The 57,671-nt window shown below is 69.4% G+C and carries 50 protein-coding genes (2 of these 50 running past the window's edge); 31 read left to right on the top strand and 19 right to left on the bottom strand.

All coding sequences use genetic code 11. The features are described 5' to 3' along the window. The 5 genes from LSF15_RS16745 to LSF15_RS16725 form a co-directional block, all read right to left on the bottom strand. Positions 1–344 carry the 5' portion of a GbsR/MarR family transcriptional regulator gene (locus tag LSF15_RS16745; RefSeq protein ID WP_232499699.1) on the bottom strand. The gene continues 124 nt to the left of window position 1, outside the view, so the window shows 344 of its 468 coding nt (coding positions 1–344); its start codon is at positions 342–344; the stop codon falls past the left edge of the window. 12 nt (positions 345–356) lie between these two features. Next, positions 357–1,979 carry an ABC transporter permease gene (locus LSF15_RS16740; protein ID WP_232499698.1) on the bottom strand — a complete coding sequence of 541 codons (1,623 nt, stop codon included), beginning with the start codon at positions 1,977–1,979 and terminating at the stop codon, positions 357–359. Beyond that, positions 1,976–2,908: an ABC transporter ATP-binding protein gene (locus LSF15_RS16735; RefSeq protein ID WP_232499697.1), complete on the bottom strand. Its 933-nt coding sequence runs from the start codon at positions 2,906–2,908 to the stop codon at positions 1,976–1,978. The genes LSF15_RS16740 and LSF15_RS16735 overlap by 4 nt, the downstream gene beginning before the upstream one ends. A gap of 63 nt (positions 2,909–2,971) precedes the next feature. Further along, positions 2,972–3,640 carry a potassium channel family protein gene (locus tag LSF15_RS16730; protein ID WP_232499696.1) on the bottom strand — a complete coding sequence of 223 codons (669 nt, stop codon included), beginning with the start codon at positions 3,638–3,640 and terminating at the stop codon, positions 2,972–2,974. Further along, a complete protein-coding gene (locus tag LSF15_RS16725; RefSeq protein WP_232499695.1) occupies positions 3,633–5,078 on the bottom strand; it encodes a TrkH family potassium uptake protein in 1,446 nt (481 codons plus the stop codon). The genes LSF15_RS16730 and LSF15_RS16725 overlap by 8 nt, the downstream gene beginning before the upstream one ends. 71 nt (positions 5,079–5,149) lie before the next feature. Between LSF15_RS16725 and LSF15_RS16720 the strand changes: the two genes are divergently transcribed. Next, positions 5,150–5,590: an ArsR/SmtB family transcription factor gene (locus LSF15_RS16720; RefSeq protein ID WP_232499694.1), complete on the top strand. Its 441-nt coding sequence runs from the start codon at positions 5,150–5,152 to the stop codon at positions 5,588–5,590. Positions 5,591–5,721: 131 nt separating this feature from the next. On the opposite strand, the gene LSF15_RS16715 is transcribed toward LSF15_RS16720, so the two are convergent. After that, on the bottom strand, positions 5,722–6,204 hold the full coding sequence (locus LSF15_RS16715; RefSeq protein WP_232499693.1) for an anthrone oxygenase family protein: 483 nt from the start codon (positions 6,202–6,204) through the stop codon (positions 5,722–5,724). Between the two features lie 166 nt (positions 6,205–6,370). Then, a complete protein-coding gene (locus tag LSF15_RS16710; RefSeq protein WP_232499692.1) occupies positions 6,371–6,880 on the bottom strand; it encodes a GNAT family N-acetyltransferase in 510 nt (169 codons plus the stop codon). Between the two features lie 118 nt (positions 6,881–6,998). Here LSF15_RS16710 and LSF15_RS16705 point away from each other — a divergent pair, with 118 nt between their 5' ends. Beyond that, positions 6,999–7,097 carry a 30S ribosomal protein bS22 gene (locus LSF15_RS16705; protein WP_003792170.1) on the top strand — a complete coding sequence of 33 codons (99 nt, stop codon included), beginning with the start codon at positions 6,999–7,001 and terminating at the stop codon, positions 7,095–7,097. A 177-nt stretch (positions 7,098–7,274) separates the two neighbouring features. Then, a complete protein-coding gene (locus LSF15_RS16700) occupies positions 7,275–7,544 on the top strand; it encodes a glutaredoxin family protein (protein ID WP_232499691.1) in 270 nt (89 codons plus the stop codon). A 145-nt stretch (positions 7,545–7,689) separates the two neighbouring features. On the opposite strand, the gene LSF15_RS16695 is transcribed toward LSF15_RS16700, so the two are convergent. Together LSF15_RS16695 and aspS are read right to left on the bottom strand one after the other, a co-directional pair. Then, entirely contained in the window at positions 7,690–8,592 is a 903-nt protein-coding gene (locus tag LSF15_RS16695; protein ID WP_232499721.1) for a formylglycine-generating enzyme family protein, read from the bottom strand. Positions 8,593–9,179: 587 nt separating this feature from the next. After that, on the bottom strand, positions 9,180–10,523 hold the full coding sequence (gene aspS, locus LSF15_RS16690) for an aspartate--tRNA(Asn) ligase (protein WP_232499690.1): 1,344 nt from the start codon (positions 10,521–10,523) through the stop codon (positions 9,180–9,182). 137 nt (positions 10,524–10,660) lie between these two features. Between aspS and LSF15_RS16685 the strand changes: the two genes are divergently transcribed. The 8 genes from LSF15_RS16685 (at position 10,661) to pulA (ending at position 24,436) form a co-directional block, all read left to right on the top strand. Next, positions 10,661–11,326 (top strand): histidine phosphatase family protein, encoded by a 666-nt coding sequence (locus tag LSF15_RS16685; RefSeq protein WP_232499689.1) that lies wholly within the window; start codon positions 10,661–10,663, stop codon positions 11,324–11,326. Positions 11,327–11,394: 68 nt separating this feature from the next. Further along, a complete protein-coding gene (locus tag LSF15_RS16680; protein WP_232499688.1) occupies positions 11,395–11,961 on the top strand; it encodes a TlpA family protein disulfide reductase in 567 nt (188 codons plus the stop codon). 33 nt (positions 11,962–11,994) lie between these two features. Further along, entirely contained in the window at positions 11,995–12,747 is a 753-nt protein-coding gene (locus LSF15_RS16675) for a cytochrome c biogenesis CcdA family protein (protein ID WP_232499687.1), read from the top strand. Then, complete coding sequence (gene resB, locus LSF15_RS16670) at positions 12,731–14,548, top strand: cytochrome c biogenesis protein ResB (RefSeq protein WP_269756568.1); 1,818 nt, start codon at positions 12,731–12,733, stop codon at positions 14,546–14,548. The genes LSF15_RS16675 and resB overlap by 17 nt, the downstream gene beginning before the upstream one ends. Positions 14,549–14,639: 91 nt before the next feature. Beyond that, the gene (gene ccsB, locus LSF15_RS16665; protein ID WP_232499686.1) at positions 14,640–15,641 is read left to right on the top strand and encodes a c-type cytochrome biogenesis protein CcsB; all 1,002 of its coding nucleotides are present in this window, start codon (positions 14,640–14,642) and stop codon (positions 15,639–15,641) included. A gap of 215 nt (positions 15,642–15,856) precedes the next feature. Beyond that, a complete protein-coding gene (locus tag LSF15_RS16660) occupies positions 15,857–16,912 on the top strand; it encodes a multicopper oxidase domain-containing protein (RefSeq protein WP_232499685.1) in 1,056 nt (351 codons plus the stop codon). Continuing rightward, a complete protein-coding gene (locus LSF15_RS19110; protein ID WP_232499684.1) occupies positions 16,909–18,126 on the top strand; it encodes a ZIP family metal transporter in 1,218 nt (405 codons plus the stop codon). Before LSF15_RS16660 ends, LSF15_RS19110 begins: the two co-directional genes overlap by 4 nt. Before the next feature lie 232 nt (positions 18,127–18,358). Continuing rightward, positions 18,359–24,436, top strand: coding sequence for a pullulanase-type alpha-1,6-glucosidase (pulA, locus tag LSF15_RS16650; RefSeq protein ID WP_232499683.1), 6,078 nt, complete (start codon positions 18,359–18,361; stop codon positions 24,434–24,436). Positions 24,437–24,641: 205 nt separating this feature from the next. Here pulA and LSF15_RS16645 read toward each other — a convergent pair whose 3' ends face one another. Further along, a complete protein-coding gene (locus tag LSF15_RS16645) occupies positions 24,642–25,061 on the bottom strand; it encodes a hypothetical protein (RefSeq protein ID WP_232499682.1) in 420 nt (139 codons plus the stop codon). Positions 25,062–25,564: 503 nt separating this feature from the next. On the opposite strand from LSF15_RS16645, the gene LSF15_RS16640 reads away from it, so the two are divergent. Further along, positions 25,565–26,407 (top strand): CPBP family intramembrane glutamic endopeptidase, encoded by an 843-nt coding sequence (locus LSF15_RS16640; protein ID WP_232499681.1) that lies wholly within the window; start codon positions 25,565–25,567, stop codon positions 26,405–26,407. On the opposite strand, the gene LSF15_RS16635 is transcribed toward LSF15_RS16640, so the two are convergent. Next, positions 26,356–27,408, bottom strand: coding sequence for an o-succinylbenzoate synthase (locus LSF15_RS16635; protein WP_232499680.1), 1,053 nt, complete (start codon positions 27,406–27,408; stop codon positions 26,356–26,358). The genes LSF15_RS16640 and LSF15_RS16635 overlap by 52 nt on opposite strands. Positions 27,409–27,481: 73 nt before the next feature. Between LSF15_RS16635 and LSF15_RS16630 the strand changes: the two genes are divergently transcribed. Both LSF15_RS16630 and LSF15_RS16625 read left to right on the top strand, forming a co-directional pair. Beyond that, positions 27,482–28,435 (top strand): 1,4-dihydroxy-2-naphthoyl-CoA synthase, encoded by a 954-nt coding sequence (locus tag LSF15_RS16630; protein WP_232499679.1) that lies wholly within the window; start codon positions 27,482–27,484, stop codon positions 28,433–28,435. 352 nt (positions 28,436–28,787) lie between these two features. Beyond that, positions 28,788–29,828, top strand: coding sequence for an AMP-binding protein (locus tag LSF15_RS16625; RefSeq protein WP_232499678.1), 1,041 nt, complete (start codon positions 28,788–28,790; stop codon positions 29,826–29,828). Between the two features lie 111 nt (positions 29,829–29,939). Here LSF15_RS16625 and LSF15_RS16620 read toward each other — a convergent pair whose 3' ends face one another. Then, positions 29,940–31,433, bottom strand: a complete 1,494-nt coding sequence (locus LSF15_RS16620; RefSeq protein ID WP_232499677.1) for an MFS transporter — start codon at positions 31,431–31,433, stop codon at positions 29,940–29,942. Positions 31,434–31,530: 97 nt separating this feature from the next. On the opposite strand from LSF15_RS16620, the gene LSF15_RS16615 reads away from it, so the two are divergent. Both LSF15_RS16615 and LSF15_RS16610 read left to right on the top strand, forming a co-directional pair. Then, the gene (locus LSF15_RS16615; RefSeq protein ID WP_232499676.1) at positions 31,531–31,980 is read left to right on the top strand and encodes a MarR family winged helix-turn-helix transcriptional regulator; all 450 of its coding nucleotides are present in this window, start codon (positions 31,531–31,533) and stop codon (positions 31,978–31,980) included. Between the two features lie 166 nt (positions 31,981–32,146). Further along, positions 32,147–33,145, top strand: coding sequence for a 1,4-dihydroxy-2-naphthoate polyprenyltransferase (locus LSF15_RS16610; RefSeq protein ID WP_372460051.1), 999 nt, complete (start codon positions 32,147–32,149; stop codon positions 33,143–33,145). Positions 33,146–33,199: 54 nt separating this feature from the next. Here the strand turns inward: LSF15_RS16610 and LSF15_RS16605 are convergent, their stop codons facing one another. Further along, positions 33,200–33,484, bottom strand: coding sequence for a DUF4229 domain-containing protein (locus tag LSF15_RS16605; protein WP_232499675.1), 285 nt, complete (start codon positions 33,482–33,484; stop codon positions 33,200–33,202). A gap of 73 nt (positions 33,485–33,557) precedes the next feature. On the opposite strand from LSF15_RS16605, the gene LSF15_RS16600 reads away from it, so the two are divergent. The 3 genes from LSF15_RS16600 (at position 33,558) to LSF15_RS16590 (ending at position 37,254) form a co-directional block, all read left to right on the top strand. Beyond that, positions 33,558–33,998 carry a PLDc N-terminal domain-containing protein gene (locus LSF15_RS16600; RefSeq protein ID WP_232499674.1) on the top strand — a complete coding sequence of 147 codons (441 nt, stop codon included), beginning with the start codon at positions 33,558–33,560 and terminating at the stop codon, positions 33,996–33,998. Further along, positions 33,991–35,991, top strand: a complete 2,001-nt coding sequence (locus LSF15_RS16595; protein WP_232499673.1) for a thiamine pyrophosphate-binding protein — start codon at positions 33,991–33,993, stop codon at positions 35,989–35,991. Before LSF15_RS16600 ends, LSF15_RS16595 begins: the two co-directional genes overlap by 8 nt. 405 nt (positions 35,992–36,396) lie before the next feature. Further along, positions 36,397–37,254, top strand: a complete 858-nt coding sequence (locus tag LSF15_RS16590) for a polyphosphate kinase 2 family protein (RefSeq protein WP_232499672.1) — start codon at positions 36,397–36,399, stop codon at positions 37,252–37,254. 106 nt (positions 37,255–37,360) lie between these two features. On the opposite strand, the gene LSF15_RS16585 is transcribed toward LSF15_RS16590, so the two are convergent. Next, a complete protein-coding gene (locus tag LSF15_RS16585; protein WP_232499671.1) occupies positions 37,361–38,653 on the bottom strand; it encodes an isochorismate synthase in 1,293 nt (430 codons plus the stop codon). Between the two features lie 233 nt (positions 38,654–38,886). Next, on the bottom strand, positions 38,887–39,171 hold the full coding sequence (locus LSF15_RS16580; RefSeq protein WP_232499670.1) for a DUF427 domain-containing protein: 285 nt from the start codon (positions 39,169–39,171) through the stop codon (positions 38,887–38,889). 99 nt (positions 39,172–39,270) lie between these two features. Here LSF15_RS16580 and LSF15_RS16575 point away from each other — a divergent pair, with 99 nt between their 5' ends. After that, positions 39,271–39,987: a class I SAM-dependent methyltransferase gene (locus LSF15_RS16575; RefSeq protein WP_232499669.1), complete on the top strand. Its 717-nt coding sequence runs from the start codon at positions 39,271–39,273 to the stop codon at positions 39,985–39,987. A gap of 170 nt (positions 39,988–40,157) precedes the next feature. Here LSF15_RS16575 and LSF15_RS16570 read toward each other — a convergent pair whose 3' ends face one another. Genes LSF15_RS16570 through LSF15_RS16560 form a run of 3 tightly spaced genes read right to left on the bottom strand, consistent with a single transcriptional unit; the run spans position 40,158 to position 43,487 of the window. Continuing rightward, a complete protein-coding gene (locus tag LSF15_RS16570; RefSeq protein ID WP_232499668.1) occupies positions 40,158–41,825 on the bottom strand; it encodes an ABC transporter permease in 1,668 nt (555 codons plus the stop codon). Beyond that, complete coding sequence (locus LSF15_RS16565; RefSeq protein WP_232499667.1) at positions 41,822–42,769, bottom strand: ABC transporter ATP-binding protein; 948 nt, start codon at positions 42,767–42,769, stop codon at positions 41,822–41,824. Before LSF15_RS16565 ends, LSF15_RS16570 begins: the two co-directional genes overlap by 4 nt. Before the next feature lie 40 nt (positions 42,770–42,809). Then, on the bottom strand, positions 42,810–43,487 hold the full coding sequence (locus LSF15_RS16560; RefSeq protein WP_232499666.1) for a TetR/AcrR family transcriptional regulator: 678 nt from the start codon (positions 43,485–43,487) through the stop codon (positions 42,810–42,812). Positions 43,488–43,626: 139 nt separating this feature from the next. On the opposite strand from LSF15_RS16560, the gene LSF15_RS16555 reads away from it, so the two are divergent. Next, positions 43,627–44,754, top strand: coding sequence for a polyprenyl synthetase family protein (locus LSF15_RS16555; protein ID WP_232499665.1), 1,128 nt, complete (start codon positions 43,627–43,629; stop codon positions 44,752–44,754). Positions 44,755–44,813: 59 nt separating this feature from the next. Further along, entirely contained in the window at positions 44,814–46,193 is a 1,380-nt protein-coding gene (locus tag LSF15_RS16550; protein ID WP_232499664.1) for an FAD-dependent oxidoreductase, read from the top strand. A 159-nt stretch (positions 46,194–46,352) separates the two neighbouring features. On the opposite strand, the gene LSF15_RS16545 is transcribed toward LSF15_RS16550, so the two are convergent. Further along, positions 46,353–49,418, bottom strand: coding sequence for a cell wall-binding repeat-containing protein (locus LSF15_RS16545; protein WP_232499663.1), 3,066 nt, complete (start codon positions 49,416–49,418; stop codon positions 46,353–46,355). A 339-nt stretch (positions 49,419–49,757) separates the two neighbouring features. On the opposite strand from LSF15_RS16545, the gene LSF15_RS16540 reads away from it, so the two are divergent. The 9 genes from LSF15_RS16540 to LSF15_RS16500 form a co-directional block, all read left to right on the top strand. Continuing rightward, positions 49,758–50,408: a prepilin peptidase gene (locus tag LSF15_RS16540; RefSeq protein ID WP_232499662.1), complete on the top strand. Its 651-nt coding sequence runs from the start codon at positions 49,758–49,760 to the stop codon at positions 50,406–50,408. A 226-nt stretch (positions 50,409–50,634) separates the two neighbouring features. After that, positions 50,635–50,844 (top strand): Flp family type IVb pilin, encoded by a 210-nt coding sequence (locus tag LSF15_RS16535; RefSeq protein WP_232499661.1) that lies wholly within the window; start codon positions 50,635–50,637, stop codon positions 50,842–50,844. A 70-nt stretch (positions 50,845–50,914) separates the two neighbouring features. Continuing rightward, entirely contained in the window at positions 50,915–51,301 is a 387-nt protein-coding gene (locus tag LSF15_RS16530) for a TadE/TadG family type IV pilus assembly protein (protein WP_232499660.1), read from the top strand. A gap of 41 nt (positions 51,302–51,342) precedes the next feature. Further along, complete coding sequence (locus tag LSF15_RS16525; RefSeq protein WP_232499659.1) at positions 51,343–52,320, top strand: Tad domain-containing protein; 978 nt, start codon at positions 51,343–51,345, stop codon at positions 52,318–52,320. A 37-nt stretch (positions 52,321–52,357) separates the two neighbouring features. Further along, positions 52,358–53,110, top strand: coding sequence for a Flp pilus assembly protein CpaB (gene cpaB / locus LSF15_RS16520; protein WP_232499658.1), 753 nt, complete (start codon positions 52,358–52,360; stop codon positions 53,108–53,110). A gap of 68 nt (positions 53,111–53,178) precedes the next feature. After that, entirely contained in the window at positions 53,179–54,450 is a 1,272-nt protein-coding gene (locus tag LSF15_RS16515) for a CpaE/TadZ family protein (protein WP_232499657.1), read from the top strand. Beyond that, complete coding sequence (locus LSF15_RS16510; RefSeq protein WP_232499656.1) at positions 54,437–55,921, top strand: TadA family conjugal transfer-associated ATPase; 1,485 nt, start codon at positions 54,437–54,439, stop codon at positions 55,919–55,921. Before LSF15_RS16515 ends, LSF15_RS16510 begins: the two co-directional genes overlap by 14 nt. Next, the gene (locus tag LSF15_RS16505) at positions 55,918–56,874 is read left to right on the top strand and encodes a type II secretion system F family protein (protein ID WP_232499655.1); all 957 of its coding nucleotides are present in this window, start codon (positions 55,918–55,920) and stop codon (positions 56,872–56,874) included. Before LSF15_RS16510 ends, LSF15_RS16505 begins: the two co-directional genes overlap by 4 nt. 1 nt (position 56,875) lies before the next feature. Further along, positions 56,876–57,671 carry the 5' portion of a type II secretion system F family protein gene (locus LSF15_RS16500; RefSeq protein ID WP_232499654.1) on the top strand. It continues 80 nt past the right edge of the window, so 796 of the gene's 876 nt are visible here — the first part of the coding sequence; the start codon lies at positions 56,876–56,878; its stop codon lies beyond the right edge, outside the window.

Raw genomic sequence — 57,671 nt, 5'->3', positions numbered from 1 at the left:
TCGGCGGCGCGGTCGCCGAGTTCGGCGATCACGCCGTAGACGGGGCTCTTCGCCATGAGTGCCGTGTACCAGGCGTCGTCGAGGAACTCCCAACGGTCGCGTCGGCTGCCCGCCTGAGGCACGCGATGGAGGATGCCGATCTGCTCGAGGTAGCGCACCGCGCCCGAGATCGCCGCGGCGCTGACGCCCAGTTGATCGCCGAGCTCGCTCGCCGTCAGGCCGCCCTGCTCGGCGACGAGCAGGGCCATGAGCACGCGCGCCGGCATCCGGGGGAATCCGGCGGCGGTGAGGACCGCGGCCGACTGCTCGACCGTTGCCCTCAGGGCCTGCTCGTCGCGTGGCATCCGGTCAGCCTCTCATCCGCCGCTCGTGACCTCTCGCCGACGCATCGCGACCACCGCCGCCGCACCCGCGGCGAGGCCGACGGCGAGCATCCACACGCCGCCCGACCAATCGGTGCCGTCGCCCGAGGGGACCGGCGAGTGCGCGAACGGCGACAGGTTGTTCAGCCATTCCGGCAGCTGCAGGATCGGGCCGAAGGTGCCGAGGATGGCCGCGACCCCGACGATCGTCCAGCCGAGCGGAATCGTCGCACGCGGCAGGAATGCGAACACGAGCAGCGTCACTCCCAGGAAGACGAGGCACGCGGGGATCTGCGCCGCCGCTGCCTCGAGGACGTTCGGGATGAGGGTCTCGGGGTCCTGGGCTCGACTGGCGCCCAGCACGCCTGCGAGACCCGCCGCCGTGAGCACCACGACGATCACGACGACGCCGACGATCCAGTACTCGAGCAGCCAGCGCACTCGCGGCACGCGGGTCGCGAGCACGAGCTCGGCGGTGCCGTGGACCTCCTCCTGCCGCGCCCGGATCCCGACCTGCACAGCGCAGCATGCGGCGAGGATTCCGACGACACCGTAGAACGTGGCCACGAACGCCTGCTCGATGGAGGCGTCGTCGCCGATCGCCCGCCGCAGCATCTCGATCACCTGGGGGTTGCTGCCCGCGACGTCGCCGACGATCGATGACAGCGACGTGGCGAGCAGGCCCGTCGCGATTGCGCCCGCCGTCCACGAGAGCAGGATCGAGAGATTGAGACGCCACACGAGCCCGAACGAACTGGACAGCACGGGGCCGGCCGAGGCGCGGCCGGCGCGGCCCGGAAGCAGGCTGGCCCCTTGGTCGCGCACCGACTGCAGCAGGTACACGAACGCGACGACCACTGCCGCGAAGCCGAGCGGAACGAGCAACGGACGCAGGTCGTTCTCGACGAAGGCCCCGGTGAACTGGCCGAAGCCGATCGGCGACAGCCAGCTGGGCCATGCAGGGGTCACGTGCAGCAGGTCGTCCGACGGCGTACCCGCAGCGTCGCCGAGGCCGCGAAGCAGGTAGGCGGCGAGCACGAAGGCCACCGAGATCCCGTTCGCGCCGCGCGAGGTGCGGAACAGCTGCGCGGCGAACAGGCCGAACGCGAGGAATGCGATGCCCGACGCCGCCATGGCTGCGCCCGCTACGAATGATCCGCTCGCGTCGAGACCCGTTCCGATGAATGCCAGTGCCACGAACAGGCCGAGCGCCACGTTCGCCAGCACGCCGTGCGCGACGGTCGCCGTCAGCGGCGAGATCCGGCCCGCCGGAGTCGAGGCGATGAACTCGGCGCGCCCCTGCTCCTCCTCCATGCGGGTGTGCCGCACGGCGAGGAAGGTGCTCATCAGGCCGCCCATCAGCGCGAGCCATGCGAAGAGCAGGAAGAACGCGAAGGCACCGTCGTCGGTGCCGTTCGGCGTGCCGCGGAACACGAGGATGGTTCGCGTGGCGATGGCGATGCCGAGGATCTCGCGCCGGTCGCCCTCGTCGCCGAAGGTGTCGAACACCGCGCTCACCGCAGCGTAGGCGAGCAACGCGGTGCCGACGATCCAGAGCATGAGCTGCAGGCGGTCGCGGCGCAGCCGCTGACGCAGCAGCACGAGGAATCGGGTCATGATCGCGGTGCCTGTCCGAGCGTGGCCAGTTCGTCGCCGTAGTGGCGCAGGAAGAGCTCCTCGAGCGACGGCGGCGAGACCGTGAGACCCTGCACGTCGAGGTCGGCGAGCATCGGAAGCACTCCTGCCACGCGGTCGCTGTCGACCGTGAACCGCACACGGCCGCTGTCGATCACGAGGTCATGGGTTCCCGTGATCGCGTCGATCGCGGCCTCCTGGCCAGGCTGCTGGACGAAGGCGATCTCGGTACGGGTGAGGTGCCGCAACTCGGCCATCGTGCCGCTCTCGACGGTCTTGCCCTCCCTGATGATCGTCACGCGGTCGCAGAGCTCTTCGACCTCCGACAGGATGTGGCTCGACAGCAGCACGGTGGCCCCGTCGGCGGCGACACGGTCGATCTCGCGGTTGAAGACCTGTTCCATGAGGGGATCGAGGCCGCTCGTCGGTTCATCGAGGAGATACAGGTCTGCGGGCGTCGCGAACGCCGCGATGAGCGCCACCTTCTGCCGGTTGCCCTTCGAATAGGCCCGGCCCTTCTTACGCGGGTCGAACTGGAACACCTCGATGAGTCGTTCCTTGCGCAGGGCATAGGCCGCCTTGTCGGCGGCGCCGCCACGGAGGCGGCTCAGGAGGTCGATCGCCTCGCCGCCCGTGAGGTTCGGCCAGAGACTCACGTCGCCCGGCACGTACCCGATGCGGCGGTGCAGGTCGGCCGCGTCGGTCCATGGATCGCTTCCGAAGAGGGTCGCCTCCCCGCCCGACGCGCGCGCGAGTCCGAGCAGGATGCGGATGGTCGTCGACTTGCCGGCGCCATTCGGGCCGAGGAAGCCGTGGATCTCGCCGGCATCGACCGTGAGGTCGAGTCCGTCGAGGGCGATGGTGCGCCCGAACCGCTTCTGCAGGCCTCGAGTGCTGATCACGGTGCTCATGGGCGTGATGGTACGCCGGATTCACAATGTTGTGAATCTTCCTAACGGCTCCCAATCGGCGCGCTACTCGAGCGCTGCGAACTTCTCGATGTCGCCCTCGGTTCCGGTCACGATGATGAGGTCATGGTTCGAGACCACGGTCTGCTCGGTCGCGTACGTGAACGGCTTTCCGGGGCTCTTCACGCCGACGACGGTGACCCGGTGCTTCGAGCGCACGCCCGACTCGGTGAGGTTCTTGCCGCGGATGGGCTTCGGCGGGTACATCTTCACGAGGGCGAAGTCGTCGTCGAACTCGATGAAGTCGAGCATGCGGCCGCTGACGAGGTGCGCGGTGCGCTCGCCGGCCTCGCGTTCGGGGTAGATGACGTGGTTCGCACCGATGCGCTGCAGGATCTTGCCGTGCGAGGCCGAGATCGCCTTCGCCCAGATCTGCGGGATCTTCAGGTCGACGAGGTTCGCGGTGATGAGTACGGATGCCTCGATCGACGAGCCCACCGCGCACACCGCGATCGAGAAGTCCTGGGCGCCGATCTGGCGGAGCGCGTCGATCGAACGCGCGTCGGCGACGACCGCATGGGTCACCCGCTCGGACCACTTCTGCACGAGGCCCTCGTCGGTTTCGACCGCGAGCACCTCGCGGCCGAGCCGGTCGAGCTGCCCTGCCGTAGCGGCGCCGAATCGGCCGAGGCCGATCACGAGCACCGGGGCGTCGTGTCTGATTCTGTCAACCAACGATGGGCCTCTCTTCCGGTCGTTTGAACAGCTGTCGCCGCTGGCTCGCGGCGAGCGCGGCGGCCAATGTCACGGTGCCCACCCGGCCCATGAACATCGTCGCGGCCATCACGTACTTGCCCTCTGGTGGGAGGTCGAAGGTGAAGCCGGTGGACAGTCCGCAGGTGGCGAACCCCGAGATCACGTCGAACAGCACGAAGTCGAGCGGGGCCTTCGTCATCTGGGTCAGGATGATCGTCGACACCGCCACGATCGTGGCCCCCCACAGCACCACGCTCACCGCGAGGCGCAGCATGTCGCGGGGGATGCGCCGGCCGAACGCCTCCATCGAGGGCGCGCCCCGCGCCTCGGCGAACGCGGCGAGGAACAGCACCGCGAGGGTCGTCACCTTGATGCCGCCCGCGGTCGACGCCGAGCCGCCGCCGACGAACATGAGCATGTCGGAGACCAGCAGACTCGACGGATAGAGATCGGCCATGTCGATCGTGGAGAAGCCGCCCGATCGGGTCATCATCGACATGAACAACGCCTCGAACAAGGTCTTGCCGAAGTTGAATCCGCCGTACGTCTTCGGGTTGTCGTACTCGAGCACCAGGAAGGCGAGCGCACCGAGCACGAAGAGGATGCCGGTGGTCGCGAGGGTGAGCTTGACGTGCACACTCCATCGGCGGGGGTTCCGCCACAGTCTCGAGAGCGCGAAGATGACCGGAAACCCGAGGCTGCCGAGGAAGACGGCGACCATCATGAGCGACTGGAACCAGTAGTCGTCGAAGAACTCGACCGGGCCACCGACGTTGGGGGCGAAGCCGGTGTTGGTGAAGGCGCTCACCGAGTAGTAGGCCGAGTACCAGACGCTCGTGCCGAGGTCGTGCCCCGCGGCCAGCACACTCGGGATCATTCCGAGCGTGATCACGGCCTCGATCGTCAGCGTGCTCACGGCGACCGTGACGAGCAGCCCGCCCACCTCGCCGAGGCGGACCGCCTGGCGTTCTGCGACGGGTCCGACGTGAATGCGGGACGGGTTGGTGTCGCTCGCGGCCATGAGCTTGGCGCGCAGTCCCAGCCGGCGCGAGATCACCAGGCCGAGGATCGACGCGAGCGTCAGCACGCCCATGCCGCCGATGTTCATGCCGATGAAGATGACCGCGTTGCCGAACGGCGACCAGTACGTCGCCATGTCGACCGTCGTGAGACCGGTGACGCAGATCGTCGAGACCGCGGTGAACAGCGCATCGGCGAGCGGGGTGCTGCTGCGTTCACCCGCCCGGGCGATCGGCAGAGACAACAGGAGGGTGGTGACGAGGATCAGCGACGCGAATATCAGGATCGCGAAGCGCGATGGCGAGCTCTTGACGAGGGAGTCGATTGCATCGCGTGCGCGACCCAGCCATGACCGTCGGTCGACTCGACCCAGACGGCCAAGCTGCTGTGCGCGCATCGATGCCCCCTGCCTGACCAGCCAACGCGAGAGTCATGGTACTCCCCGCGGGGAATGACTACCCTTGGGGCATGGCTGACATCTTCGACGTGGTGGCGGACGCGACGCGGCGCGACATCCTCGCGGTCCTGCTCGAACGCGAGGGTGCGGTGCCGCAGTCGGGTGGCGAGATCAGCGTCTCCGAGATCGTCATGGCGCTCGGCGCCAGTCAGCCCACGGTGTCGAAGCACCTCAAGGTGCTGCGCGAGTCGGGCCTCGTCGCGGTTCGCGAAGAGGGCCAGCACCGCTACTACAAGCTCGACCGCACGCCGCTCGAAACCCTCGAGGACTGGCTCATTCCGTTCACGTCATCCGATGCCGCGGCCGATGCCGCGACGCTCGCGGGCGCGGCCGCGAGCGACGAGGTTCCCCTCAACCACGAGCAGCGGGCGTTCGCCTCGGCGATCGGCAAGGCCTTCGCCGAGACGGCGCATCAGGTCACCGCGGCGGTCGCCCCCAAGAAGCGCCGCTAGGAATCGGTCGCGTGGGTTGATGAGGCGCGCCAGCGCCGTCTCGAAACCCCTGGGTTGAGGAGGCGCGCCGGCGCCGTCTCGAAACCCCTGGGTTGAGGAGGCGCGCCAGCGCCGTCTCGAAACCGCCGACCTCAGATCGCGACGAGCGCGATCGCGAACCCCACGCACGATGCTGCGCACGTGATGGTGCGCACGTGGTTCCACCCCAGCCATCCCGGGCGGAACTCGTGCCAGGCCGACTCCAGCGGGCCGGCCTCGTTCGCCGCCGCGGCCAGTCGGTTGTTGCGTGGCACGTTTGCGCCGGACGTCACCCCGATCGCCCCGACGAGGTAGACGGCGCCGGCCGCCACCGCCCACCACATCGCGCCCCTGAGCGCTCCCGTGAACGCGAAGCCCAGAAGCACGAGCACCACCAGCCCCGTGCCGAACAGGGCGAGCATGAGCGGAGCCCGCACCGCGGTGACATTGATGCCGCGCATGGCACGCGCCGCGTCGGCGCCGGGCAGCCGGTCGAGCCCCTGCGTCACGAAGCCCGAGAACGCGTAGAACACGCCGGCCATGATGCCGGTGCCGAGGATCGCCACGATGATCAGCGGGGTGATGAGTGCGAGCATGCGCCCAGTCTGGTGCACGGCCCCGCGAGCGGGTTGAGGAGGCGCGCCAGCGCCGTCTCGAACCCCTGGGTTGAGGAGGCGCGCCAGCGCCGTCTCGAAACCTCGGGCCGTCGCTCCAGGGTTTCGAGACGCTCGCTGCGCTCGCTCCTCAACCAGCGAGGGGCGGTCAGCGCAGCGGCTTGATCATCTCGAGCTCGAGGCCGCCCGGTTCGAGCTCGTACTCGCGGCTACGACCTGTCAGCGTGAAGCCGAGCTTCTCGTAGAACCGGATCGCTCGCGGATTCTGCTCGTGCACCTCGAGGCGCAGGGTGTCGCCGAAGCCCAGCGCCCAATCCTCGACCGCCTCGAGCAGCAGCCGCGACACGCCCGCGGCATCGCCGCGGTAGTCGGGTGCGACGTACACGCCGACGAGCAGGGGGCCGGTCGCGGCATCCGGAATATACCCGCCCATCGTGCCCACCCAGCGTTCGCCGTCGATCGCGACGATCGCGGTCTGCCCGGCCGTCGTGCCGCGTGCGGCACGTGCACGCCACCCCGCCTCGTCGACGTCGAGCGCGTTCGCGAGGGTCTCGGCGTAGGCGAGCGGGAAGTCGCGCAGCATCTCGAGCCGCAGGGCGCGCACCGCCTGCCAGTCATCAGGTGCGGTGGTGCGGATGACGACATCGCGGGGGCGCATCCCTCGACGGTAACGCATCGCGCACGAGGCACGTCTCCGAGTCCGCTAGACTATCCCGAGGCATTCTTGTCTTCGGCTGCGGCACGCGCGGCCGACTCGATCTTTCTGTGAGGTTTTGATGGGTTCCGTCATCAAGAAGCGTCGCAAGCGCATGGCGAAGAAGAAGCACCGCAAGCTTCTTCGCAAGACGCGCCACCAGCGTCGCAACAAGAAGTAGTCGCACCGCGACCACTGGCTGAGCGCCGGGCCTTCGGGCTTGGCGCTTTTTGCTACCCGCCGAGCCCTGTGCCGGTCGGCGCGTGAGTGCCGATTCGGCGCCTTGCGAAGCGCACTCCCGCGCCGATTCGGCACTCTGAGGGTCGGTGGTGCGCGGGCGGCGACGTACGATCGAGGCATGGCCCGCGACATCCGCCTCACGCTCATCGGCAAGCCCGGCTGCCACCTCTGCGACGACGCGCGCGAGGTCGTGAAGGGTGTCATCGCCGAGAGCGAAGCGACGGATGCCTCGCGCCGCATGCTGCTCGAAGAGCTGAGCATCCTCGACGACGAGGCGCTGCGCGATCGCTACGCAGAAGAGATCCCGGTGCTGCTCATCGACGACGAGGTGCACGACTACTGGCGTATCGACCCGGTGCGGCTGAAGGCGGCCATCGCCTCGACGTGACGCCACATCGCGCTGGAGTGACCGTGTTCGGACGGAGTGGACGAATTCGTTGCCTCTGTCGGACCAACCTCACTCCAGCGCGCGCGTCAGAGGGCGGGCTGGGCGGGGCGGGCTGGCCGGGGCGGGGTCGTGCGCAGGCCGGCTTTCAGGCGACGTCGCGGGCGCAGCGGAAGCCGATGTGCGTCGTCGCCGTGTCGTCGGCCTGGGGTGAGCGCGCCGACGGCCGGTAGCGCAGGCAGTAGTCGGGCGAGCAGAGGTGCGAGCCGCCCTTGAGCACGCGGCGGGGGATGCGCGAGCCCGGCTCGGCCGACGCGGCGGCGAGCAGGTTCGGTCGGGTCTCGGCGTCGACGGCGACCGTGCCCGGCGGCACGTGCCGCTCGGCGTAATAGTCGGTCGTCCACTCCCAGACGTTGCCGGTGACATCGAAGAGCCCGTACCCGTTCGCCGGGAACGTCATCACGGGCGACGTGCCCACCCACCCGGCGGCGCCGGTGTTGCGGTACGGGAACGATCCCTGCCACCGGTTCACCATGAGCTTGCCGTCGGGGAACTCGTCGTCGCCCCACGAGAACCGCGCACCGTCGAGGCCGCCGCGGGCGGCGAACTCGAACTCGGCCTCGGTGGGCAGGCGCTTGCCGGCCCAGGACGCGTACGCCGAGGCATCCTCGAAGCTCACCTGCACGACCGGGTGCGTCAGGCGTTCGTCGACGGATGACCCGGGCCCGAACGGCTGCCGCCAACTCGCGCCCGCGCCCCACCGCCACCACTGGCGCCAGTCGCGCAGGTCGACGGGGCCCGGGGTCGGAGAGAAGACGAGTCCGCCGGGGACCAGCTCGGCGGGGTCGGCGCCCGGGAAGTCGGCCGGGTCGAGCGGTCGCTCAGCGACCGTGACGTAGCCCGTCGCCTCGACGAACGCGGCGAACTGCTCGTTCGTCACGGGGTGCAGGTCGAGCTCGAACGTGTCGACGGTGCGTTCGTGCACGGGCGTCTCGTCGGGGTAGAACTCGTCGGAGCCCATGCGGAATGCGCCGCCCTCGATGCGCACCATGCGCGTCGTGTCAGTCCCGGTCACCCTCCGAGCCTACGGCTCACGCTGCGCCCCGCCGCCGCCTGCCCCGCTTCTCGCCCTATCAGCCCCCGCTTTGCGCCGTGATGTCGCCCGAATCGCCCTCAACTCTGCGACGTGCGAACACTTTGCGCGACATCGCATCAGGGTGGCGGTGAATACCGGGTGGCCGGGTGGGTCTGACGAGTCGTACACAGGGTGCGCGTGGGTGGATGTCTCCACAGATCACTCGCGGTCGGGCGGGAGGCACGTCCGCCGGTCGAACCTGATCGGATGAGACCGAACCTGCCCCTGCCTGACGCGTTCGCGCAGCGGGCGTTCACGACATCCGAAGCGATCGCCGAGGGCGTCGGCGCCGGGCGATTACGTGGCCGTGACCTCACCCGCCCGTTCCACGGGGTCCGCTCGGCGGCAGCCTCGCTCAGTCTCGAGGCGTTGCGAGCACTCTGCGCGACCTCAGCGAGAGGCCCCGGCCGGAGGACGGGCGGGGCGCGGGGGCGCCGGCCGAGTGGGGGCGCGGGCGCGGGGGCGCCGGCCGAGTGGGGGCGCGGGTGCGCGCGGGCGCGGGGCTAGGGCAGCAGGCGCGTCGGGCCGCGGAACAGGTACGTCGTCTCGCGGATCGAGTGCTCGTTCAGCATGAGCATCAGCACGCGGGCGAGGCCCATGCCGAAGCCGCCGTGCGGGGGCACGCCGTAGCGGAAGAAGTCGAGGTAGAACTCGAGCTCTTCAGGGTCGAGCCCCTTCTCTTTCGCCTGCTCGACGAGCACGTCGATGCGGTGTTCGCGCTGCGCGCCCGTCGAGATCTCGACGCCGTTGTAGATGAGGTCGTAGCTGTTCGTGAGCGACGGGTCCTCGGGGTGGCGCATGTGGTAGAACGGCCGCAGGTTGATGTCCCAGTCGGTGAGGAACACGAAGTCGTGACCGTAGGTCTCGCGCACGTAGGCCGAGATCTGGCGCTCACCCTCGGGGTCGATGTCTGCGTCGTCGCGTGGGATGACGTAGCCGCGGTCGGCGACGATCTGCTTCGCCTCGGCGAGCGGAATGCGCGGGAACGGCCGCGTCGGCACCGCGAGCTCGATGCCGAACAGCTCGCGGATCTCGTCGCCGTGCTTGTCGACGACCGCCTGGATGCCGGCGACCATGAGCTCTTCGTGCAGCTCCATCACGTCTTCGTGCGAGTCGATCCAGCTGATCTCGGTGTCGATCGAGGTGAACTCGGTCGCGTGCCGTGACGTGAACGACGGGTCGGCACGGAATGCCGGGCCCACCTCGAACACGCCGCCGAAGCCGGCCGCCTGTGCCATCTGCTTGAAGAACTGGGGGCTCTGCGCGAGGTACGCGGTTCCCTCGAAGTAGCCGACTTCGAAGAGCTCCGCGCGCGACTCGGAGGCCGACGCCATGAGCTTCGGCGTCTGCACCTCGATGAGGCCCTTCTCGACCCACACCCCGCGCAGCGCGTGCAGGAACGTCGTCTGAATGCGGAAGATCAGGTTCTGCTTCGGGTGGCGCAGGTCGAGGAACCGCCAGTCCATGCGCTTGTCGAGGCTCGAGTCGGCCGCGATCGGCGTCTCGGGGTTCGCCTCGGCGACCACGTCGAGCGAGCCGATCTTCACCTCGAGGCCGCCGAGCTTCACGCGCTCGTCGTGCTTCAGGTCGCCGGTGACGCTGATGAACGAGCCGTGCGCGAGCGCCGAGATCGCCTCGGTCGTCGCCAGGCGAGCGGATGCCTCGGCGTCGGCGTTCTCGTCGACCTCGCGGGTCGCGGGGTTCACGAGCTGCACGGCACCCGACTCGTCACGGAGGATGACGAACTGCACCTTCTTCTGATCGCGCACCGTCTCGACCCATCCGGACACGGTGACGGGGCCGTCGGCGAGGGCGGCGAGGTTCTTGACGAGGGTGCGGTTCTTCACAACAGGCGAGTCTACGTGAGTGGGTTGAGGAGCCCGACGAAGGAGGGACCCTGGGTTTCGGGACGGTCGCTGCGCTCCCTCCTCAACCCGCTCTCACTCGGCGGATTCAGAGGGAACGGCTCTCTAGACTGGAACCCGTGCCGGCCGAGCAGATCCATCTCGTGCGCCATGGCGAGGTGTTCAACCCCCAGGGCGTGCTCTACGGTCGACTACCGGGCTACGGACTCAGCGACCTCGGCCGCATGATGGCGAAGGCCGCCGCCGACGACCTCGTGGCGCGCGGGCGCCCGGTCGCCGCGTTGGTCTCGTCGCCGTTGCAGCGCACGCAGCAGTCGGCCGAGCCGATCGCCACGGCGTTCGAGCTCGAGCCGACCCTCGACGACCGGGTCATCGAACCCGAGAACCTTTTCGAGGGCAAGCGCATGCGCGGTCCGGGCGGCGCGCTTCGCGACATCCGCAACTGGGGTCTGCTCGTGAACCCGTGGGAACCGAGCTGGGGCGAGCCGTTCCGGTCGATCGCCGACCGCATGATGGCCGCGATCGAGGACGCCTGGTCGTCGGTCGACGAGGGCGACGTCGTGATCGTCAGCCACCAGCTGCCGATCTGGACGACGCACCGGCACCTCGCCGGCAAGTCGCTGTCGCACGACCCGCGGCGCCGGCGCTGCGCACTGTCGAGCATCACGACGCTCGAGGTGCAGACGGCGGCGGGCTCGGCGAGCGGGCGGCGGTTCGTCGAGGTCGGCTACACGAACCCGGCGGCGGGATTCGCCGCGCAGGCGATAGATCTGGGAGCGGTGTGAGCATGGGTTTCGAGACGCTGGTTTCGAGACGGCGCTGGCGCGCCTCCTCAACCCGCAGAGCGGCAGCGGTGGTTGCGGCATCCGTGCTGCTGCTCACGGGGTGCACGAGCGATCCGCTCGCCGAGCAGTTCCGCGAGGGCAGCGGCAAGAACTACATCGCGGGCGACGGCACGATCTCGGTGTACGCAGCCGACGACCGCGGCGAGCCGATCGAGTTCGCGGGCGAGACCGTCGATGGCGACAGCTACGATTCGGCGGATGTCGCGGGGCAGGTGCAGGTCGTCAACTTCTGGTACGCGGGGTGCGCGCCGTGCCGTGTCGAGGCGCCGATCCTCGAGCAGGTCTACGAGGGCACGGGTCGCGACGAGGTGAGCTTCGTCGGCGTGAACGTGCGCGACCAGGCGGGCACCGCGGCGTCGTTCGAGGAGGACTACGGCGTGACGTATCCGTCGATCCTCGATGTCAGCGAGGGGGCGGTGCAGCTCGCGTTCGCCGGACCGGTGCCGCCCGCTGCCGTGCCGACCACGATCGTGCTCGATCAAGAGGGCAGGGTCGCCGCGCGCGTGCTCGGCCAGCTCGAGGAGGCGTCGATCCTCGACTCGATCATCTCCGACCTGCTCGCCGAGCAGGCATAGCGGCGCGGTCGCAGCGAGCAGAGAACGGAACACATGGGCGTCGGCGAGGTGGTGCTGAACGGGCAACTGCTCGCGGCGATGCCGATCGCGCTCGCCGCGGGCGTCGTGTCGTTCCTGTCGCCGTGCGTGCTCCCGCTCGTGCCGGGCTATCTCGGGTATCTCGGCGGGTTCACCGACGCATCGGCCGACGCTGCCGAAGAGCGGCGCAACCGCCGCCGGCTGCTGCTCGGCGTGCTGCTGTTCATCGCCGGGTTCACGCTCGTGTTCGTGACGTTCAACCTCGTCGCCGGCGTCGCCGGGGCGTGGCTGCTGCAGTACTCCGACGTGATCGTGCGGGTCGCCGGCGCGCTGCTCATCGTCATGGGGCTCGTGTTCATCGGGCAGTTCAGCTTCATGCAGCGCACGATCAAGCCGAGCTGGCGCCCGGCCACCGGCATCGCGGGGGCACCGCTGCTCGGCATCGTGTTCGGCGTCGGCTGGACCCCGTGCATCGGCCCGACCCTCGCGGTGGTGCTCGCCCTCAGCGCCGACTCGGCTTCGGCAGGGCGCGGCGTGCTGCTCGGATTGCTGTACTGCATCGGCCTCGGCATCCCGTTCCTGCTCGTGGCCGCCGGCTTCGGCTGGGTGACCGGGTCGCTGACGTTCATGCGCCGGCACATCCGCGCGATCAACATCGCCGGCGGCACGCTGCTCATCGTGATCGGCGTGCTCATGGTCTCGGGAATCTGGAGCATCTGGATGTACGAACTGCAGGCGGTGATCACCGGTTTTGTCCCCGCGATCTGACCCCGGCGAACTCTCTCGCCCCGCCGACCACATCGATTCGGCCGAGCCCGTCCCCGACGAGGCATCCGTTCGACCGGACGGCTCCGTCACCCAACCCAAGCTCGGCTTCGTCGGCTGGATGCGATTCGGGTGGCGGCAGCTCACGAGCATGCGCACCGCGCTGCTGCTGCTGCTGCTGCTCGCGATCGCGGCGGTGCCGGGTTCGCTCGTGCCGCAGCGGTCGAGCGACCCCAACGGGGTCACGCAGTACTTCAGCGACAACCCCACGCTGGCGCCCATCCTCGACGGGTTCCAGATGTTCGACGTCTACACGTCGGCGTGGTTCTCGGCGGTGTACCTGCTGCTGTTCGTGTCGCTCATCGGCTGCGTCATCCCGCGCACGAAGCATCATCTCGAGGCGCTGCGGGCCCGTCCTCCGCGCACGCCCGCGCGACTGTCGCGACTCGCGGGGTACACCGAGCGGGAGTTGCCCGCGGCGGCGGATCTCGAGACGCGTGCTCCTTCGTCGCTCGCTCCTCGATCAGCGGAGGAGGGTGCTCCTTCGTCGCTCGCTCCTCGATCAGCGGAGGAGGGTGCTCCTTCGTCGCTCGCTCCTCGATCGGCGGAGGCTGCGGCGGAGGAAGCCATCGACGCGGCGGCCGTGCAGCTGCGCAAGGCGGGCTACCGGGTCGAACGATACGAGCTGCGCGGCGAGGCATCCGTCTCGGCCGAACGCGGCTACCTGCGTGAGACCGGCAACCTGGTGTTCCACACGGCCCTGCTCGGCGTGCTCGTGGCGGTCGGGTTCGGCGGGGGATTCGGCTTCTCGGGCCAGCGCGTGATCGTCGAGGGGCAGACCTTCGTCAACACGCTCGCGTCGTTCGACTCGTTCAATCCCGGCCGCTTCTTCAACGACACCTCGCTGCAGCCGTATCGCCTGTCGCTCGAGCGCCTCGATGCGGTCTACGAGACGCAGAACGCCGACGCGCTCGGCCAGCCGATCGACTTCACGGCGCACGTCTCCGTCGAGGGCCAGGGCGCCGAGGCGCAGGACGCCACGGTCAAGGTCAACGAGCCGCTCTACACGTACGGCACCGACGTCTACCTGCTCGGCAACGGCTACGCGCCGACGATCACCGTGACGAACGCCGACGGCGACGTGGTGTTCACCGATTCGGTGCCGTTCCTGCCGCAGGACGCGAACCTCACGTCGATCGGCGTGGTGAAGGTGCCCGACGGAATGCCCGAGCAGCTCGGAATGGTCGGCTTCTTCTACCCGACGCAGACGCAGCTCACCTCGGGCGCGTACACGTCCAGTTATCCCGACCTGATCCTGCCGGTGCTCACGCTCAACGTGTACCAGGGCGATCTCGGCATCGACGGCGGCACTCCGACCTCGGTGTACACGCTCGACCCCTCGGGCATGGAGCAGCTGACCGGCGGCGACACCGGAGTCGACTCGATCGAGCTGAAGCCCGGCGAGAGCGCCGAGCTGCCGAACGGGCTCGGCACGGTGACGTTCGAACATGCCGATCCCGATGCCGGCGAGGGCGACTACGCGCAGAGCGTGCCGCGCTTCGCGAGCTTCGACATCCACCACGACCCCACCCAGATCTGGGTGCTCGTGTTCGCAGTGCTCATCCTCGGCGGGCTGCTCGTGTCGCTGTTCGTGCCGCGCCGGCGCATGTGGGTCAAGGCCGCGAAGCGGCCCGACGGCACCGTCGTGCTCGAGTACGCCGGACTCGCCCGCGGCGAGGACCCCGGCCTCGAAGACGCCGTGACGGCGTTCGCCGACGCGCACGCGGGGCCTCGTGTCGGTTGAGGAGGCGCGCCAGCGCCGTCTCGAAACCGCCTCAGTCGCTCCTCAACCCACTCACCCCACGAATTCTTCGACGTAAGGTAGAACGGTGCAGATGACGCTCGACGAGATCTCGATCCTCAGCGTGTACTCGGCGATGGTCGTGTACGCGATCGCCTTCATCGCCTTCGCGATCGACCTCGCGCGGCGGGGGGCTGCCGTGACGGCGGCAGCGGATGCCTCGGCTCGCGCCGAGGCGAAGGTCGCGGTCGGGGCAGCTGTCGGCGCGTCCGCCGGGCGCGGCGGTGCCGCTGCGGCGAAGGCCGACGGAGGGGCATCCGTCGCTTACGGGCGTTCGCCGGCGCTGCGCGTCGGCGTCGCCATGACGATACTCGCGTGGGCGCTGCACCTCACCGCGACCGTGCTGCGCGGCCTCGCGGCCGGGCGCGTGCCGTGGGCCAACATGTACGAGTTCGCGCTCACGGGCACGCTCATCATCACGACCGTGTTCCTCGCGGTGCTGCTCATCTCGAAGCACGACCTGCGGTTCCTCGGCACGTTCGTCACCGGGCTCGTGCTCGTGCTGCTCGGCGTCGCGACGATCAACTTCTACGTGAGCCCCATTCCGCTGCCGCCGGCGCTGCAGTCGGTGTGGCTCGTCATCCACGTGTTCGTGGCGTCGGCGTCGGTCGGCTTCTTCGCGCTCGGGTTCGCGCTCTCGGTCGTGCAGCTGCTGCAGGCGCGACGCGAGTCGGTGGTCGCGAGCGCCAAGGCGGCCAAGCTGACGTTCCTCGCGACGCTGCCGAGCGCGGCCACGCTCGAGAACCTCGCCTACCGGGTGAACATCATCGGCTTCATCATGTGGACGTTCACCCTGATGGCCGGCGCGATCTGGGCTGAGAAGGCGTGGGGCCGGTACTGGGGCTGGGACACCAAGGAGGTGTGGACCTTCATCATCTGGGTGGTCTACGCCGGGTACATCCACGCGCGCGCGACGCGCGGATGGCGAGGCTCTCGGTCGGCCTGGCTCTCGATCATCGGCTTCTCGACGGTGCTGTTCAACTTCACGGTCGTCAACCTGTTCTTCAAGGGATTGCACGCGTACTCCGGACTCTGACGCGCGCCCTCTCGCTCGCGCCGCGCCGCGCCGCGCCGGAGTGCCGAATCGGCGCGAGAGTGCCCTCGGGGCCTGACCGATTCGGCACTCGTGCGCCGAATCGCCTGCGATGACGCGTCTCGGTTGCGGTGACATCCGATCACGGCCATTGAATATTTAGGTATCCCTAAATATACTGGGAAGGGTCGAAGGAGACCAGTCGGACGGAGGTCTTCATGGTCGAACTCCCCAGTCGCCGCAACGTCCTGTTGGGCGCGGCGGCCGCCATCCCCGCCGCCGTGCTCGGCACCGCCGCGGCACCGTGGCCGCACGACGACGCAGCGCACCCGAGCGGTGGCGACCACGTCTCGTCGGGTGCGACGAAAGCGACGGCGACGAACCATGTCGGGCACGCGGGCTTCCCGACCGGCTCGGTGCCTCCCGAGCGCGCGGGGATCGACCCGACGGCGATCCTGCGCGACTTCGACACCGGCACCGTGAGCACGTTGCCGAGCGGACAGGTCCTGCGCGAGTGGAAGATCACGGCGATCGACCGCGACATCGAGATCGCACCCGGCGTGACCTTCCCGGCCTGGACCTACAACGGGCGCATTCCGGGGCCGACGCTGTGGTGTCGCGAGGGCGACGCGCTGCGCATCGAATTCACCAACGCGGGAGCGCACCCGCACACGATCCACTTCCACGGAATCCACACCGCCGAGATGGACGGGACGCCGGGGATCGGCGGTGGGTCGATCCTGCCGGGCGCCTCGTTCACCTACGAGTTCGATGCCGTTCCGTTCGGCACGCATCTCTACCACTGCCACCAGTCGCCGTTGGCCCCGCACATCGCGAAGGGCCTCTACGGCGGGTTCATCATCGAGCCGAAGAGCGGGCGCGGGCCGGCCGACGACGAGATGGTGATGGTGATGAACGGGTACAACACCGATGGCGGCGACGACAACGAGTTCTATTCCGTCAACGGCCTGCCGTTCCACTTCATGGATCACCCCGTGCAGGTGAAGCGCAACGCGCTGGTGCGCATCCACCTGATCAACGTGCTCGAGTACGACCCCATCAACTCGTTCCACGTGCATGCCAACTTCTTCCACTACTACCCGACCGGCACCATGCTCACCCCGAGCGAGTACACCGACACCGTCTCGCAGATGCAGGGACAGCGCGGCATCCTCGACATCCGCTTCCCGTACCCGGGCAAGTACATGTTCCACGCGCACAAGGTCGAGTTCGCCGAGCTCGGCTGGATGGGCTTCTTCGAGGTGACCGAGTGACGACCACCCCCGAGACGACGTCGCCCCAGCACGACGAATCGCGTGCAGGCCGGGCTCCCCGGTGGCTGCTCGGGGTGGGGCCGCTGGCGCTCATCGCGCTCCTCATCGGACTCTTCACGCTCCTGAACGCACCCGGCCTCACGGGCAGCGGGGCACGCGTGCCCGAGGAGGCGGTGGCGATCGAGAACGTCCGATTCGAGCCCGGCCGCATCATCGTCGCGGTTCGCAACGAGGGGGTCGACCCCGTGACCGTCGCGCAGGTGAACGTGTCGGACTTCTTCGCGCAGTTCACGCAGACCACCGAGCAGATGGCGCCCCTCCAACCGAACACGATCACGGTCGGCTACGACTGGGTGCAGGGCGACCCGTACGAGATCGCCCTCATCACCTCGGCCGGCGGCAAGGTCACCGTCGACGTCGTCGCCGCACCGAGCCCCGAGCAGGGTGCGCAGTTCTTCGGTCTGATGGTGCTCCTCGGGATCTACGTCGGGGTCATCCCGATCGGCCTCGGCATGCTGTGGTTGCCGTTCGTGCGTCGCGCGTCGCGCGTGTGGGTGCGAGGGCTGCTCGCATTCACGGTCGGCCTGCTCGTGTACCTGACCGTCGATGCCACGCTCGAAGGACTCGAACTGGTTGCCGGCAGCGCGGCCTTCGGGGGGAGTCTCGTCGTGCTGCTGGGGGCGGTCATCGCCTTCCTCGTGCTCGAAGGCGTCGAGGGGCTCGCCCTGCGACGACGCCGTGATCGGGGCGACGCAGCCGAGCCCTCCCCGCAGATGTTCGCGCTCATGATCGCGATCGGAATCGGCCTGCACAACCTCGGCGAGGGCCTGGCCATCGGGTCCGCGTATGCGGTCGGATCCCTCGCGCTCGGGGCATCCCTGGTCATCGGTTTCGCCATCCACAACACGACCGAAGGACTCGCGATCGTCACCCCGCTCGCACGCACCCGGCCTCGGCTCGGCCGCCTCGCCGTCCTCGGGCTCATCGCCGGTGCTCCGGCGATCGTCGGGGCCCTCGTCGGGGCATCCGTCAATCAGCCCACCCTCGCCGCCCTCCTGCTCGGCGTCGGCGCGGGTGCCGTCGGACAGGTCGCCGTGAAGTTGCTCCCGATGCTGCGCAGCGACACCGGCCGCGTGCTGACGCCGATCACCGTGGTGGGCATCATCGGCGGGGTCGTGTTCATGTTCGTCACCGGCCTGCTCATCGTCGCCTGAGTCTCACCGTCGCCAGATCGGCGTGAGGCTCGAAGCACCCCGGACGAGGGCCACGAAATGACAGCGCTTCCAATGCGTCAAAGGCCGAGTCCTGCTTGATCATGCGGTGACCCCGTGAGCGAGCGATCGAAGATTCCCAGACGTGTAAGCGCTTGCATTAACTCCCGCGACACTGCTACCTTCGCGAACAGTGTCGGAGGCACGGAGTCGTGCCGGGAATCGGGAGTCAAAGATGACAGTTCGCGCGCGCGCTCGGAGTTGGTTCGCACTGGTGGTCTCAGGGGTGGTCGCCGCATCGGCCCTGATCGTGATGCCGGGCCTCGCGGCCGCGGCCGAGGAGCCGCGTACATTCGCGCTCGTGGGCAGCCTGCAGCAGGAGCTCGGATGCTCCGCCGACTGGCAGCCCGAATGCGCCGAGACCGAACTCATCGCGACCGGCACTCCGGGCGTCTACGCCGCCGAATTCACGGTGCCGGCGGGCAGCCACGAGTACAAGGTCGCCGTGAACGACTCGTGGGACGAGGCGTATGGGCTGAACGGCGGCGGCGACAACATCCCGCTGACGGTCGCGGGCGATACCCCCGTGCGCGTCGTGTTCGACGACAACCTGAAGCGCGTCGGCCTCGAGGCCACCGGGCTCGCGGGCGCCTATGACGAGGCATCCGACGCCGCGCTCGTCGCCGACCCGGTGCGCCAGCCCGGCAGCGACGAGGTGTTCTACTTCGTCATGACCGACCGCTTCGCGAACGGCGACACCGCCAACGACGAGGGCGGGCTCACCGGCGACCGGCTCGCAACGGGCTTCGACCCCACGGACAAGGGCTTCTACAACGGCGGCGACCTCGCGGGCCTGCGCGAGCAGCTCGACTACATCGACGGGCTCGGCACCACGGCGATCTGGCTCACCCCGAGCTTCAAGAACCGCCCCGTGCAGGGCGAGGGCGCGAACGCGAGCGCTGGGTACCACGGGTACTGGATCACCGACTTCACCCAGATCGACCCGCACCTCGGCACGAACGCCGAGCTCGAGGCGCTCATCGCCGAGGCGCACGCCAAGGGCATCAAGGTCTACTTCGACATCATCACGAACCACACCGCCGACGTCATCGACTACGAAGAGGGCCAGTACTCGTACATCGACCAGTCGACGTCGCCGTACCTCGATGCCGACGGCGCCGAGTTCGACCCGGCCGACTTCGCGGATGCCGACACCGGCGCCGACTTCCCGGCTCTCGACCCGGCGACGAGCTTCCCCTACACGCCGACGGTGACCCCCGAGGACGCCGACCTCAAGGTGCCGGCCTGGCTCAACGACCCGACGCTGTACCACAACCGCGGCGACTCGACGTGGGAGGGCGAGTCGGTCACGTTCGGCGACTTCGTCGGCCTCGACGACCTCATGACCGAGCACCCGACCGTCGTGAACGGCTTCGTCGACGTGTACCAGCAGTGGATCGACCTCGGCATCGACGGGTTCCGCATCGACACCGCCAAGCACGTGAACTTCGAGTTCTGGGAGCAGTGGTCGACCGACGTGCTCGACTACGCGCACGCGGCCGGCAAGCCGGACTTCTTCATGTTCGGCGAGGTGTACGACGCCGACCCGGTGAAGCTGAGCCCCTACGTGCGCAAGACCGACATGAACTCGGTGCTCGACTTCACGTTCCAGTCGCAGGCGGTCAGCTTCGCCGCCGGCAACTCGGCGAAGAACCTGCAGTCCCTCTTCGCGGGCGACGACTACTACACGACGCCCGACTCGTCGGCCACGGCGCTGCCCACGTTCCTCGGCAACCACGACATGGGTCGCGTCGGCTACTTCCTGAAGTCGACGGATGCCCCGTTGCAGCGTGATGAGCTCGCGCACGAGCTGCTCTTCCTCACGCGCGGGCAGCCCGTCGTCTACTACGGCGACGAGCAGGGCTTCGCCGGCAGCGGTGGAGACAAGGACGCCCGCCAGACCCTCTTCGCGAGCGACGTCGCCGACTACCAGAACCAGGAGCTCGTCACCGGCGAGACCGCGGGCAGCGTCGACCGCTTCGGCACCGACGCCCCGCTCTACGCCCACATCGCGGAGCTCGCCGCGCTGCGTGCCGCGCACCCGGCGCTCGCGACCGGTGCCCAGATCGAGCGCTACGTCGACAACGGTGCGGGCGTCTACGCGTTCAGCCGCGTCGACCGCAGCGAGCGGGTCGAGTACGTGGTCGCCGCGAACAACTCGAGTGCCGAGAAGACGGTCGACGTGTCCACCCTCACCAAGGGTGGCGTGTTCGACGTGCTCTACCGCTCCGCCGGATCCGACGGCCCGGGCGTGACGGCCGACGCCGACGGCGTGGCATCCGTCACGGTACCGGCGCTCGGCGCCGTGGTGCTGAAGGCCGACCGCACGGTGAGCGCACCCGACGCGGCATCCGCCATCACGGTCGCGGCGCCCGCAGCGGGCGCCGGCGTGACCGGCGTCGCGCCCGTCGTCGCCGACGTCGACGACGCGACCTGGCAGGAGACGAGCTTCGCATGGCGTGTCGCGGGCGCAACGGGCGACGACGCCTGGCACGCGCTCGGCACCGCCGAAGACACGAGCCCGCGCGTCTTCCACGACACCGCCGGCCTCGCGAACGGCACGCTCGTCGAATACCGCGCGGTGTCGACCGACGCGGCCGGAAACCGCTCGGCGGCGAGCACGTACGCGAGCGTCGGCAACGCCGTCAACCTCGTCGAGGAGGAGGAGCCCGAGCAGCCGATCGACCTCGTGACCGTGCCCGGCTCGCACAATTCCGAGATGGGGTGCGCGGGTGACTGGGCCCCCGGCTGCGAGGTCGCGAAGCTCACGCTGCGCGCCGACGGCATCTACGCCGGCACCTTCGACGTTCCCGCGGGCGACTACGCCTACAAGGTCGCGCTCAACGGCAGCTGGGACCTCAACTACGGCGCGAACGGCGAGCAGAACGGCTCCGACATCGCCTACTCGACCGACGGCACCAAGCCCGTCACGTTCTACTGGAACCCGAACACCAAGGTGGTCTCGTCAACCGCCGAGGGCCCCACGGTGACGCTGCCCGGCAGCTTCCAGCAAGAGGTCGGATGCCCTGGCGACTGGCAGCCCGAATGCCTCGCGTCGCTCATGCAGGACGGCGACAAGGACGGTGTCTACACCTGGTCGACCTCGTCCATTCCCGACGGCGCATATGAGGTGAAGGTCGCGCACGGCGGGTCGTGGGACGAGAACTACGGCGTCGGCGGCGCACCCGGCGGCGCGAACTACACCTTCACGGCGACGACGGGCAAGCTCGTCGAGTTCCGCTACACGCTGGCCACGCACGTGCTCGAGATCATCGTCACCGACCCGCCGCTCGCGGGCTCGGGCCAGTCGCGCGCGCACTGGGTGAGTGAAGACACGCTCGCCTGGCCGGCCGAGCTGCTCGGCGGTGCTTCCGCCGCCGACACGACCTGGACGCTCGAGCACTCCGCAGACGCATCGCTTGCGGTGAGCGAGGGCGCCGTCACCGGCGGCGACGACGCGGTCGAACTCGCGTACGACCCCGCAGGGCTCACCGATGCGCAACTCGCGAAGTTCCCGCAGCTCGAGGGCTTCATCGCCCTGCACCCGGTTGGCGCCGACCGCGCTGCGATGCAGCAACTGCTCACCGAGCAGCTCGCGGTCGCCCAGCGGGTTTCGACAGGCTCAACCAGCGTGTTGACCGCATTCACCGGAATCCAGGTGCCGGGGGTGCTCGACGACCTCTATGCCGAAGCAGTGGCATCCGTGCCGCTCGGCGTCACGTGGGACGGCGACGTCGCGAGCCTCGCACTGTGGGCGCCGACCGCGCAGTCGGCCGCACTCCAGCGATGGGGTGCCGGCGCTGCGGGCGATCCCGAGCTGATCGACGCGACGTTCGACGCCGCTGACGGAACCTGGAGCGTCGACGGCCTCGCCGCCGGCGACGAGTACCGCTGGTCGCTCGCCGTCTACGCGCCGACCACCGGGGCGATCGAGACGAACTCGGTGACCGACCCGTACTCGATCGCACTGACGACGAACTCGGCACGCTCGGTCGTCGTCGACCTCGACGACCCGTCGATCACGCCCGAGCAGTGGTCCGAGACGCCTGCGCCCGTCGTCGAGCGCCCGGTCGACCGGGCGATCTACGAGCTGCACGTGCGCGACTTCTCGATCACCGACGAGACCGTGCCAGAGGCCGAGCGCGGCACCTACCGTGCCTTCACCCGCGACTCGGCCGGCACGGCGCAGCTCGACGAGCTCGCCGAGGCGGGCATCAACACGGTGCACCTGCTGCCGACGTTCGACATCGCGACGATCGAAGAGAACCGTGCGGCCCAGGCGACCCCGGAGTGCGACCTCGCGTCGTTCGGACCGGCGTCGCCCGACCAGCAGGCGTGCCTCGAGTCGATCCGCGACCTCGACGGCTTCAACTGGGGCTACGACCCGTACCACTTCCAGGCGCCCGAGGGCTCCTACGCGGTCGACCCGAACGGCGCCGCCCGTGTGGGCGAGTTCCGCGAGATGGTCGGCGCGCTGCACGCGACGGGCCTGCAGGTCGTGCTCGACAAGGTGTACAACCACACCGCGGCATCGGGTCAGGGTGAGAAGTCGGTGCTCGACAAGGTGGTGCCCGGGTATTACCAGCGCCTGAACTCGGTGGGCAACGTCGAGACCTCGACGTGCTGCCAGAACATCGCCACCGAGCACGAGGTCGCCCAGAAGCTCATGGTCGACTCGGTCGTGCTGTGGGCGAAGGAGTACAAGGTCGACGGGTTCCGCTTCGACCTCATGGGCCACCACTCGAAGGCGAACATGCTCGCCGTGCGAGCCGCGCTCGACGAGCTCACGCTCGAGAACGACGGTGTCGACGGGTCATCCGTCTACGTGTACGGCGAGGGCTGGAACTTCGGCGAGGTCGCGAACAACGCCCTCTTCGAGCAGGCCACCCAGGGACAGCTCGGAGGCACCGGCATCGGCACGTTCAGCGACCGGCTGCGCGACGCCGTGCACGGCGGCAGCCCTGTCGCGGCCGACACGAAGTTCGACCAGGGCTTCGGCACCGGCCTCGGCACCGACCCGAACGCCTACGCCGACGGCACGGCCGAGGAGCAGCTCGCCGACCTCGCGCACCAGACCGATCTCGTGAAGCTCGGCCTCGCCGGCAACCTGCGTGCCTACGAGCTGACGGATGCCTCGGGTGAGGTCGTTCGCGGCGATCAGCTCGACTACCGCGGCTCGCCGGCCGGCTACGCCGACCAGCCTGACGAGATCGTCACGTACGTCGACGCGCACGACAACGAGACGCTCTTCGACCACGGCGTGCTCAAGCTGCCGGCCGACACGTCGATGGCCGACCGGGTGCGCATGAACACGCTGTCGCTCGCGACCGCGACCCTCGCGCAGACGCCGTCGTTCTGGCACGCGGGCACCGAGCTGCTGCGGTCGAAGTCGCTCGACCGCAACAGCTACAACTCGGGTGACTGGTTCAACCGCATCGACTGGACCGGCCAGGAGTCGACCTTCGGTTCGGGCCTGCCGCCCGCAGCCGACAACGGCGACTTCTGGGACGAGATGGCGCCGCTGCTCGCCGACCCCGCACTGAAGCCGGCCGCTGCCGACATCGCCGCGGCCGAGGCATCCGCCCTCGACCTGCTCCGTGTGCGCAACGAGGTCGACCTGCTGCAGCTCGGCTCTGCTGCGTTGATCGATGAGAAGGTGACGTTCCCGAACGGCGGCGCCGACGCGACGCCCGGGCTCATCACGATGCTCATCGACGACCTGGTGGGCGACGACGTCGACCCCGAGCTCGAGGGTGCGCTCGTCGTGTTCAACGCCTCGCCGTCTGCGGTGACCGAGCAGGTCGACGGGCTCGCGGGCCGGTCGTTCGAGTTGGCTGCCGCGCAGGCGAACGGCGCCGACGACGTCGTCAAGACGACGGCTTGGGATGCCGCGACCGGGTCGGTCACCGTGCCCGCGCGGACTGCGGCGGTGCTGGTCGACGAGCAGCCGCCGCCCGCGGTCGCGACCGTCACCGTCGCCGCGCCGAACAAGGTGCTCGCCAAGGCCGGCTCGGCCGTGCACGTCTTCGGCTCGGTCGTCGCGCTCGACGGCAGCGCGCCGGTCGGCACGATCACGGTGCTCGAGGGCGACACCGTGCTGGCGACCGCCGAGGTCACCGCCGACGCGACGGGGGTCTTCAAGGTCAAGCTGCCGAAGCTGCCGGCCGGCGTGCACCTGATCCGCACGACGTTCGACGGGGGCGACGGGTTCGCCGACTCGGCGTCGATGCCGGTGCCGCTCATCCTCTGGTAGCGGCCGCCTCGCCGGTCGAGCAGGTCGCGCAGCGACCGTCCGTCGGTCGAGTAGGTCGCGCAGCGACCGTATCGAGACCCCGCCGCCTTCGCGTGGGGTCTCGATACGCGTCGCCTCGGTGGCGCTACTCGACCGACGGCGCTACTCGACCGACGGCGCTACTCGACCGACGGCGCTACTCGACCGACGTCGGATCGAGATTCACTCAGAAGGGAAGCTCGACGCCGCAGACCCCGAAGCTGCCGGCGATGTCGGCGCCGTGTGCGGCGAAGATCTCGTCGATGCCCTTGCCGTCGGCGGCCTTGACGTCACGGTTCGGGTTGTTGGCGCCGATCGTGCCGCCCGAGCCGTTCGCGCCCTTGATCTTGATCGTGAACGACGAGGGTGCGCCGGTCGCCGCGTACGCGTCGAGCACGCACTCCGCGTCGGCCTCGGACAGGCCGGCCGTGAGCTCGTCGACGTGCACCGTCAGCCAGGTCTGCGAGTTCGAGGCGCCCGCGTTGCCCTTCTCCGAACGGTTGGCGTTGTAACACTCGTGGGCGTACGCGGCCGCACCGGTGCCGAGCACCGCGGCGGCGGCGAGCGCGGCGCCCGCTCCGATGTTGATCAGGGTTCGCTTGAACATGTGGATTCCTCCGGATGGGTGATCAAATGTGCGCGACCGGGTCGGTGCGCGCACGCTCCCAAAGGTCGCGTCTTCGTCGACGCGCAGTATCCGTGCTTACCCTGACTATCGGATATTCCGCCCTGTGGCAGCGCCCCAGATCAGGGGTCTTCTCGGACCGCCGCTCGACCGGCGCCTGGATTCCCTGCCGCCCTGCGGCTCTTCGGCGCTTGGGTGCTTGGGTGCTTGGGCGCTTGGGCACTTGGGCACTTGGGCACTTGGGCACTTGGGCACTTGGGCACCGCGGATTCAGGGCAGACCCAGAGTCGCCGAGCCACCTTCCCCGTCGACCTACCGCACAGCGCAGGATCACAGCGCCGGGACAGCTGTGGCGTCGCGTGCCGAACCGCAGATCCTGCGTTGTGCCACCCGGCCACGGCACGTTGGCACCGGTACCCGAGTACTGGTGCGGACGGCTCCCTGGGGTGATGCCGGGAGGTCGGCGTCGTGCGTAGTGTTCCGTCATGACCTCGGCTCGCATGACCGACTCCCCAGCCTCGACACGGAATCGCATCGACCTGTTGCTGTTCGCGGGCTTGACCGCGATCATCAGCGGGTCGCTGTGGCTCCTTCTGGCCTGGATGGGCGGCGACGTGACCGCGGGAGGTTCGCTCGCGATCTTCGCCGTCGCGACCTCCGGCCCATCAATGGCCGCACTGATCCTGTACCTCACACGCACGCGGCGGCTGCCGCGCAGTGAACGCCGGTACCCGGTGTCGGCTCCGTGGCTCTGGGTGCCGGCGGCGCTGGTCCTCGGTGCGGCGCCGGCGGTGCTGGCCGGCCTGATCGTGGCCCCAGAGGCCCTCGCCGCCAGCATCGCCGACGTGCCCGACGTCGTGGCGAGCCTCGGCGGCGCGGGCATGTTCATCGTGACGTTCCTCATCGCGGGCCCGCTCGCCGAGGAGTTCGGATGGCGCGGCTACGCCCAGCCGCGGCTGCGACGTTCGCTCGGCCTGCTCGCGACCTCCGCCGTGCTCGGCGTCGCGTGGTGGGTCTGGCACATCCCGCTGTTCTTCCTGCCGGGCACCGCGCAGGCTTACATGGGCTTCTTCACGCTCGAGTCCCTCGGCTTCGCGATCTCGTTCGTGCCCCTCTGCCTGATCTACCTGTTCGTCAGTGAACGCCTCGGAGGAGGGGTGTGGGCGGCGATCCTGCTCCACTTCACGTCCAACGTCTCATTGACCCTGCTGCCCGACGCCTCGGTGCTCGCGAGCGTGGCGCGCCTGGCGGTCATCTTCGTGCTCGCCGCGGGCGTCTACTTCGCGTGGCGGCCCGACGCACGAGGCCCGCTCGCGAGCACGGCGTAAGCGCGGCCGAGACGCCCGAGCCACCAGTCGGTGCGCTCGGGCGTCGCCGCGTAGCGGTCGAGCAGCTCGGGGTCGGGCAGCACGCGGCGCACCTCCACGGCACCGTCGATGGGAGCGATCGGCGCGTGCGAGACATCCGCCGCCAGCAACGAGGCGGTGCCGAGCCCGCAATCGAAATCGAGCGAGGGCAAGGCCGCGGCCAGGTGGGCACCCATCGCGAGGCCGATGCTGGTGTCGAGCGCGCTCGACACCACGACCGGCAGCCCCGTGCGATCGACGAGTTCGAGCACCCGGCGGATGCCGCCGAGCGGCTGCGCCTTCACCACGAGGATGTCGGCGGCGTCGGCCTCGGCGACCGCCAGCGGGTCATCTGCTCGCCTGACGCTCTCGTCGGCGGCGATCGGGATGCCCATGTACTTCGTGCGGATGCTGATCTCGAGCAGGTCGGCGACACTCGCGCAGGGCTGCTCGACGTACTCGAGGTCGAAGGGGGCGAGCGCGTGGATGGCGTGCTCGGCCTCGTCGACGTTCCAGCCGCCGTTCGCGTCGACCCGGATGCGGCCCTCGGGGCCGAGCGCCTCGCGCACGGCTCGAACGCGGGCGACATCCTGTGCGAGGGTCTGGTCGCGTGCCGCGACCTTCACTTTCGCCGTACGGCATCCGGGGAATCGGGCGAGCACCGCCGCCACGCTGTCGGGATCGACGGCGGGGATCGTCGCGTTCACGGGAATGCGGTCGCGCAGGATGGGCGGCGTCGGGTTCCAGCCGAAGTCGATCGCCGCGGCGAGCCAGGCGGATGCCTCGTCGTCGGGGTACTCCGCGAACGGCGAGAACTCGGTCCAGCCCTCTGGACCCTCGAGCAGCATCGCCTCGCGCACGTCGATGCCGCGGAACCGGGTGACGAGCGGCAGCGCCACGACCCGGGCAGTGCCGAGCAGCTCATCGAGGGGCGGCAGGGGAGCGGCGGGCGGCGGGGGAGCGGCGGCGCTGGCGTCGGTCATGCCCCCATCGTGGCACCGTGTTCGGCGCTGCGCGCAGGCGGGCGCGCGGATGTCCCCGCAATAGGCTTGACGCATGGCTGCCGACGTGTCCGAACTGTTCGATGCGAGTGAGTGGGCCGACGCGGCGCCGCTCATCACCGGGTCATCCGGCGGTTTCAGCGACATCACGTACCACCAGTCGCTCGACGGGCGCATCGCGCGCATCGCGTTCGACCGGGCCGACGTGCGCAACGCGTTCCGCCCGCACACGGTCGACGAGCTCTACCGCGCCCTCGAAGACGCACGCACGAACCCGCGCATCGGCGTCGTGCTGCTCACCGGCAATGGCCCGAGTGCGAAAGACGGCGGCTGGGCGTTCTGCTCGGGCGGCGACCAGCGCATCCGCGGTCGTGACGGCTACAAGTACTCCGACGCCGAGACCGCGATCGTCGACGGGGCGGGCGGCACCGCCGACCCGCACGGGCATGCTGCGGTCGGCCGGCTGCACATCCTCGAGGTGCAGCGACTCATCCGGTTCATGCCGAAGGTGGTCATCGCGGTCGTGCCGGGGTGGGCGGCCGGCGGAGGCCACTCGTTGCACGTCGTGTGCGACCTCACGATCGCCTCGCGCGAGCACGGCCGGTTCAAGCAGACCGACGCCGATGTCGGCTCGTTCGACGCCGGCTACGGGTCGGCGTACTTCGCGCGCCAGATCGGGCAGAAGTTCGCGCGCGAGGTGTTCTTCCTCGCCGAGGAGTACTCGGCCGAGCGCGCCTACGAGATGGGCGCCGTCAACCGCGTGGTCGCGCACGCCGACCTCGAGCGCGAGGCGATCACCATGGCCCGCACCATCCTCACGAAGTCGCCCACGGCGATCCGCATGCTGAAGTTCGCGTTCAACGCGGTCGACGACGGCATGGTCGGGCAGCAGGTGTTCGCCGGCGAGGCCACGCGTCTGGCCTACGGCACCGACGAGGCGGTCGAGGGCCGCGACGCGTTCCTCGAGAAGCGCGACCCCGACTGGGGCCCCTACCCGTGGCACTTCTAGCCGTGCCGCTCACCTTCCACGGGCTCGGAGGACGTGTGCGGGATGCGAGGACGCCGACCCTGACGAGTGTCCTCCAATATTCCAAGAGTCCTCCGAACCCGCGTGGGCGGCGGGCACGATGAAGCCGCTGCTGCGAATCCCGGCGTCGGATGTCCCGGCACTGACCCGCGCACTCGAGACTGCGCTCGACGGCGGCCCCGCCGTCTGGCCCCTCCCCACCGCCGCCACCCCCGCCCCCGCCGCCCCCGCCCCCGCCGCCCCCGGCCCCACCATTCGTTCCGGGGGTGCTTTCGTGCCAGAACAGGGCCCGATCGGGGCGGAATTCGGCACGAATGCACCCCCGGAAGGCAATGTGACCCCCGTCGAGGTCGACGACCGCATCGCGCTCGTGGTCGAGACGAGCGGCTCGACCGACGCCCCCAAGCGAGTCGCGCTGTCGGCCGACGCCCTGGTCGCGAGCGCCGACGCCACCCACGACGCGCTCGGCGGCACGGGCCAGTGGCTGCTGGCGCTGCCGGGCCACTACATCGCGGGGGCGCAGGTGCTCGTGCGCGGCCTCGTCGCGAGCACCCCGACCCTCACGGTGCCGGGTGAGCGGTTCGATCCGTCGGCGTTCGCCGCGACATCCGCGCAGCTGTTGCCGCACGTTCCGCACTACACCTCACTCGTGCCGACCCAGCTCGCGCGACTGCTCGATGCGGCCGAGCGAGACCCGTTCATCGCGGCCGCGCTCACGTCGTTCGACGCCGTGCTCGTCGGCGGGCAGGCCCTCGCGCCCGCGATCGCCGAGCGTGCCGCCGCGGCGGGCGTGCGCATCGTGCGCACCTACGGCTCGAGCGAGACGGCGGGCGGATGCGTCTACGACGGCACTCCCATCGGCGACACGCGGTTGCGCTTCGACGACGGGCGCATCGAACTCGCATCCTCGAGCCTCGCCGACGGATACCTCGGCGATCCTGCGCGCACGGCCGAGGCGTTCCGCTCCGACCGCGACGGCACCCGTTGGTACGTCACCGGCGACCTCGGCGAGCTCGCCGCCGACGGGCGGCTGCGCGTACGCGGACGCGCCGACGACGTGATGGTCTCGGGCGGCGTGAAGGTCGTGCTCGGCGAGGTCGAGCGCGTGGTGCGCGCGGTCGCGGGATTCGCCGACGCGGTCGTGGTCGCGGCGCCCGACCCCGAGTGGGGCGAACGCGCCGCGGTCGCGATCGCGGGTGACGCGGGCGACGAGGCATCCGCCCTGCAGGCGCTGCGAACGGCGACGGATGCCGCGGGCCTCGCCCCCGCCGCCCGGCCCGTGCGACTCGTGGTCGTCGACCGGCTGCCGATGCTCGCCTCGGGCAAGCCCGACCGCCGCGCGATCGCGGCGCTCGCAGCGGCGTCCGCCGGCTGACTCCGACGCGGCCGCCCTCCGCCTCCGCGCCACTTCAACGCCCTCCGCGCCAACCGAAGTGGTGCGGAGGGCGCCGAAGTGGCGCGCGGGCGTGGCCCGAGGCATCCGGGGTCAGGGGGCCGGTGCCACCTCGGCGACGTCGACCGAGGCGTCCTCGTCAGCCTCGGCCTCGGTGAGTCGGCGCGCCTCCTCGAGGTGCGCCTGCACGGCCGCCCGCCGGGGCAGCAGCAGGCTCGCGAGCGCGGCGATGCCGAAGCCGGCCACGGCGACCCACACCGAGGCCTGCAGCGCGGTGAGCATGTGCTCGCGGCTCCAGTCGTCGCCGACCACCGAGAAGAAGACGGTCGTCGAGATCGCGACGCCGGATGCCGCTCCCAATTGCTGGAACGTGCTGTATGTCCCGGATGCCGCTCCTGCATCGGCGACCGGCACCGTCGCGAGGGCGACGTCGACGAGCGGGATGATGAGCAGCGCGAGCCCGAGGCCCGACACGAGCATCGGCCAGACGGCCGCCCAGCCGGTGAACGCGGCGCCGGTGTCGGCGACGATCGCGAGCACCCACAGCACGCCGGCGGCCATGATCACGGCACCCGCCGTGACGAGGTACTTGCCGACCTTCGCCACGAGCGGGATGACCGCTCCCGTGCCGACCAGCGCGCCGAGGCTGAACGCGAGCAGGTTGAGGCCGGCGGTCAGGGCGTCGACGCCGAGCCCGACCTGCAGGTAGATGATGAACGGCAGCGTGAACGCGTTGAGCGCGCCCTGGAAGGCGGCCTGGGTGACGATGCCCGCCGAGAAGCCGCGGTCGGCGAAGAGCGGCATCGGCAGCAGGGCCGAGCCGTCGCGGCGCATGCGCCGGCGCGAGTGCGCGACGAAGACCACGAGCAGGAGCGCGCCGGCGCACACGGGGATCCAGAGCCAGGCCGGCCAGCCGAGTGAGCGGCCCTCGACGAGCGGCACCATGAACGCGAGCACGGTGGCGCTCAACAGCACGACGCCGACGAGGTCGAGGCGCATCGGACGCGACGAGCGGGTCTCGGGTACGAATCGTGCGGCGAGCGCGAAGATGACGATGCCGACGGGAATGTTGATGAGGAACACGCTGCGCCATCCCAGCCCCCAGAGGTCGGCATCGACGAGCCATCCGCCGAGCACCGGCCCGGCGACCGCCGCGATGCCGGCCACGCCACCGATGAGGCCGTACATCGGTGCCCGCTCGCGCGGCGTGAAGAGCGCCTGCACCGACGCGAGCAGCTGCGGCACCATGAGCGCGGCGAACAGTCCCTGCGCGATGCGCGTGGCGACGAGCACGTCGCCCGACCAGGCGGCGGCGGCCGCGGCCGACGAGATCGTGAAGCCGGCGATGCCGATGAGGAACACGCGGCGCCGGCCGAACAGATCGCCGAGCCGGCCGCCTGTGATCAGCGCGACCGCGAACGCGAGCAGGTACCCGCTGACGATCCATTCGAGCTGCGCTTGGGTGGCGCCGAGGTCGGCGCCGATCGATGGCAGCGCCACCTGCACGATCGTGACGTCGAGGAGGTCCATGAAGGAGGCGAACAGGAGGATGCCGATGGCGAGGCCTCGGCGCGGGATGGTGGTCATCCTCGTCGTCCTTTCGTATGCTGAAGTTGCTTCCATTACGGGATAGTCCCGTATTGGAATAATCCCATATCGGGAACAATAGGAGGTCGGCGCGCAGATGTCAACCAAGGCCGAGGTCACCGGGCGCATCGTCGAGCTGCTGCAGCTCGTGATCGCGTCGTCGGTGATGACCAACGAGCGCATCGCCCGGTCGATGGGGGTCAACGTCGTCGACCTCCAGGCGCTGGGGTTCATCGCCCGCAGCGGTGAGCCGATAACGGCCGGCGAGATCAGCCAGCAGACCGAGCTGCCGACGAGCACCACGACCCGAGTGCTCGACCGGCTCGAGAAGCAGGGACTGATCGAGCGCTCGACCGATCCGAGCGACCGCCGGCGCGTGGTCGTGCGAGTCAGCCCCGCGGTGGTCGCGGGCGGCGCCGGCACCGGCGGGGCGGATGACCCGTACGCGGGGATCCTCGATGGCATGCGCCGGGTGCACGAGGGATTCACGGTCGACGAGCTCGAGGTGGTCGCCCGTTACCTCGACGCGGTGAAGGACGTGCGCTGACCCTGCGGGTCGAGGAGGCAGCGAAGCGACCGTCTCGAAACCCACCCCCCATTGCCTCGCGGTTTCGAGACGGCGCTGGCGCGCCTCCTCAACCCACCGGGGTTCGAGACGGCGATCGCGCCTCCTCAACCCGCGAGTGCATGGCCTCGCGAATTAGCATGGTGGGGTGGCCCGCCCGAAACCCCAGCGCATCAACCCCGACGACGTCAAGAGTCGCGCGACCCACGGCACGTCCGGCAACCCCGCGCGCGCGGCCGCGGGCAGGCCGTCTGAGAAGGTCGTGAAGCCCGCGAGCGCGGCCGACTGGGTCGCAGGCGCTCGCCTGCGCACACTCCCGCTCGCGATCGCACCCGTCGCCCTCGGCACGGGAGCGGGCATCGTGGCCATCGCCGACGGCCCGTGGCATCCGGCCCGCGCCCTGCTCGCACTCATGGTCGCGCTCGCGCTGCAGATCGGCGTGAACTACGCCAACGACTACTCCGACGGGGTGCGCGGCACCGACGACCATCGGGTCGGCCCGGCGCGCCTCACCGGCTCAGGTGTCGCGAAGCCGCGGCACGTGCTCGCCGTCGCGCTCAGCTTCTTCGCACTCGCCGCACTCGCCGGACTCGCACTGGTCGTCGCCACCGGCCAGTGGTGGCTGCTCGCGGTCGGCGCCGTCGCGATCGTCGCCGCGTGGTTCTACACCGGCGGAAAGCGCCCGTACGGCTACTACGGGCTCGGCGAGTTGTTCGTGTTCGTCTTCTTCGGCGTCGTCGCGACGGCGGGGTCGGCATACGTGCAGGCGCTCACGGTCAACCTCGAGGCGTGGCTCGGCGGCGCCGGCGCGGGGCTGCTGGCGTGCGCAGTGCTCATGGCGAACAACCTGCGTGACGTCGCGCAGGACAAGATCGCCGGCAAGCGCACGCTCGCGGTGCTCGTCGGGCCGCTGGCGGGGCGCATCCTGTTCGTGGTCTTCATGCTCGTGCCGTTCGGCATCGCGGCGTTCTTCGCGTTGTTCTACCCGGCGGCGTGGCTGGTGCTGTTCGCGCTGCTCGCGGCCCTGCCGGCGTGCCTCATCGTGCTCACCGCGAAGACCCCGCGCGAACTCATCACCGCGCTGCAGCTCACAAGCCTCACCGCGCTCGCCTACGGCGTCGGGCTGGGGCTGGTCTTCGCGCTGTAGCTGTAGCTGTAGCTGTAGCTGCTGCGCCGCTCGAGGAGCGACCGACGGATGCCGCTACTCGGCGGTGCGCTCGGTCGACGCGCGATCGACGGCGGCGTCTTCGGCTTCGTCGTCGTCGCGCATGGCGGGGGTCTCGCGGTGGCGGGCGGCGTAGAGGTCGCTCGACATCGACTCGCGCGGGCGGCGCAGGAACAGCAGTGACGCGCTGAGGCCGAACACTGCGGCCACCACGGTCGAGATCCACGGGTTGGCCCCGACGGCGAGCAGCACGGCGAGTGGCACGGCGAACAGCAGGATGCGCAGCGCGGTGTACCAGAGCCAGACGGGCACAGATTTCACTCAGTCATCTTAAGCGCGTCACCTGTGCGCGGGCTCCCAGCTAGTACGCCGCAGACGCGCCTAGACTGTGGACATGGCCCGGCTGCTCTTCGGACTCGGCGTCGCCGCCGTGATCTTCACGATCTACGCCGTCGCCGACTGCGCGTTCTTCGATCGCATGCGCATCCGAGGGCTCTCGCGCGGCTGGTGGATCGTCGTGATCATCTTCGTGCCCATCATCGGCCCGGTGCTGTGGTTCATCATCGGCCGGGGCCGTCGCACCAGTTCGGTGTCGGGCGGGCGCGGGCACACGGTCGCCCCCGACGATGACACCGACTTCCTGCGCCGGCTGGGCCAAGACACCGAGCAAGATGAGCGCATCCGCCGTCTCGAGCAGGAGCTCGCCGAGCTCGACAGTGAGGCCGACACCCCCGGCTCCGCCGACGACCAGCACCCGGCCGGCCCCGGGGCGACGCGTCCCGACAATCCTGAGACGCCGGGTGAGGCCGGCCCGTCCGGTCGCCCGAATGCCTGACGCGGGCCCGCCCGCGAGCCCGCCCGCGCCAGCCACCGCCTTCGCGGTCGCGTTGCTCGAGGAGTTCGTGCGCGCCGGCGTGCGCGACCTCGTCGTCGCCCCCGGGTCGCGGTCGCAGGCGCTCGCGCTCGCCGCAGCCGAGTTCGAACGGGCCCGACTGCTGCGGCTGCACGTGCGCATCGACGAGCGCTGTGCGGGATTCCTGGCCCTCGGCCTCGCGATCGAGTCGCGGCATCCGTCGATCGTGGTGACGACGTCGGGCACCGCGGTCGCCAACCTGCACCCCTCCGTGCTCGAGGCGCACCACTCGGGCGTGCCGCTCATCGTACTGACGGCCGATCGGCCGGCCGAGCTGCGCGGCATCCGCTCGAACCAGACGACCATGCAGCCCGGCATCTTCGCGGGCGCGGTGCGGCTCGAACGCGATGTCGCGGCGCCCGATGGGGCGGCAGGCGAGTCGGATGCCGCGGCGCGCCTCGCCCGCGACGCCGTGGCCGCGGCACTCGGCTTCGATGGGGCGGGCGCGTTCGTCGCGCATCCAGGGCCCGGACCGGTGCACGTGAACCTGCAGCTGCGCGAACCCCTGTCGTCGTCGTTCGACCCTGGCGGGTTGAGGAGCGGCGGGTTGAGGAGCGCCGGGTTGAGCAGCGGCGGGTTGAGGAGCGGCGGGTTGAGGAGCGCCGCCGAAGGCGACGCGTCTCGAAACCCTGACGCGTCTCGAAACCCCGACGGGTCTCGAAACCCCGACGGGTCTCGAAACCCCGACGGGTCTCGAAACCCCGACGCGTCTCGAAACCCGCTCCGCGAGCAACCCGGTTTCGAGACACGCCCGGCTGCGCTGGGCGTTCCTCAACCCGTTGCGGCGCACGGTGCACTCATCGAGCCCGGACCGCGCACCGTCGTCGTCGCCGGGGCGGGCGCGGGCCCCGGAGCCGAGGAGATCGCGCGCGCTGGAGGGTGGCCGCTCTTCGCCGAGGTCACGAGCGGCGCCCACTTCGGGCCGAACCTCGTCGTCGCCTACCGCGATCTGTTGCGCGAGCCGGGCTTCGGCGACCAGGTGCAACGGGCGATCGTGTTCGGGCATCCGACGCTGTCGCGCGAAGTTCCCGCGCTCGTGCAGCGCGACGACGTCGAGACGATCGCCGTCGCGCCGTCGGGCATCGAGTGGTTCAACCCCGGCCGGCGCGTGCGCCGGTTCGAGCGGGACGTGCACGTGGCGGAGCATCCGCCGACCGCCGACGAACGCGCCTGGGTGGGGCGCTGGGTGCATGCGAGTCGCACGCTCGTGGCGGCGGGTCTTCCCGAGGCAGCGCCCCTCGCGAGCGGCGTCGACGAGACCGGACACGTCTCCGACTTCGCCGCACAGCGCGAGTACATGAAGGCGCAGCTCGCCGCGGTGCGGGCGCCGATCACTCGGCGCATGCTCGTCGACGCGGTGTGGGCGGCGACGTGGCCCCACGATCGGCTCGTGTTCGGCGCGTCGCGACTCATCCGCTCGGCCGATCGCGCCGTGCCCGGGCGTCGCATCACGGCTCATGCGAACCGTGGTCTCGCGGGCATCGACGGCACAGTCGCGACCGCGCTCGGCATCGCGATCGCGAGCCAGTCGGCGGCCGATGCCGGTCGAGCACCGAACGCGGCGAGCGCATCGAGACCCGCCGCTGGCGTGACCCGCGCGCTCATCGGCGACCTCACGCTGCTGCACGACGTGGGTTCGCTGCTGATCGGTGCCGGTGAAGCCCGCCCGCGGCTGCAGCTCATCGTCGGGAACGACGGCGGAGGAACGATCTTCGACGCGCTCGAGGTCGCGGGTACCGCACCCACCGATGCCTTCGATCGCGTGCAGTTCACGCCGCAGCAGGTCGACTTCGCGGCGCTCGCCTCGGCATACGGGTGGGACTACGCGCGCGCGACGACCCGCGGCGAGCTCGACGAGGCCCTCGGCACCCGCCTCGACGGCCCGTCGATCCTCGAGATCCCGCTGCCGCGCTGACCTGCGGCCCCGCGCTGACCGGCGACGCAGCGCTGACCCGGCGACGCCGCGCTGAGTCGGCAACGCCGCGGGCTGCGAACGCACTCGCCGAGAGTGCACTCCGCGCCCCTGGCGGGCGGCGACTGCGCTCTCGATCGAAGCCCGTGCGGCGCAACGACCTGCCGAGCCGAGCGGCACCTGCGCAACGCAGGATGTGAGGTCTGGGACATCCGAAGCTGGCTGTGCGAGATAACAATCCGCAGCTGGCTGTGCTGGCGTTCTCGTCCTACGTTGTGCAGCCGGCCGGGGAGAGACCGTGTTGAGCAGCCCGGGAGGCCGCCGCGGCGCGGCGCGCCTCGACGCGCGCTCCCCCGCTTGGCAGGATGGAGACCTGCGCGGCGCCGCGCCGCACGAGGGGAGCGTGTCATGGGCAAGGAGTCGTTCTGGGCGTCGGATCCGAACGAGTTGCTGCGAGTCGGCAAGGGCTTCACGCTCGCCGACATCGACCCCGACTCGCACGCGGGCTACGACGGTGACAAGGCCGACGGCGAGAAGTCACTCGTCGAGGGCGCCGAGATCCTCGCCGATCAGCAGGAGATGCTCTTCGCGAACAGCCGCATGGGCGACGACCCGCGCCGCGTACTGCTCGTGCTGCAGGCCATGGACACCGCGGGCAAGGGCGGCATCGTCAAGCACGTCATGGGCGCCGTCGACCCGCAGGGCGTACAGCTCGCGGCGTTCAAGAAGCCCACCGCTGAAGAGCTCGAGCACGACTTCCTCTGGCGCATCCGCAAGCAGGTGCCCGAGGCCGGAATGATCGGTGTCTTCGACCGGTCGCACTACGAAGACGTGCTCATCGGACGCGTGCGCGAACTCGCCCCGCCTGAAGAGCTCGAGCGCCGCTACGACGCCATCAACGAGTTCGAGCGCGAACTGGTCGAGGACGGCACGACCGTCATCAAGGTCATGCTGCACATCTCGGCCGACGAACAGAAGGAGCGCCTCGCCGAGCGGCTCGACCGCCCCGACAAGCACTGGAAGTTCAATCCCGGCGACATCGACGAGCGGCTGCTCGCGCCCAGATACCAAGAGGCCTACCAGATCGTCTTCGATCGAACTGCGACGTCGGATGCCCCGTGGTACGTCATCCCCGCGAACCGCAAGTGGTACGCGCGCCTGGCGGTGCAGCACCTGCTCATCGACGCGCTCGAAGCGATGGGCCTCGACTGGCCCAAGGCCGACTACGACGTCGAGGAGCAGAAGGCCCGCCTCGCCGCCAGCTGAGTTCCGCGGGTTGAGGAGGCGCGTCAGCGCCGTTTCGAAACCCGATGTGCGGGCAACTGGGTTTCGAGACGCTCGCTGCGCTCGCTCCTCAACCTGCAGGCGGCAGCTAACCGCCGAAGGCCTCGACGATCGGGCGGAACTTCATGAGCGTCTCGGCGAGCTCGTCGGCGGGTACCGAGTCGTGGACTATGCCGCAACCGGCATATGCCGCGACTGCCCCGTCGGGTTCGACCTGCGCACAGCGCAGCGCGATCGCCCATTCGCCGTCGCCGTCGCCGTCGATCCAGCCGACGGGGCCCGCGTAGCGGCCGCGATCGAATCCCTCGAGCTCGGCGAGCACGGCCAGTGCAGCCAGCCGCGGCGTGCCGGCGACCGCGGCGGTGGGGTGCACGGCGCTCACGAGGTCGAGCGAGCTCGACCCGTCGCCCAGGGTGCCCTTCAGGTCGGTGGCGAGGTGCCACAGATTCGGCAGTTGCAGCGTGAATGGCTCGGGGCTCGCGTCAAGTCGCGCGGTGTGCGGCTCGAGGCGCTGCACCGCGCTCGCGACGGCGAGGGCGTGTTCAGCGAGGTCCTTGTGCGAGGCCGCGAGTGCGAGCGCGCGTTCGCGATCGGATGCCTCGCCCGCACCTCGCGACGTCGTCCCCGCGAGCACGCGCGCAGACACGGTGCCGTGGTCGACGCGCACGAGGGTTTCGGGGCTCGCGCCGATGAGCCCGTCGACGGCGAACACCCACGTGTCGGGATAGTCCTCGGCGAGCCGGTTGATGACCGCGCGGAGCCCGTCCTCTTCATGCAGTTCGCCCATGAGCTGTCGCGCCAGTACGACCTTCTCGAGCTCGCCGCCGTCGATACGTCGCACGGCCTCGGCCACGTTCGCCTCGTATGCCGGCGGCGGCACGGCGCCCGGTTCGAACGCCACGCGCGGCACGCGCCGCTTGGGCGAGGGCTCGGGAATCTCGAGGGGCGGGAACGCGTGGCCGGCGACATCCGATTCGCCCGCCGCGCCGCCCGTGCCGCCGGCGCCGTCAGCCGTCTCGGCCAGCGCGATGCGCGTCACCCACGCGCGCCCCTCGCGGCGCCCGAGCACGAGCGACGGCACGACGAGCACACTCGTCGCGGCCGACTCGTCGGCGAACGCGATGGCGCCGAAGGCGACGAGGCCGGTGCCGGGGAGCCCGACGCGGTCGTCGACGCTCGCCATCGCGGCGAGCGAGCGCCACGCGGCGGCGGCGTCTTCGATGCGAGTCGGTCCGCTGGTTTCGATGCGCAGCGTCTCGCCGTGGCCGACGATGCCCTCGCCGCGCCGCATCCAGAGCAGCGGATGCCGCGGATCGGCGCGTGGGATCAGCGGCGCGAGCTCATCGACCGGCTCGGTGCGCACGACGAGCTTCTGGTTCACCGCACCAGCCTACGCGCAGCCTCCGCTGGTCGAGGATGGACGAAGGAGCGTCTCGCGGTGGCTGGTCGAGGAGCGACGAAGGAGCGTCTCGAGACCTGCGGTGGCGGGGTTTCGAGACGGCGCTGGCGCGCCTCCTCAACCCACGGGCTTTTCGAGACGGCGCTGGCGCGCCTCCTCAACCCACGGGCTTTCGAGACGGCGCTGGCGCGCCTCCTCAACCCGCAGAGCGGAACCTACGCCGCGACGACGTCGACGCCGTGCCAGAAGGCGACGTGGTGGCGGATCTCGGCCGCGGCCTCGGACGGTGTCGCGTAGTACCAGGCCGCGTTCGGGTTGCGCTGGCCGTCGACCTCGACGTGGAAGTAGTTGGCGGTGCCCTTCCAGTGGCACACGCTGCGGTTCTGGCTCTCGGCGAAGTACTGCGGGTCGATCGACTCTCGCGGGAAGTAGTGGTTGCCCTCGACCACGACGGTCTCGTCGGACTGCGCGATCACGGTTCCGTTCCAGATTGCCTTCATGCTCGGTGCAACGCTGCGGCCCGAGAAAGCATTCCTATGCATAGAAAGGCGAAGGAACCTCACAGAATGAGCGGATGTCCCGCGCCGTAGACTCGACGCATGACACGCGCTGACCTCGGTAAGGATCCGCACGAGGTCTCGGCGATGTTCGACCGGGTGGCCGCCAAGTACGACCGCACCAACAACGTGCTCTCGGTCGGAAACGCTCCGCTGTGGCGGGTCGCGACGACCAAGGCCGTCGACCCGAAGCCGGGACAGCGCATCCTCGATGTCGCGGCCGGCACGGGCACGTCGAGTGCGAGCCTGGCGCGGTCCGGGGCATCCGTCGTCGCCGCCGACTTCTCACCGGGCATGATCGACGTCGGCCGCAGGCGACAGGCGCACGTGCCCAACCTCGTGTTCGTCGAGGCCGACGCCACGAAGCTGCCGTTCGACGACGCGAGCTTCGACGCCGTGACGATCTCGTTCGGGCTGCGCAACGTGAACGAGCCGAAGCAGGCGCTCGCCGAATTCTTCCGCGTGACGAAGCCGGGCGGGCGAGTCGTGATCTGCGAGTTCTCGACCCCGTCCGTGCCGTTCGTACGGTTCGGCTACAACGCCTACCAGCGCTACGTGATGCCGCCGCTCGTGCGCCTCTCGAGCTCGAACGACACCGCCTACGACTACCTCAACGAGTCGATCAACGCGTGGCCCGACCAGCGCACGCTCGCGGCGTGGATCCGCGGCGCCGGGTACGTCGACGTCGCCTGGCGCAATCTCACCATGGGCGTCGTCGCGCTGCACCGCGCCGCGAAGCCCGTTCCGCCGGGCGAGTAGGGCGCGCGGCGCCTGCACGTTCCACCGGTCGAGGAGGCGCGCGGCGCCTGCACGTTCCGCCGGTCGAGGAGGCGCGCCGTTTCGAGACTCGCGCAGGTGCGGGGCGGGCCCGCCCGCGCCGCCCCGTCGCCGCGACGGCCGAGACGACGCGGGCGGGCCCGCCTGCAGTGCTATGCCGCCGTGAGGTCGCGTCGACGGAAGAGGGCGAGCCCGGCTCCGGTCAGCACGATCGCGATTCCGGTCAGCGTGAGCATCGCGGCCGACGAGAGCTCGTCGGCGGGGTACTCGCCGATGTGCTCGAACGGCGAGAGCGAGACGACCCAGTCGGGGGCGTCGAGCAGGGGACCGAAGAACCCGACGACGAACGCGTACCCGAAGACCGCCCACGCCAGCGGCACCAGCCTGGGTGCCCCGCCGTAGAGCAGCGCCGCGACGGCGAGCGTCGCCCACACCGCGGGTGCGTGCGCGACGTGTCCGAGCAGCGCCTCACCGAACAGGTCGCCTTCACCGGTGGTCAGCGCGGCACCGGCGCCGGTGCCGACCCCGGCGGTGACGAGCAGCAGCAGTACGCCGAGCGCCGACGACGCGATCCACGAACCCATCCAATCGGGACGACCGACGGCGGTCGCGAGCACCGCCTCGGAACGGCCCTCAGCCTCTTCGGAACGCAACGACTGCACCGACAGGATCGCGTAGATCGTCACGACGAGGGCGAACAGCAGGCCCATCATGCCGACGTATCCGGTGAGCAGGTCATCCTCACCGCCGAAGAGCACGAGCAGTTCGGGCGGTGCGTCGGCGAAGCCCTCGAGCATCGCCTGCGTGAACGCGCCGTAGACGAACGCGCCGGCGAGCAGCGAAGCCGTCCACCCGATCAGGCTCGCCCGCTGCAACCGCAGCGCGAGCGCGAACGGGCTCGACAGCCAGGGAGCCGCGCCGGCCGAACCGCGTCGCGCCTGCACGAGGCCGGCACCGAGGTCGCGGCGGGTCGACAGGGCGTACGCGAGAGCGGCGAACAGGATGAAGCAGCCGACGGAGACGGCCATCGGCCCCCAACGGTTCTCATCGAACGGAGCGACCTGCTGGGACCACCCGATCGGGGTGAGCCAGGCGAGCCATCCCAGGTCGCCGCCCTGCGCCGCCGACATGTCGCCGAGCCCGCGAACGACGAATCCGCCGCCGAGCACGGCGCCCGCGATCCCCGAAGCGGTGCGCGGGAACGCCGTGAGCTGCGCGCTCGTCGCTGCGATCCCCGCGAAGGCCACGCCTGCGGCACCGACGCTCGCGCCGAAGGCGAACGACCCGGCCGGGTCGAACTCCATTGCGGTGAGCAGCGCACCCATGAGCACCGCGACGGTGAGGTTCATGAGCACCGTGACACCGAGCGCCGCCGACAGCTGAGCGTGCCGGCCGACGACATTCGCGCGGACGAGCTCGGCGCGCCCCGATTGCTCTTCGAGCCGCGTGTGTCGGACGACCGTGAGAATGCTCATGAGGCAGGCGCCGATGATCAGGTACATCCCGTAGGTCGACGCGAGGAACCGGTCGAGGCTGGGCTCGTCGCCGCCGAAGCCCGGGCCCATCAGCAGGGCCGCCGCGGGGTTCGACGAGAACGCGGCGAACGCGCCGAGGTCGGCGGCCGTCGGGAAGACGAGCTGCAGGGCGTTCGCGAAGTAGGCGACCAGCAGCACCAGCCCGAGCGTCCACGCGGGGAAGCGGATCCGGTCGCGCCGCAGCATGAACCGAAGCAGTGTGCCGAATCCCGTCAGGGGGCCGCGACCGCGATCGAACGGGGTGGGCTGCGACGCCGAACGCGGCGCCGCGAGGGTGGTGGTCATCGCGCCACCTCCACGTGGCTCGACTCCACGTCGTCGACGTCGTCGCCGTAGTGCCGCAGCAGCAACTGCTCGAGCGTCGGCGGCGTCGCCGTCAGTGCGGTCACGCCGAGCGTGGCCAGTTCGCGCACGACCGCGGGCATGGCGTCGCCGTCGACCTCGAACGTGACCTGACCGCCCTCGCTGCGCAGCTCGTGGACGCCCGGAACGGCGGCGATCGCATCGGCCGGGCGGTCGACGATCGCCGCGACGCTGGTGCGCGTGAGGTGGCGCAGGTCGCGCAGGCTTCCGGTCTCGACGATGCGGCCCTGCCGGATGATCGAGATCCGGTCGGCCAGCACCTCGACCTGGGCGAGGATGTGGCTCGACAGCAGCACGGTGCGCCCGGCTGCCTTCGCCTCGCGGATGCACGCCTGGAAGACGGCCTCCATGAGCGGGTCGAGCCCGGCGGTCGGCTCGTCGAGCAGCAGCATCTCGACGTCGCTCGCGAGCGCGGCGATGAGCGCGACCTTCTGCCGATTGCCCTTCGAGTACGTGCGCCCCTTCTTCCGCGGGTCGAGGTCGAAGCGCTCGCAGAGCTCGTCGCGCCGCGCGCGGTCGACTCCGCCGCGGAGCCGCGACAGTACGTCGATCGCCTGGCCCCCGGTGAGGTTCGGCCAGAGCTCGACGTCACCGGGAACGTACGCGAGGCGTCGGTGAAGCGCGACGGCGTCGGCCCACGGCTCTCCGCCGAGGAGGCTCGCGTCGCCGCCATCAGCGCGGAGCAGGCCGAGCAGGATGCGGATGGTGGTGGACTTGCCCGCGCCGTTCGGCCCGAGGAACCCGTGCACCTCTCCGCGCTCGACCGTGAGGTCGAGCCCGTCGAGGGCGGTGACGGAGCCGAATCGCTTGCGAAGGTCGGTGATGCGGATGGCAGGCGCGGGTGCGCCCGAGGTCGTTGCAGACATGAGGATGTGCTCTCTTTCGATCGTCGGTGGGTGGATGCGGTCAGGCCATGCGGCCTGCGGCCTCCGCCGGCGGATCGGGGATGTAGAGCAGGTAGGCGTCGAGCATGTCGCGGTCGACGAGGAAGCCCTCGGTGTAGAGCTCGAGGGCGGGCAGCGTGAGTCGCCCGAGCGCGCGCTCCCAGAACGCAGCCGTGTCGATCGCATCGGGGTCGGTGTTCATGGACAGCTCGAGGAGGAGGGATCCGAGGGTGCTGCCGAGCAGGAAGCGTACGCGAGCCTCTTCATCGCGACTCGGCACGATGACGCCCGCCTCGACGCCGGCGGCGACGTACTCGACGGCATCGGCGACCATGTGCTCGATGAAGTCTCGTGCGTGCTCGCCCCCCGCCTGGATGCTTCGCAGCGTGTACGCGATCATCGGACGGTAGCCGTCCATCATCGCCAGTTGCCCGATGAACGCCCCTGGGGCGCCGCGGTCTGCGAGCACCTCTCGCTTGGTGTCGCGGACGACGGCGAAGACGTGCTCATCGCATGCTTCGCGCAGGCCGTCTTTCGAGCCGAACAGCTTGACGATGCCGGCCGCGCTGACGCCGGCGTCCTTCGCGATCGCGCGGAGGCCGACCTCGAATCCATCGCGGCCGAACCGAACGATCGCCGCATCGCGCACTCGCGCCCGCGAGGTCAGATCGGAGGTCGCCGCCATTCGAAGTGAACGCATGTTCACCATGGTAAACGCACGTTTTCGGCCACGTCAAGACCGCGACGAGCGTGTTCCGACGCTGGGATGGACGCGGTGGCGTGCCGAGCGGGCATCACGCGACATCCGGTCGATGTACGGCCCCGGTAGGCTGGTACGCGTGAATCCGACCCACCCGGTCGCCCGTCGCGGCTCGGCCCTCGCAGCCAACCTGGGCTTGAGCGAGAAAGTCTTCGCCTCACCTGCCGACAAGGCGATGGCGAAGGCGATCGACGACGGCATCGACCGCGTCGAGGCCGGCCTGCTCGACGAGGTGCGTTTCGCCGACTCCATCGCCGACGTCTCGACGCGGTACCTGCTCGAAGCGGGCGGCAAGCGCGTGCGCCCCCTGCTCACGCTGCTCACGGCGCAGCTCGGCGCGGGCATCAACGACGACGTCGTCACTGCCGCCGAAGCCATCGAGATCACGCACCTCGGCAGCCTGTACCACGACGACGTCATGGACGAGTCCGACCGTCGCCGCGGTGTGCCGGCCGCGCACGCCGTGTGGGGCAACTCGGTGGCGATCCTCACCGGCGACCTGCTGTTCGCCAGGGCGAGCCAGCTCATGGCGAAGCTCGGCGAGCGGGCCATCCGCATGCAGGCCGACACCTTCGAGCGGCTCGTGCTGGGGCAGTTGCACGAGACGGTCGGCCCGAGCGACGGCGACGACAAGATCGCGCACTACACCAGGGTGCTCGCCGACAAGACCGGTTCGCTCATCGCGGCCGCGGCGCAGTCGGGCGTCGTGTTCTCGGGCGCCGACCCGGCCTACGAGAAGCCGATCATCGAGTTCGGCGAGAAGGTCGGTGTGGCGTTCCAGCTCATCGACGACGTCATCGACCTGTCGCCGCAGCCCGAAGAGACCGGCAAGGTTCCCGGCACCGACCTGCGCGCGGGCGTGGTCACGTTGCCGCTGCTGCGGCTGGCCGAGATGGCCAAGACGGATGCCGCGTCGGCCGACCTGCTGCGTCGCATCGAGCGCGACGTGGTCACGGTCACGGCGGTCGCGGCCGACCTCGGCGACCCGCTCGACACGAACACCATGGCCTCGCGCATCGTGCCGTCGAAAGCGACGGTCGACGCGATCGTGGCCGAACTGCGTGACCACGAGGCGACGCGCGCTACGCTCGCTGAGGCCCACCGCTGGGCGCGCGAAGCGGTCGCCGCGCTCGCGCCGCTGCCTGAGGGCGGCGTGAAGAAGGCGCTCACGCGCTTCGCCGAGACCGTCGTCGAACGGCAGAGCTGAGCGAACTGCCGAGCCCACAACCGGCGCAGAGCCGGACAACCAATAGGGAGACACCCCACGTGACGAGGAACAAGCTGCGACTGGCGATCGTCGGGGCCGGCCCGGCCGGCATCTACGCCGCCGACATCCTGCTGAAGGCCGAGCGCAACTTCGACGTGTCGATCGACCTGTTCGACCACCTGCCGGCGCCCTACGGTCTGGTGCGTTACGGGGTGGCGCCCGACCACCCGCGCATCAAGGGCATCATCAACGCGCTTCGCGAAGTGCTCGACCGTGGCGACATCCGTATCTTCGGAAACGTGCGCTACGGCGAGGACATCGCACTCGACGACCTCAAGAAGCACTACAACGCCGTGATCTTCGCGACCGGCGCGGTGCGCGACGCGTCGCTGCGCATCCCCGGCATCGAGCTCGAGGGGTCGTACGGTGCGGCCGAGTTCGTGAGCTGGTTCGACGGGCACCCCGACTTCCCGCGCACGTGGCCGCTCGAGGCCCGCGAAGTGGCCGTGATCGGCAACGGCAACGTCGCCCTCGACATCTCGCGCATGCTCGCCAAGCACGTCGAAGACCTCATGCCCACCGAGATCCCCGCCAACGTGGCATCCGGTCTCGCCGCCTCGCCGGTCACCGACGTGCACGTCTTCGGCCGCCGCGGACCGACCTCGGTGAAGTTCACCCCCCTCGAGCTGCGTGAGCTCGGCGAACTGCGCGACGTCGACATGATCATCTACGACGAGGACTTCGACTACGACGACGCTGCGCGCGCCGCGGTCTCGGGCAACAAGCAGGTCTTCGTGATCGACAAGGTGCTCAACCAGTGGCGCCAGCGCGAGGTGGGGCAGGCGTCACGCCGCCTGCATCTGCACTTCTTCGCGAAACCGCTCGAGATCGTCTCTGATGGAAACGGGCGTGTCGGCGGCATCCGCTGGGAGCGCACCGCGCCCGACGGCGAGGGCGGCGTGGTCGGCACCGGCGAGATCCGCGAACTGCCCATCCAGGCCGTGTACCGCGCCGTGGGCTACTTCGGCTCGCCGCTGCCCGGCATCCCGTTCGACCGCGAATACGGGGTCATCCCGAACCACGAGGGCCAGGTGCTCTTCCACGACGCCGAGACCGGCGAGTCGCGCCAGATGTACGGGGTGTACTCGACCGGATGGATCAAGCGCGGCCCCGTCGGCCTCATCGGCCACACCAAGAGCGACGCCATGGAGACCATCAAGCACGTCATCAACGACCTCGGCAACTGGTGGCGGCCCGAGTCGCCGTCAGAGGAGTCGGTGATCGAGATGCTCGAGTCGCGCGGAATCCGCTACACCGACCTCGACGGCTGGCACCGCCTCGACGAGCACGAGCAGGCGCTCGGTGCGGCTGAGGGGCGCGTGCGCGTGAAGGTCGTTCCCCGCGACGAGATGGTCGACATCTCGGTCGGGGAGGCGTAGGGCGGGTTGAGGAGGCGCGCCAGCGCCGTCTCGAAACCTTGGTGGGTTGAGGAGGCGCGCCAGCGCCGTCTCGAAACCCGGGTGAGGAATCCCGTGGGTTGAGGAGGCGCGCCAGCGCCGTCTCGAAACCCCTGCGAGTAGCGCCTGACCCCCCGCGGCTCAGCGAGCCAAGTACGCGTTCAGTTGCGCGCGCACCGCGTCCGAGACGGCGCCGGGCCCGCCCAGCACCACGACGCGCTTCGGCTTGAGCCGTTTGAGCTCGGCGACGACCGATGCCGGGATCGTGTTCCGTTGCGTGAGCAACACCGGCCCGCCCTGCACGCCGGCGGCGGGTGCTCCCGAGAGCGCGTCGGGGAAGGTCATCCCGTTGGCGACATAAGCGACCGGAACCCCGGCGGGGAACGAGGCCTTGCTGATCGCGGCCGAGGTCGCGAACCGGTCGCCACCCGCCAAGCGGGTGACGCTGCCGCTCGTGTAGGCCTTGAGCGCGTTCTGCAGGGTCGGAGTGGTGACGCCGGTGCCGCCGAGCACGACGATTCGCTTCGGCTTGAGCCGCTTCAGCTCGGTCGCGACCGATGCGGGGATCGACGTCGCGCGTGCGAGGAGCACCGGACCGCCCTGGATTCCGGCAACGGGAGCACCGGAGAGCGCGTCGGGGAAGTTCAGCCCATTCGCGACGTACGCGACCGGAACGCCGGCCGAGAACGAGGCCTTACTGATCGCGGCCGAGGTCGCGAACCGGTCGCCGCCGGCGAGGCGGGTGACGCTTCCGCTCGTGTACGGCTTGAGGGTGTTCAGCAGGATGTCGCTGATCGCCCCTGTTCCACCGAGCACCACGATCCGCTGAGGTTCGAGGCGTTCGAGCTCATCGATGACCGTCCACGGGAGATATGTCGAGCCCGTCAGGAGCACCGGTCCACCCTTGGTTGCGGCGACGGGCGCTCCCGAGAGTGCGTCGGGGAAGTTCAGGCCGTTCGCGATGTACACGACGGGAACCCGCGGTGCGAAGGCACCCCTGCTGATCGCGGCCGAGGTCCCGAAGCGGTCGCCGCCGGCGAGACGAGCGTTCGACTCGAACGAGACTCGAGGCGTCGCCGCTGACGTGCGTGTGATCGTCGGATACTCCGAAAGCGATCCAGTGACCCTAACCGTCAGCGTCTTGCCGATAAGCGTCGAGGCGACCGTGTAGAACGACGCTGTCGCCCCCGAGATCGCGACTCCGTCCGCGTACCACTGGTAGGTGAACGTCGTGGCCGGCTCCCAGGTGCCGTGTGACACCGTGAGCTCGGTGCCGACGTACGGTTCGCCCGAGATTTCGGGCGTGGGTGCAAGCGCGACGCGAAGCGTCGGGGCCGACCACTCCACCGGTGTGGGATAGCCGGCGAGTTGGCCCGACACGATCGCCCTGATCTGCTTGCCCACGAGGCTGGCCGGCAGCGTCAAGGTTGATTCGTTCTCCCCGGTCAGCTGTTCGTGGTCGGCATACCACTCGTAGCTGAAGGTGGTGCCGGGCGTCCACACGCCGGGTGACGCCGACAGCGTCGCGCCGACGTAGGGCGTGCCGGAGACGGTCGGTGTCGACTTCCTGCCCGCCCCGGGTGTCGGGGCCGACGTCTCCGAGTGCGTCGTGTAGCCGGCCTTCGTGCCGGTCACCTTCACGCTGATCGCCTTGCCAGTGACCGTGGTGGGCAGCAGAAGGCTCGATGCCGTCGCGCCTTCGATCGGGATCCCATCCGCGTACCACTGGTAGGTGAAGGTGGTTGACGCACTCCACGTGCCGGGACGTGCGTACACCGTCTCGCCGACCCAGACGGTGCTGTCGAAACGTCCGTTGATCGTGGGAATGTCGGATTGCATCACCCGGGATGTCGCGGCCGAGGTCTCCGCGACGCCGAGGTATCCCTCGACCCATCCGGTCACCCGCACGGAGAAGGCCTTACCCTCGTCGCGGGGCCAGAGGTTGAGAGTCCGTCCCCGCTCGCCGTAGAGTGCCTCCCCGTCGGCGAGCCATTGGTACGAGAAGGAGGCACCGGGAGCCCATCCGTTGGTGACGGCCGTCAGCTTCGATCCGACGAGCGCGCTCCCGGTGATCGTGGGGATCGCCGAAGGAATCGGCGGGGGCGCCGCGACCTCCACCAGGGCATCGAGTCGTTCGCCGCTGCCGAGCACGATCGGCGTCGCGCTCGCGAGGTCGGGCTGGTCCTTCCAGAACTCCCTGACCAGGGGCCACGGCCCCACGACCTCGAAGGCGTACGTGCCCGGCCGGAGTTGCGAGATCTCGAACCTGCCGTCCACGTCGGTGATGATGCTTCCGAGAATGGGGTTCGGGCCGTCGACCTGGAGCGTGTGGAGGTGGATGTCAGCGTCGGCCACCGGTGCGCCGGCGGCGTCGCGCACGGTGCCCGCGATCGTCACGGGCTTCGCGAGCTCGGCATCGATTCCGTGCCGCACCTCGCCGGGCTCGAGGTTGAGGTACGTCGGAGACAGGCCGGCGCCCTCCGGCACGTCATCCCACGATTCGGAGATGACGGAGGCGTCGCTGCGGCCGAACGAGAGCGAGTAGTCCACACCGGGTGAGAGGGCGAACGCATACCGTCCTGCCGAGTCGGTGCGCGCGCTCACCGACAGGTTGCGCCAAGCCCAGAGGATGTTCGCGGCGCCCCCGGCGGCCGCCCCCGCTGAGACGTACGCGCCCTCGAGCGGGCCATCGATCGTCGTGAGCTGACCGGTGATGATCGCGGCCTTGACCCGCGTGATGTCGATTCCGGTCACCGTCTGGCCGGCTTCGACGTGGATCGCGGTCGCCACTCCGGGCAGCATCGTGCCGCCGTACCAGGTCGCCGCGGCACCGGGTTCGAGGGTTGCGTCGACGATCGGACCGTCGCCCGGCACGACCGCGAAGTAGTCGCCCGGCGGAAGTCCCGAGACGGTGTATGCACCGGCATCCTGCGATTCGCCGATGCCTTCGACGACGACGAGGACGCCCCGTGAGTCAGGGCGGTAGATCGTTGGGACCAGTCCGTCGGCGGGCTCACCGGTCGGTTCGGTCACGGTGCCCGAGATCGAACCGGCGGCGATCGGTTCCGCCATCGCCACCGACCCCGAGGCATCCCGAGGCGCGATGTGGGCCTGCGCCATCGCCGGCGTGCCGAACATCACGAGCGCGGCGACGGTGAGCGCCGTCGTCGCCTTGGCCGCGAGCGCCGTCGCACGTGTCCGAGTCATTGATCCCCTTGAGAGACGCGAAACGGGTGGCGGCGAACCTGCACGACACCCGCGACCACGCGTCGCAGCCGACCGGTCGCGAACATGGTGAGTTCCGCAAATGTACCTGAGAAATCCAACGGTCTCGCGACGAGCTGGTCGACATCTCGTTCGGGGAGCGTAGGTGGGTTGAGGAGGCGCGCCAGCGCCGTCTCGAAACCCCCTGCGGGTTGAGGCATCCGTGGGTTGAGGAGGCGCGCCAGCGCCGTCTCGAAACCCCCTGCGGGTTGAGGCATCCGTGGGTTGAGGAGGCGCGCCAGCGCCGTCTCGAACCCCCCCCGACCCGATACGCTCCTCCTCATGCCCTTGGCCCACTCCACGCTGATCGCCGCCCTCGTCGGCTTCGCCCTCGGCTGGTGGCCGCTGGCCGCGTGGGCCCAGCGTTCGATGAAGCACGATCGGATGTCCCTCCGCGCCACTCGCGTGTCAGCCGCGGTGATCACCGCGGCGACGTTCGGGCTGATCACACTGCGTTTCGGGCTGACGTGGCTGTTGCCCGCACTGCTGGTGTTCGCGGCCGCTGCGACCGTGCTCACCGTCGTCGACCTCGCCGAGAAGCGCCTGCCGAACGCGGTGGTGTTCCCCACGCTGGCTGCCGTCGCGGTGCTGTTCGTGCCGCCCACCTGGGCATCCGGGGACTGGATACTTCTGGTCTGGACAATCGTGGGCGCCGCGGCCATGTTCGCCGTCTACTTCATCCTCGCCCTCATCTCGCCGTCGTCGATGGGCATGGGCGACGTGAAGCTCGCGCTCGTGATCGGTCTGCTGCTGGGCTGGTTCGGGCTCAGTGCGTGGCTCATCGGACTGTTGGCCGCGTTCGTGGTCGGGGGAGTGATCGCGCTCATCGCGCTCGCCTTGCGGCGGGTGACGCTGCGGGGGTCGATCCCGTTCGGGCCGTCGATGCTCGCGGGGGCGCTCATCGCGGTGCTGCTCGTCGGCACTGCGGGTTGAGGAGGCCCGCCAGGGCCGTCTCGAAACCTCGGTGACCCCCTACGAGTAGACCCCCACTAAAGGGGTCATTTCGTCCCAACTTCAGCGACTTTCCGCACCCACCCCCGCACCTGGCTCAACCTCCCCCGAATGGGGGCATCGCTTTCCATGCACACGCAAAGTTAGGTTCATTCAACGTCGGCTCTGGAGCCGGCGACATCCGTCCCCAGACCCGAAGGGTTCCCCCATGCTCAAGGCATACTCGCGCCTCCAGGCGCGCATCAACTCGCTCCGTGACGAAGAGGGCGCGACCGCGACCGAGTACGCGCTCATCATCGGCGTGGCCTCGATCGCGATCGTTGGCATGCTCGCCCTGCTCGCTCCGGCGATCCAGGGCTTCATCAACACCACGGTGATCCCCGCGCTCAACGGCACCACTCCCCCCGCCGGCACCTGAGTCGTCATCCGTGGCGACATCCCGGCCGGCTTGATAGCCGGTCGGGATTCCTCCGTTTCGAAGGATGGGTATGAAAGCACGTCGTGATCGTGGCGCAGCGGCGGTGGAGTTCGCTCTGGTGTTCCCGCTGCTCCTCATCATGCTGTTCGCGATCATCGACTTCGGGTGGGTCCTCAACCAACAGATGTCGGTGACCGCGGCAGCTCGAGAGGGTGCTCGATACTACGCGATCCACAACACCGAGCCTGGAGCGCAGGCTGCGGCTGAGGCGCGCGCCGCGGATCTCGTCAGCGGCACCGTGACCTTCACCTACCCGTCGACGTGCAGCCCGACGGTCGAGGACGACGAGTTGACCATGGTCGTGCACACTCCGCTCACCGACCTGACCGGTTGGTTGGGCACGGTCTCCGGTGGAGCGACCCTGATCGGGACTGGGAGCATGCGGTGCGGCGGTTGATTCGGAAGCGATTCGCTCGTGAGGAACGCGGGGCGATCGCTGTGACCGTCGCGCTCGGTCTCACAGCACTCCTCGTCGTCTTGGCGTTCGTAGTCGATGTCGGCCTGCTCTACTTCGAGAAGGCCGAACTGCAGAACGGCGCCGACTCGGCGGCGCTCGCCGTGGCCCAGGAGTGCGCGCTTCACGCGAGCTCATGCGAGGCCGACGCCGACGACATCGCGGTGGGGTATTCAGGTGGCAACGCGAACGATGATCTCGCCAACGCCGTTATCCCATCCGGCACGTTCGTCGTCAACGCCATGAGCGGCAAGGTGACGGTGAGGTCGTCGACGCTCACTGAAGAGGGTGCGGCGTTGCAGCATCCGCTCGCGTCGATGCTCGGTCTCGACCCGACGACGCTCGATGCGCAGAGCACGGCCGAGTGGGGCACACCAGTCGGCGGTACGACCCAACTCGCGCTCACGATCGCGGAGTGCGAATTCGACGACCTCCCACCGCAGGAGGCTGACACGACGAACCCGACGCGAACCTGGCTCCTCATCAACAACGGGCCTTCGCCGACGGGCGCCTCCTGCGCGAGCGGAGCGCCGGGCGGGTTCGGATGGCTCGATGGCACGAACTGCAGCTCGACCATCTCGATCGACGCGACCGTGCCGGGAGAAACGGGCATCCAGCCGAACATCAACAAGAACGGCTGCGACGCAGACGTTCTGCGAACGAAGCTGTGTCAGACGCTTCTCATCCCGCTCTATACATCCCATACCGGTGGCGGCAGCAACGCCACCTTCACGATCTCGAGGTTCGCCGCCTTCAAGCTCACCGGGCTCAAGACTTCGGGTGGGGCGCCGAGCGGAGCGGACTTCTGCGGGGGCTCGGTGCTTCCGCCCTCGATTCCAGGGCCGCCCGGAAACTCGAAGGGCATTCAAGGCTACTTCGTGAAGTACGTCGACCTCGGCGAGGACTTCGAAGTCGGTGAGGGGCCTGAAGGCGGGCTCAGCATCGTTCGCCTCATCGGCTGATCGCCTTCCGCACACCCTACGACCCGGACTGGAAACCATGAAGACCCGCATCATCGGCGCGATCGCCGCACTCATTCTGGCCGTTGTGGGCGCGTTCGCCCTGATCACGTACGTTCGCGGGGCGGACGCCCGAGCTGCCGACGGTGCCGAGCTCGCCGACGTCTACATCGTGCAGGAGTCGATCCCCGAGGGCACCGCCGGCGACGGTCTCGCAGAGTTCGTGAAGGTCGACAGCGTCCCCGCGCGAAACGTCGCCGAGGGAACTGTCACGAACCTCGAGGACCTCGCAGGGCTGGTCGCCGACGCTGACCTGCTTCCGGGAGAGCAGTTGCTCGAGGCTCGATTCATCGATCCGCTCGAGCTTGCCGCTCGCGGCGACGTTCCGGTGCCCGAGGGCATGCAGCAAGTCAGCTTCGCGTTGCCGGTGCAGCGCATGGCCGGGGGCCTCGTGAAGGCCGGGAGCACGGTCGGCATCGTGGTGACGGCTCCAACGCCGGCGCCCAGTGAAGTGCTCGACACCCGGTTCGAGTTCCATCGCGTGCTGGTAACGGATGTGACGATCGGCACGACGGCCAGCAGCGGCGGCGACGAGAGCTCCAGCACACCGCAATCGGGAAACACGCTGATGTTCACGGTTGCGCTCGGCACCCACGATGTCGAGCGCCTCGTGTGGTCGCTCGAGCACGCCGAGAAGAAGCCGGACACGTACGGCGTGTGGGTCACGCTGCAGAACGAGGCGACGGACACCTCGGGTGCGGTGATGACGAACGAGAGCAACGTGCGGCAGTGACTCCCTACCTGCTCGTCAGTCGTTCCGTCGAGTTCGAGTCGCGTGTTCGGGCTCTGCTCGAAACGAGTGTGAACATCGTGACCGGCGAGTTCCTCACCTTCGGCGCCGAGACGGTGGTCGGGCGGTTCGACTCGACGCCGAGGATCGCACTGCTCGGGCCCCTGCTGAACTATGAAGAGACTCACGATCTCGTCGAGGCGCTGGCTGAGCTGAACCCCGACGTCGGGCTGATCGTCGTTCGGGAGCAACGCTCGGATCTCGAGGAATGGGTCGACGAGATCTCCCCCCACGCGGTGCTGAGCCCGAACGCATCCGACGAGACGATCCTCGAGTTGCTTGAACGGCTTGCGACTTGGCTCATCGAGAACGGCAGGGCAGAGGCGCACCACTTCGACGTCCCGCCGCCGGCCGGGGTTCCCGGCGCCACGCTCGCCGCGTTGGTTGCGCGTGAGGCGCCACCTACCGAGCTCGAGGCGATTCCGATCGAGGGCGTAGCGTTCGATCCCCTTATGCAAGCTGGGCCGGTCGAGATCTGGGAGTTCCCTCCCCTCGCCGCCGGCGTGCCGACCGAAGCGATCGCGGTGGTGGCACCCAAGGGCGGTCAAGGCAAGACGACGCTGGCGATCAACCTGGCCACCGGCCTCGCCGAAGTCGCGCCGAACTCGGTCGTCCTCATCGACGCCGACCTGCAGTTCGGTGACATCGTCACCGCGCTCGGCCTCGAGCCCGAGCGCACGATCGTCGATGCCGTCGCCGATGCGGCCTCCGACGAGATCGTGCTCAAGACGGCGCTCACGCATCACGCCGATGGCTTCTTCGTCGTGGCAGGTGCACCGTCGCCCGAGCTCGGCGACGCCATTCCGACCCAAGCGCTCGGGCAGCTGATCGAGCGGCTGCGCGGATCGTTCCGCTACGTGGTCGTCGACACAACTCCTGGCCTCGGCGAGCACGCGCTCGTCGTGCTCGAACACGTGACCGATGCCGTGTTCGTCACCAACATGAGTGTGCCGAGCTTGCGGGCGATGCGTACCGAGTTCGATCTGCTCACGAGGATCGGCCTGATGCCCGGGAATCGGCACGTGGTGCTCAACCAGACCGACCGCCTCAGCGGGCTCACCGTTCGCGATGCCGAGAACATCATTGGCGCGCCCATCGACGTGGATGTGCCTCGATCGTCGGCAGTGCTGCTCGCGAGCAACCGTGGTGTTCCCCTCATCCACGACGATGTGCGCGACCCGGCGGCGAAGGCAATTCGTTCGGTCGTCATGCGCATCGCGCCCGACGCCTTCCCCAAGCGTCGAAAGATCCAGAGAAAGCGGGGATCCGATGAATCTCAATGATCGACTGAACTCGGTTCGCAATCCGGACTCCGCCACACTCACGGCGGTCGAGCCACCCGTCACGCGGCTGATCGAAGCAACCGACACAGCGACTGCCGCAGCGACTGCCGGGTCGGCGGCCGATCAGCCCCTGTTCCAGCCCGCGGCCGCGGCGAAGGCAAGGACCGCTCCCACGGTCGATCCGTTGGCTGCGGTGAAGGAGAAGGCCGCTGAGGAACTGTTCGCCCGCATCGGCACTCGGCTGAACGACTCGTCGCTCACCGAGGACCAGTTGCATCAGCTGGCACGCGCCGAGCTTGCCGAGATCGTCGCAGGCGAGCAGCTCGCGCTCTCGACGGCCGAGCGAAACCGACTCATCGACGACATCGGGGCCGACGTGCTCGGCTACGGACCGCTCGAGCCGCTGCTCGAGGACCCGAGCGTGAGCGAGATCATGGTCAACCGCTTCGATCAGCTCTACGTCGAACGAAACGGTCGGCTCACCGAGACGCCGCACCGGTTCACGGGAGAGGCTCAGCTGCGCCGGGTGATCGAGCGGATCGTCGCGCGCGTCGGGCGTCGCATCGACGAGTCATCGCCGCTCGTCGACGCGCGCCTCGAAGACGGATCCCGCGTCAACGCGATCATCCCGCCCCTCGCGGTGAACGGCTCGTCGCTCACGATCCGGAAGTTCGCGGGTACCCCGTATACGAGCGAGGACCTGATCAGGTTCGGCACGCTGACGCCCGAAGTCGCAGCCGTGCTCGACGCAGCCGTCCAGGCGAAGATGAACATCCTCGTTTCCGGTGGTACCGGTACCGGCAAGACCACCCTGCTCAACGTGCTGTCGGCATTCATTCCGAGCGACGAGCGCATCATCACGATCGAGGACGCGGTCGAGCTGCAGCTGCAGCAGCAGCACGTGGTACGACTCGAGGCGCGCCCGTCGAACATCGAGGGCCGTGGTGAGATCACGATCCGCGACCTCGTGCGCAACTCCCTCCGCATGCGACCCGACCGCATCGTCGTCGGCGAGGTTCGTGGCGCCGAGAGTCTCGACATGCTGCAGGCGATGAACACCGGTCACGAGGGCTCGATCTCGACGCTCCACGCGAACTCCCCGCGCGACGCGGTCGCGCGCATGGAGACGCTCGTATTGATGGCGGGCATGGAGCTTCCGCTCCGCGCCATCCGCGAGCAGATCGCGTCGGCCATCGACATCATCGTGCAGATCACTCGTCAGAAGGACGGGGTACGGCGCGTGACCCACATCACCGAGGTGCACGGTATGGAAGGCGACATCGTCACCCTTCAAGACGCGTTCACGTTCGACCACAAAGCTGGCTTCGACGCCGAAGGTCGAGTGCTCGGTCGGATCGAGCCGACCGGCGTTCGCCCACGTTTCGCCGAGCGCATCGCCGACCACGGCATCGGATTGCCGGCATCGCTGTTCGTTCCCGACTACCGCGAGATGCTCGGAGAGATTCGATGAACCCGGTGGTGCTCGTCACCGGCCTGACGATCTGCCTGCTGGCCGCACTGGTCCTGGTGTTCTTCACCGTCGCACCGTCGCCGCCTCGTGTTGCTCGCGAGCGACGCGTGGCACCCGGTACGGAGCACGTCTCATTACTGACGCGGGTGACCGAGCAGACCACGGCAGTCATCGAGTCCGCCACCTCCAAGCGCCGTGCTCGGCTCTTCGGCACCGAAGAACTTGAACTCGCCGGAGTCAAGTCGTCGCCGTCGCAGTACCTCGTGCTCGTCGCCTCCTTCGCGAGCGTCTTCGCGCTGCTCGGTGTCGTACTCGGTCTCGCGAACGGAACGTCGATCATCTGGGGCGTCATCTTCGCAGTCCTCACCCCTGTGGTCGCCAAGGTCCTGCTGATCCTTCGAACCTCGCGGCGACGAGCGAAGTTCGCCGACCAGATCGACGACACCGTGCAGTTGGTGGCGGGAACCCTGCGCGCGGGGCATGGGCTCAGCGCGTCGCTCGGCGCGGTCGCTAGCGACGCGACCGCACCGATGAGCGAGGAGCTTTCGCGTGCGGTGAACGAATCGCGGCTGGGTCGTCCATTGCCCGAGGCCCTCGCCACCACAGCAGATCGCATGCAGAGCAAGGACTTCGACTGGGTCGCCCAAGCGATCGGCATCAACGCGGAGACGGGCGGCAATCTCGCGGAGGTGCTCGACCAGGTCGGCAGGACCATCCGTGAGCGAAACCAAGTCAGGCGGCAGGTGGCCTCGCTCAGCGCCGAGGGCCGCCTTTCGGGCATCATTCTCGTGGTGTTGCCGATCGCGCTGTTCCTCTTCTTCGCGGTCATTCGCCCCGACTACATCGCGGTGTTCTTCTCGAACATCATCGGCATCGTGGCACTCATCGTCGCCCTGCTGCTCCTGATACTGGGATCGATCTGGATCGCGTTCACCGTGAGAGTGAAGTTCTGACATGGAGGCGTCTTCGCTGTTCGGCTACATCGCAGCTGGTGGGACCGCCATCGCACTCGGGCTCTTCGTATTCCTGCTCTTTCCGAGCCGCAAGCCCGCGTCGCCACCCGCGGACGAGGTGCAGTACGTACGCGGGGCGACCCAGGAGCGCATGTCGCTGGGTGAGTCGCTGGCGTCCGCCGCGCCGAAGGGATACGTCGGCTGGCTCGAGAAGCAGATCGTCTATGCCGGCCGGCCGTCGGGTTGGACGATAACGAGCATCGTGACGTGGAAGGTCGTCCTCGCGACCGTCGCGACCGTGTTCGGATTGCTCTTCGTGTTCAACGGCGGGCCCCAGCCGTTCAAGGTCGTCCTTGCCGTCGCGGCCGTGATCCTCTTCTTCTTCGCACCCGACATCATGATCAACAGCCGCGCGCAGGAGCGGCAGCAGGCGATCCTGCATGCACTCCCCGACACGCTCGACCAGATGACGATCGCGGTCGAAGCCGGCCTCGGCTTCGACTCGGCGATGGCGAAGGCCGCCCGCGGTGGTGAAGGTCCGCTGGCGGAGGAGCTCATCCGAGTACTTCAGGACATGAGTATCGGGCGCACGAGGCGCGAGTCGTTCGAAGAACTCGACAAGCGCACGAGTTCCGAGGACCTTCGACGATTCATTCGAGCGATCGTGCAGGCCGACGCATACGGCGTAGCGATCGGCGAGGTGCTCCGCGTGCAGGCGGGCGAGATACGGACGAAACGCCGTCAACGTGCTGAAGAACAGGCGCAGAAGGTGACAGTGAAGATCATCTTCCCGCTCA

It is taken from the genome of Agromyces humatus (assembly GCF_021228295.1).
Taxonomy (GTDB): Bacteria; Actinomycetota; Actinomycetes; order Actinomycetales; family Microbacteriaceae; genus Agromyces; species Agromyces humatus.
Note: the sequence above shows the minus strand (reverse complement) of the source record. Positions and strands in the feature narration are given on the sequence as shown.

Coding starts and splice junctions, on each gene's coding strand:
- LSF15_RS16740 (WP_232499698.1), bottom strand. CDS start 1,979: ATGACCCGATTCCTCGTGCTGCTGCGTCAGCGGCTGCGCCGCGACCGC.
- LSF15_RS16505 (WP_232499655.1), top strand. CDS start 55,918: ATGAACCCGGTGGTGCTCGTCACCGGCCTGACGATCTGCCTGCTGGCC.
- LSF15_RS16705 (WP_003792170.1), top strand. CDS start 6,999: ATGGGTTCCGTCATCAAGAAGCGTCGCAAGCGCATGGCGAAGAAGAAG.
- LSF15_RS16560 (WP_232499666.1), bottom strand. CDS start 43,487: ATGCGTTCACTTCGAATGGCGGCGACCTCCGATCTGACCTCGCGGGCG.
- LSF15_RS16640 (WP_232499681.1), top strand. CDS start 25,565: ATGACCTCGGCTCGCATGACCGACTCCCCAGCCTCGACACGGAATCGC.
- LSF15_RS16615 (WP_232499676.1), top strand. CDS start 31,531: ATGTCAACCAAGGCCGAGGTCACCGGGCGCATCGTCGAGCTGCTGCAG.
- LSF15_RS16675 (WP_232499687.1), top strand. CDS start 11,995: ATGGGCGTCGGCGAGGTGGTGCTGAACGGGCAACTGCTCGCGGCGATG.
- LSF15_RS16535 (WP_232499661.1), top strand. CDS start 50,635: ATGCTCAAGGCATACTCGCGCCTCCAGGCGCGCATCAACTCGCTCCGT.
- LSF15_RS16530 (WP_232499660.1), top strand. CDS start 50,915: ATGAAAGCACGTCGTGATCGTGGCGCAGCGGCGGTGGAGTTCGCTCTG.
- LSF15_RS16510 (WP_232499656.1), top strand. CDS start 54,437: ATGAATCTCAATGATCGACTGAACTCGGTTCGCAATCCGGACTCCGCC.
- LSF15_RS16635 (WP_232499680.1), bottom strand. CDS start 27,408: ATGACCGACGCCAGCGCCGCCGCTCCCCCGCCGCCCGCCGCTCCCCTG.
- LSF15_RS16565 (WP_232499667.1), bottom strand. CDS start 42,769: ATGTCTGCAACGACCTCGGGCGCACCCGCGCCTGCCATCCGCATCACC.
- LSF15_RS16645 (WP_232499682.1), bottom strand. CDS start 25,061: ATGTTCAAGCGAACCCTGATCAACATCGGAGCGGGCGCCGCGCTCGCC.
- LSF15_RS16725 (WP_232499695.1), bottom strand. CDS start 5,078: ATGCGCGCACAGCAGCTTGGCCGTCTGGGTCGAGTCGACCGACGGTCA.
- LSF15_RS16620 (WP_232499677.1), bottom strand. CDS start 31,433: ATGACCACCATCCCGCGCCGAGGCCTCGCCATCGGCATCCTCCTGTTC.
- LSF15_RS16695 (WP_232499721.1), bottom strand. CDS start 8,592: ATGGTGCGCATCGAGGGCGGCGCATTCCGCATGGGCTCCGACGAGTTC.
- pulA (WP_232499683.1), top strand. CDS start 18,359: ATGACAGTTCGCGCGCGCGCTCGGAGTTGGTTCGCACTGGTGGTCTCA.
- LSF15_RS16710 (WP_232499692.1), bottom strand. CDS start 6,880: ATGCGCCCCCGCGATGTCGTCATCCGCACCACCGCACCTGATGACTGG.
- LSF15_RS16575 (WP_232499669.1), top strand. CDS start 39,271: ATGACACGCGCTGACCTCGGTAAGGATCCGCACGAGGTCTCGGCGATG.
- LSF15_RS16660 (WP_232499685.1), top strand. CDS start 15,857: ATGGTCGAACTCCCCAGTCGCCGCAACGTCCTGTTGGGCGCGGCGGCC.
- LSF15_RS16590 (WP_232499672.1), top strand. CDS start 36,397: ATGGGCAAGGAGTCGTTCTGGGCGTCGGATCCGAACGAGTTGCTGCGA.
- LSF15_RS16540 (WP_232499662.1), top strand. CDS start 49,758: ATGCCCTTGGCCCACTCCACGCTGATCGCCGCCCTCGTCGGCTTCGCC.
- LSF15_RS16720 (WP_232499694.1), top strand. CDS start 5,150: ATGGCTGACATCTTCGACGTGGTGGCGGACGCGACGCGGCGCGACATC.
- LSF15_RS16600 (WP_232499674.1), top strand. CDS start 33,558: ATGGCCCGGCTGCTCTTCGGACTCGGCGTCGCCGCCGTGATCTTCACG.
- LSF15_RS16630 (WP_232499679.1), top strand. CDS start 27,482: ATGGCTGCCGACGTGTCCGAACTGTTCGATGCGAGTGAGTGGGCCGAC.
- LSF15_RS16595 (WP_232499673.1), top strand. CDS start 33,991: ATGCCTGACGCGGGCCCGCCCGCGAGCCCGCCCGCGCCAGCCACCGCC.
- LSF15_RS16580 (WP_232499670.1), bottom strand. CDS start 39,171: ATGAAGGCAATCTGGAACGGAACCGTGATCGCGCAGTCCGACGAGACC.
- LSF15_RS16700 (WP_232499691.1), top strand. CDS start 7,275: ATGGCCCGCGACATCCGCCTCACGCTCATCGGCAAGCCCGGCTGCCAC.
- cpaB (WP_232499658.1), top strand. CDS start 52,358: ATGAAGACCCGCATCATCGGCGCGATCGCCGCACTCATTCTGGCCGTT.
- LSF15_RS16570 (WP_232499668.1), bottom strand. CDS start 41,825: ATGACCACCACCCTCGCGGCGCCGCGTTCGGCGTCGCAGCCCACCCCG.
- LSF15_RS16735 (WP_232499697.1), bottom strand. CDS start 2,908: ATGAGCACCGTGATCAGCACTCGAGGCCTGCAGAAGCGGTTCGGGCGC.
- LSF15_RS16715 (WP_232499693.1), bottom strand. CDS start 6,204: ATGCTCGCACTCATCACCCCGCTGATCATCGTGGCGATCCTCGGCACC.
- LSF15_RS16545 (WP_232499663.1), bottom strand. CDS start 49,418: ATGACTCGGACACGTGCGACGGCGCTCGCGGCCAAGGCGACGACGGCG.
- ccsB (WP_232499686.1), top strand. CDS start 14,640: ATGACGCTCGACGAGATCTCGATCCTCAGCGTGTACTCGGCGATGGTC.